This window comes from Streptomyces sp. NPDC030245 (genome assembly GCF_055572995.1).
Genome location: NZ_JBVICF010000011.1, coordinates 271324 through 321887 on the forward strand (window position 1 = coordinate 271324; position 50564 = coordinate 321887).

At 72.1% G+C, this 50564-nt stretch carries 40 protein-coding genes and 1 riboswitch (1 of these 41 running past the window's edge); of the genes, 14 read left to right on the top strand and 26 right to left on the bottom strand.

Annotated elements, in window-relative coordinates; translation table 11 throughout:
- Positions 1-698: the start of an AfsR/SARP family transcriptional regulator gene (locus ACZ4Z4_RS28620; RefSeq protein WP_468333364.1), read on the bottom strand. Its footprint begins 2584 nt before the window's first position; the window shows 698 of its 3282 coding nt (coding positions 1-698); its start codon is at positions 696-698; its stop codon lies beyond the left edge, outside the window.
- A 184-nt stretch (positions 699-882) separates the two neighbouring features.
- Between ACZ4Z4_RS28620 and ACZ4Z4_RS28625 the strand changes: the two genes are divergently transcribed.
- Positions 883-1899, top strand: coding sequence for an NADP-dependent oxidoreductase (locus ACZ4Z4_RS28625; protein ID WP_468333367.1), 1017 nt, complete (start codon positions 883-885; stop codon positions 1897-1899).
- Here the strand turns inward: ACZ4Z4_RS28625 and ACZ4Z4_RS28630 are convergent.
- The 3 genes from ACZ4Z4_RS28630 to pdxR all read right to left on the bottom strand — a co-directional run bounded on the left by ACZ4Z4_RS28630 (position 1884) and on the right by pdxR (position 5097).
- Entirely contained in the window at positions 1884-3077 is a 1194-nt protein-coding gene (locus ACZ4Z4_RS28630; RefSeq protein WP_468333370.1) for a glutathionylspermidine synthase family protein, read from the bottom strand. The two genes, ACZ4Z4_RS28625 and ACZ4Z4_RS28630, sit on opposite strands and share 16 nt — an antisense overlap.
- Positions 3078-3095: 18 nt before the next feature.
- Complete coding sequence (locus ACZ4Z4_RS28635) at positions 3096-3491, bottom strand: hypothetical protein (protein ID WP_468333373.1); 396 nt, start codon at positions 3489-3491, stop codon at positions 3096-3098.
- Positions 3492-3678: 187 nt separating this feature from the next.
- Entirely contained in the window at positions 3679-5097 is a 1419-nt protein-coding gene (pdxR, locus tag ACZ4Z4_RS28640) for a MocR-like pyridoxine biosynthesis transcription factor PdxR (protein ID WP_468333375.1), read from the bottom strand.
- Between the two features lie 47 nt (positions 5098-5144).
- Between pdxR and ACZ4Z4_RS28645 the strand changes: the two genes are divergently transcribed.
- Genes ACZ4Z4_RS28645 through ACZ4Z4_RS28655 form a run of 3 tightly spaced genes read left to right on the top strand, consistent with a single transcriptional unit; the run spans position 5145 to position 6813 of the window.
- On the top strand, positions 5145-5639 hold the full coding sequence (locus ACZ4Z4_RS28645; protein WP_468333378.1) for a carboxymuconolactone decarboxylase family protein: 495 nt from the start codon (positions 5145-5147) through the stop codon (positions 5637-5639).
- Positions 5636-6082: a carboxymuconolactone decarboxylase family protein gene (locus tag ACZ4Z4_RS28650; RefSeq protein ID WP_468333381.1), complete on the top strand. Its 447-nt coding sequence runs from the start codon at positions 5636-5638 to the stop codon at positions 6080-6082. The genes ACZ4Z4_RS28645 and ACZ4Z4_RS28650 overlap by 4 nt, the downstream gene beginning before the upstream one ends.
- Positions 6079-6813, top strand: a complete 735-nt coding sequence (locus ACZ4Z4_RS28655; RefSeq protein ID WP_468333384.1) for an isocitrate lyase/PEP mutase family protein — start codon at positions 6079-6081, stop codon at positions 6811-6813. The genes ACZ4Z4_RS28650 and ACZ4Z4_RS28655 overlap by 4 nt, the downstream gene beginning before the upstream one ends.
- 54 nt (positions 6814-6867) lie before the next feature.
- On the opposite strand, the gene ACZ4Z4_RS28660 is transcribed toward ACZ4Z4_RS28655, so the two are convergent.
- The 7 genes from ACZ4Z4_RS28660 to ACZ4Z4_RS28690 form a co-directional block, all read right to left on the bottom strand.
- On the bottom strand, positions 6868-7833 hold the full coding sequence (locus ACZ4Z4_RS28660) for an ABC transporter substrate-binding protein (RefSeq protein ID WP_468333387.1): 966 nt from the start codon (positions 7831-7833) through the stop codon (positions 6868-6870).
- Position 7834: 1 nt separating this feature from the next.
- Entirely contained in the window at positions 7835-9811 is a 1977-nt protein-coding gene (locus ACZ4Z4_RS28665; protein WP_468333390.1) for an ABC transporter permease, read from the bottom strand.
- Complete coding sequence (locus ACZ4Z4_RS28670; RefSeq protein ID WP_468333393.1) at positions 9811-10920, bottom strand: quaternary amine ABC transporter ATP-binding protein; 1110 nt, start codon at positions 10918-10920, stop codon at positions 9811-9813. The genes ACZ4Z4_RS28665 and ACZ4Z4_RS28670 overlap by 1 nt, the downstream gene beginning before the upstream one ends.
- Positions 10917-12452 carry a GMC family oxidoreductase gene (locus ACZ4Z4_RS28675; protein WP_468333396.1) on the bottom strand — a complete coding sequence of 512 codons (1536 nt, stop codon included), beginning with the start codon at positions 12450-12452 and terminating at the stop codon, positions 10917-10919. Before ACZ4Z4_RS28675 ends, ACZ4Z4_RS28670 begins: the two co-directional genes overlap by 4 nt.
- A 136-nt stretch (positions 12453-12588) precedes the next feature.
- Positions 12589-14118 (bottom strand): aldehyde dehydrogenase family protein, encoded by a 1530-nt coding sequence (locus ACZ4Z4_RS28680; RefSeq protein ID WP_468333399.1) that lies wholly within the window; start codon positions 14116-14118, stop codon positions 12589-12591.
- A gap of 307 nt (positions 14119-14425) precedes the next feature.
- On the bottom strand, positions 14426-15415 hold the full coding sequence (locus tag ACZ4Z4_RS28685) for a malate dehydrogenase (protein ID WP_468333402.1): 990 nt from the start codon (positions 15413-15415) through the stop codon (positions 14426-14428).
- A gap of 411 nt (positions 15416-15826) precedes the next feature.
- Positions 15827-17215: an XRE family transcriptional regulator gene (locus tag ACZ4Z4_RS28690; protein ID WP_468333404.1), complete on the bottom strand. Its 1389-nt coding sequence runs from the start codon at positions 17213-17215 to the stop codon at positions 15827-15829.
- Between the two features lie 551 nt (positions 17216-17766).
- Between ACZ4Z4_RS28690 and ACZ4Z4_RS28695 the strand changes: the two genes are divergently transcribed.
- Positions 17767-18120, top strand: a complete 354-nt coding sequence (locus tag ACZ4Z4_RS28695) for a hypothetical protein (protein ID WP_468333407.1) — start codon at positions 17767-17769, stop codon at positions 18118-18120.
- A 27-nt stretch (positions 18121-18147) separates the two neighbouring features.
- Here ACZ4Z4_RS28695 and ACZ4Z4_RS28700 read toward each other — a convergent pair whose 3' ends face one another.
- The 4 genes from ACZ4Z4_RS28700 to ACZ4Z4_RS28715 form a co-directional block, all read right to left on the bottom strand.
- Positions 18148-18852: a response regulator gene (locus ACZ4Z4_RS28700; protein ID WP_468333410.1), complete on the bottom strand. Its 705-nt coding sequence runs from the start codon at positions 18850-18852 to the stop codon at positions 18148-18150.
- A 16-nt stretch (positions 18853-18868) separates the two neighbouring features.
- The gene (locus ACZ4Z4_RS28705; RefSeq protein ID WP_468333413.1) at positions 18869-20053 is read right to left on the bottom strand and encodes a sensor histidine kinase; all 1185 of its coding nucleotides are present in this window, start codon (positions 20051-20053) and stop codon (positions 18869-18871) included.
- 266 nt (positions 20054-20319) lie between these two features.
- Entirely contained in the window at positions 20320-20805 is a 486-nt protein-coding gene (locus ACZ4Z4_RS28710; RefSeq protein ID WP_468333416.1) for a DUF3017 domain-containing protein, read from the bottom strand.
- 19 nt (positions 20806-20824) lie between these two features.
- Positions 20825-21679, bottom strand: coding sequence for a bifunctional methylenetetrahydrofolate dehydrogenase/methenyltetrahydrofolate cyclohydrolase (locus tag ACZ4Z4_RS28715; protein ID WP_468333419.1), 855 nt, complete (start codon positions 21677-21679; stop codon positions 20825-20827).
- Positions 21680-21933: 254 nt separating this feature from the next.
- Here ACZ4Z4_RS28715 and ACZ4Z4_RS28720 point away from each other — a divergent pair, with 254 nt between their 5' ends.
- Positions 21934-22641, top strand: a complete 708-nt coding sequence (locus ACZ4Z4_RS28720; protein ID WP_468333422.1) for an RDD family protein — start codon at positions 21934-21936, stop codon at positions 22639-22641.
- A gap of 115 nt (positions 22642-22756) precedes the next feature.
- Here ACZ4Z4_RS28720 and purH read toward each other — a convergent pair whose 3' ends face one another.
- Complete coding sequence (gene purH, locus ACZ4Z4_RS28725) at positions 22757-24328, bottom strand: bifunctional phosphoribosylaminoimidazolecarboxamide formyltransferase/IMP cyclohydrolase (RefSeq protein ID WP_468333519.1); 1572 nt, start codon at positions 24326-24328, stop codon at positions 22757-22759.
- 11 nt (positions 24329-24339) lie between these two features.
- On the bottom strand, positions 24340-24978 hold the full coding sequence (gene purN, locus ACZ4Z4_RS28730) for a phosphoribosylglycinamide formyltransferase (protein WP_468333425.1): 639 nt from the start codon (positions 24976-24978) through the stop codon (positions 24340-24342).
- A gap of 297 nt (positions 24979-25275) precedes the next feature.
- Between purN and ACZ4Z4_RS28735 the strand changes: the two genes are divergently transcribed.
- Positions 25276-26145 carry a hypothetical protein gene (locus tag ACZ4Z4_RS28735; RefSeq protein ID WP_468333428.1) on the top strand — a complete coding sequence of 290 codons (870 nt, stop codon included), beginning with the start codon at positions 25276-25278 and terminating at the stop codon, positions 26143-26145.
- Between the two features lie 69 nt (positions 26146-26214).
- Here ACZ4Z4_RS28735 and ACZ4Z4_RS28740 read toward each other — a convergent pair whose 3' ends face one another.
- The gene (locus tag ACZ4Z4_RS28740; protein ID WP_468333431.1) at positions 26215-28557 is read right to left on the bottom strand and encodes a cell division protein PerM; all 2343 of its coding nucleotides are present in this window, start codon (positions 28555-28557) and stop codon (positions 26215-26217) included.
- A gap of 150 nt (positions 28558-28707) precedes the next feature.
- Between ACZ4Z4_RS28740 and ACZ4Z4_RS28745 the strand changes: the two genes are divergently transcribed.
- Complete coding sequence (locus ACZ4Z4_RS28745) at positions 28708-29919, top strand: helix-turn-helix domain-containing protein (protein WP_468333434.1); 1212 nt, start codon at positions 28708-28710, stop codon at positions 29917-29919.
- A 290-nt stretch (positions 29920-30209) separates the two neighbouring features.
- Here the strand turns inward: ACZ4Z4_RS28745 and sucD are convergent, their stop codons facing one another.
- From sucD to ACZ4Z4_RS28760, 3 genes are all read right to left on the bottom strand, one after another.
- Entirely contained in the window at positions 30210-31094 is an 885-nt protein-coding gene (gene sucD, locus ACZ4Z4_RS28750) for a succinate--CoA ligase subunit alpha (protein WP_468333437.1), read from the bottom strand.
- A 21-nt stretch (positions 31095-31115) separates the two neighbouring features.
- Complete coding sequence (sucC, locus tag ACZ4Z4_RS28755; RefSeq protein WP_468333440.1) at positions 31116-32294, bottom strand: ADP-forming succinate--CoA ligase subunit beta; 1179 nt, start codon at positions 32292-32294, stop codon at positions 31116-31118.
- A gap of 332 nt (positions 32295-32626) precedes the next feature.
- Positions 32627-33493: a hypothetical protein gene (locus tag ACZ4Z4_RS28760; protein ID WP_468333443.1), complete on the bottom strand. Its 867-nt coding sequence runs from the start codon at positions 33491-33493 to the stop codon at positions 32627-32629.
- A 253-nt stretch (positions 33494-33746) separates the two neighbouring features.
- On the opposite strand from ACZ4Z4_RS28760, the gene ACZ4Z4_RS28765 reads away from it, so the two are divergent.
- Positions 33747-34466 (top strand): hypothetical protein, encoded by a 720-nt coding sequence (locus tag ACZ4Z4_RS28765; RefSeq protein WP_468333446.1) that lies wholly within the window; start codon positions 33747-33749, stop codon positions 34464-34466.
- A 99-nt stretch (positions 34467-34565) separates the two neighbouring features.
- Here the strand turns inward: ACZ4Z4_RS28765 and ACZ4Z4_RS28770 are convergent, their stop codons facing one another.
- The 3 genes from ACZ4Z4_RS28770 to ACZ4Z4_RS28780 are packed head-to-tail and all read right to left on the bottom strand — an operon-like array spanning position 34566 to position 39459.
- A complete protein-coding gene (locus ACZ4Z4_RS28770) occupies positions 34566-35735 on the bottom strand; it encodes a VWA domain-containing protein (RefSeq protein ID WP_468333449.1) in 1170 nt (389 codons plus the stop codon).
- On the bottom strand, positions 35732-38338 hold the full coding sequence (locus tag ACZ4Z4_RS28775) for a DUF5682 family protein (protein WP_468333451.1): 2607 nt from the start codon (positions 38336-38338) through the stop codon (positions 35732-35734). Before ACZ4Z4_RS28775 ends, ACZ4Z4_RS28770 begins: the two co-directional genes overlap by 4 nt.
- A complete protein-coding gene (locus ACZ4Z4_RS28780) occupies positions 38335-39459 on the bottom strand; it encodes an ATP-binding protein (protein WP_468333454.1) in 1125 nt (374 codons plus the stop codon). Before ACZ4Z4_RS28780 ends, ACZ4Z4_RS28775 begins: the two co-directional genes overlap by 4 nt.
- A gap of 153 nt (positions 39460-39612) precedes the next feature.
- Between ACZ4Z4_RS28780 and ACZ4Z4_RS28785 the strand changes: the two genes are divergently transcribed.
- Together ACZ4Z4_RS28785 and ACZ4Z4_RS28790 are read left to right on the top strand one after the other, a co-directional pair.
- On the top strand, positions 39613-41001 hold the full coding sequence (locus ACZ4Z4_RS28785; protein WP_468333457.1) for an SWIM zinc finger family protein: 1389 nt from the start codon (positions 39613-39615) through the stop codon (positions 40999-41001).
- Positions 41002-41115: 114 nt separating this feature from the next.
- Positions 41116-42729 carry a DUF5691 domain-containing protein gene (locus ACZ4Z4_RS28790; protein WP_468333460.1) on the top strand — a complete coding sequence of 538 codons (1614 nt, stop codon included), beginning with the start codon at positions 41116-41118 and terminating at the stop codon, positions 42727-42729.
- 104 nt (positions 42730-42833) lie between these two features.
- Here the strand turns inward: ACZ4Z4_RS28790 and ACZ4Z4_RS28795 are convergent, their stop codons facing one another.
- The gene (locus ACZ4Z4_RS28795) at positions 42834-43244 is read right to left on the bottom strand and encodes a cobalamin B12-binding domain-containing protein (RefSeq protein WP_398300317.1); all 411 of its coding nucleotides are present in this window, start codon (positions 43242-43244) and stop codon (positions 42834-42836) included.
- A gap of 424 nt (positions 43245-43668) precedes the next feature.
- On the opposite strand from ACZ4Z4_RS28795, the gene ACZ4Z4_RS28800 reads away from it, so the two are divergent.
- Positions 43669-44613, top strand: coding sequence for a lipase family alpha/beta hydrolase (locus tag ACZ4Z4_RS28800; RefSeq protein WP_468333462.1), 945 nt, complete (start codon positions 43669-43671; stop codon positions 44611-44613).
- Between the two features lie 228 nt (positions 44614-44841).
- Positions 44842-46281, top strand: coding sequence for a M23 family metallopeptidase (locus tag ACZ4Z4_RS28805; RefSeq protein WP_468333465.1), 1440 nt, complete (start codon positions 44842-44844; stop codon positions 46279-46281).
- 26 nt (positions 46282-46307) lie between these two features.
- On the opposite strand, the gene pcrA is transcribed toward ACZ4Z4_RS28805, so the two are convergent.
- Positions 46308-48785 (bottom strand): DNA helicase PcrA, encoded by a 2478-nt coding sequence (gene pcrA, locus ACZ4Z4_RS28810; RefSeq protein ID WP_468333468.1) that lies wholly within the window; start codon positions 48783-48785, stop codon positions 46308-46310.
- A gap of 267 nt (positions 48786-49052) precedes the next feature.
- Positions 49053-49208: riboswitch (cyclic di-AMP (ydaO/yuaA leader) on the top strand.
- A gap of 8 nt (positions 49209-49216) precedes the next feature.
- Between pcrA and ACZ4Z4_RS28815 the strand changes: the two genes are divergently transcribed.
- Positions 49217-50443: a C40 family peptidase gene (locus ACZ4Z4_RS28815; protein WP_468333471.1), complete on the top strand. Its 1227-nt coding sequence runs from the start codon at positions 49217-49219 to the stop codon at positions 50441-50443.
- Positions 50444-50564: the final 121 nt, after the last annotated feature.

Consider the following 50564-nt stretch of genomic DNA (forward strand, 5'->3'; position numbering starts at 1 on the left):
TCCAGTGCCTCGGCCACGCGGCCGGAGCGGTACAGGGCCCGCAGGTGGCTGGCCCGCAGGCGTTCGCGCAGGGGCTCGCGGGCGACCAGCGGGGCCAGGTCGTCCGCCAGTACGGCGTGCTCACCGTGGGCGAGCCGCAGCTCGGCCAGCGTCTCCTGGGCGGTCAGGCGCTGCTCCTCCAGGCGGGTGACGGCCGCGCGCGCGAAGTCGGCGTCGCGGAAGTCGGCGTAGGCGGGACCGCGCCACAGCGCCAGCGCGTCGCCCAGAAGCGCCGCCTTCGTACGCGAATCGGCACCTGCCACGCGGTCCGCCACGTGAGTCGCTGCGCCTTCCGCCACGTGCTCCGTATCCGTCGCGTACGCGCGCGAGATCAGCGTCTCGAATCGGATGGCGTCGACGTGCTCGGGCGGTATGTGCAGCGCGTATCCGGCGGGGCCGTGCACGACGAGGCCGCGGCCGCCGGGCTCGGCCGCCTCCAGCGCCCGGCGCAGCTGGGAGACCTTCGTCTGGAGGGAGTTGACCGGCGAGGACGGGGGGCGGTCACCCCACAGGTCGTCGATCAGCATGTCCACCGGGACCGGGTGTCCGACCCGCACGAGGAGGGCGGCGAGCAGCGCGCGGACCTTCGGCTCCGGGGCAGGCGCGGCCGGTCCGTCCTGCGTGCGCACGGTCAGCGGGCCAAGCACCTCGAATCGCATACGGCCACGTTAATCGCCCCCCGCAACCGCTGATGAGGCGCTGAGCCGCATACGCGGCGTCCGTGCGTGAACCGTCAGCGTTCCGTGCGCGCCGCCGGGCACGGTGGTTCCCGTGATCGCGGCACCGCGGTCAGCACCGGGATCACCGCAGCGACAGTGATCCGCACCCACCACAGGAGTCACCATGCCCGTCTCCCGCGAAATCCGTCTCGTCGCCCGCCCGACCGGGGAACCCACCCCCGACCTCTTCGAGTTGGCCACCACCGAGGTGCCCGACCAGCCCGGTGAGGGGCAGATCGTCGTCCGTAACACCTGGATGTCCGTCGATCCGTACATGCGGGGCCGCATGGACGACGTGCCGTCCTACATCCCGCCGTTCCGGCTGGGCGCCCCGCTGGAGGGCTCGGCGGTCGGCGAGGTCGTCGCGTCGAACGCCCCCGAGGTGCCCGTCGGCGCGACGGTCACGCACTTCCTGGGCTGGCGGGAGTACGCGGTGCTCGACGCCGCGGCCGCCACGGTCGTCGACACCACCCTCGCGCCTGCCGAGGCCTACCTCGGCCCGCTCGGCACCACGGGTCTCACCGCGTACGCCGCGCTGACCCGCACCGCCCCGGTGCGCGAGGGCGACGTCGTCCTCGTCTCCGCCGCGGCCGGGGCGGTCGGCAGTGTCGCGGGGCAGCTCGCCCGCGAGCTCGGCGCCTCCCGAGTGATCGGCTCGGCGGGCGGCCCTGCGAAGACGAAGAAGCTCCTCGACACCTTCGGGTACGACGCCGCCGTCGACTACCGCCTCGGCGGCCTGCCCGAGCAGCTCGCCCAGGCCGCGCCCGACGGGGTGGACGTCTACCTCGACTCGGTCGGCGGCGACCACTTGCAGGCGGCGATCGGGGCGATCAGGCCCGGCGGCCGCATCGCCCTGGTCGGCGCCATCAGCACGTACAACGCGACCGAGCCCGCGCCGGGGCCGAACAACCTCTTCCGGGCCGCCCAGCAGGAGGCGACCCTTCGGGGCATGCTCGTCACCAGCCACCTCGACCTGTTCCCGGAGTGGATCGGCCGGGCGGCGCCGCTGCTCGCCGACGGCACCCTGCGCACCGAGCAGACCGTCGTCGACGGCATCGAGCGGGCGCCGGAGGCGTTCCTCGGCGTGCTGCGCGGGGCGAACACCGGCAAGATGCTGGTCGCGCTTCAGAGGATGACGTGAGGGATGAACCTCGCGTACTCGTCCGTGATCAGTCCCGAGGACTCCCTGATGCCGAGCCCCGCCGCCTCGTCCGCCACGACCCACGCGCCGAGCACCACGCGGTTGCCGTCGAAGTCGGGCAGCGGCGCCAGTTCCTGGTAGCAGCAGGGCTCGTCACGCGGGGCGGGCGGAGCGGGGGCAGGGTGCGGCTCGTGCACCGTCACTCCCGCGCCCTCCCGGCCGAGCAGCGGCTTGGCGACGTAGCCGCCGGACACGGCCAGTTCGCGCGGGCCGTCCAGATAGGCGGGCAGCAGGTTCGGGTGGCCCGGGTACAGCTCCCACAGGACCGCGAGGAGCGCCTTGTTGGAGAGGAGCATCTTCCAGGCGGGTTCGATCCAGAGGGTCGAGCCGGTGCCGCCGCCGTTGTCGAGGGTCTCCAGGACGTGCGGCGCGAAGCGGTCCGTGGTCAGCCACTCCCACGGGTAGAGCTTGAAGCAGCTGCGCATGAAGCGGAGCTGCTTGTCGACGAAGCGGCGCGAGAGACGGTCCCAGCCGATGTCCTCCATGGAGATCGACTCGGCGGCGAGGCCGGCCTGTTCGGCGGTCTCGCGCAGGTACGCGACCGTCATCAGATCCTCGCCGAGCTCGTCGCCCGCGGAGTGGGCGAAGTACAGCGGGCCGCCGGGCGGGAGGAGCGGGGCCTGCTTCCGCCAGGCGTCCACGAGCCGTTCGTGGAGGGAGTTCCACTGGTCGGCGCCCGGGAAGCGCTCCTCCATCCAGAACCACTGGGGGCTCGCGGCCTCGACCAGGGAGGTGGGGGTGTCGGCGTTGTACTCCAGCATCTTGGCCGGCCCTGTGCCGTCGTAGCGCAGGTCGAACCGGCCGTACAGCGAGGGGAGTTCGGCGCGGCGGTGCCAGGCCTCGGTGACGGCGGCCGCCACCCGCGGGTCCGTGATGCCGAGGTCGGCGAGCCGGTCGTGCTCGACGATGTGCGCGGCGGCGGCCAGGCACATCGTGTGGAGCTCCTCGACGACCTCCTCCAGCGCCTCGACCTCGGGCAGCGAGAAGACGTAGTACGCGCTCTCGTCCCAGTAGGGGCGCAGGGTGCCGTCGGGGTAGCGCGTCAGGGGGTAGATGAGGCCCTGGTCCTCGACGGTCCGCTGCCAGTCGGGGCGGGGGTCCGTGGTGCGGCGTTCCATGGCGTACGTACCGTTCGCTCAGCCGCCGCTGCTGCCGCTGCCACCGCTGCCGCCGCCCGAGCAGCCGAAGCCGTCCCGGTCGACGGCCTCGCTGCGGCTGAAGGTGCCGTTGTCGGCGTAGCGTCCGTCGACGTCGGCGTCGTAGTACCACGCGGGGTCGGTACGGCCGGACGACGTGCCGGTGCCGTAGGAACCCTTGCGGGACTTGCCCGCGGAACCCCCGGAGCCCGAGGCGCCCGTCTTGCAGTTGCTGTCGCTGACGACGCGGTAGCCGTTGACGAGGTCGTAGCTGTCGCGGTCCACGCAGCGGCGGTCCGGGTCGGAGCCGCAGGAGGTGAGGGCGGCGGCGAGGACGCCCATGCCGCCCAGCGCGACCGTGCTGGACCGCAGCCTTCGCGGTTGTTTCTGTGCCATGTGGTGTGGTCCCCCGTGACCCTGCTCGCTCTGCTCACTCTGCTTCGTACGCATCAGTCGCTCTGCTTCGTACGTATCAGCGGTCAGCGTAGGGAGGTCCCGGCACTCCGTGCCAACCGGCTCCACCGAATGTCCTTTGGGTCTCTTTTGCCTTCCCCGGCCGGGCGGGGGGCTAGTGCGCCGGCGCTCACGGCAGCACCCTGCACAACGCCTCCAGCGCCCCCGCCCACGCGTGCTCCGCGGGAGTCCCGTAACCCACCACCAGGGCGTCCCGTCGGTCCGCGTCCGCGTCCGCGTCCGCCAGAGGGTGGCGGAAGCCCGCGAGGCCGTGGACCGCGAGGCGCTCCCAGTTGGCCGCCTGGACGATGGACCGCTCGGTGCCGGGAGGGAGTTCGAGCACCGCGTGCAGGCCCGCCGCGATGCCGGTGGCGCGGACGTCGGGCGCGTGGGCGGCGAGCGCCGCCACGAGCTGGTCGCGGCGGCGCCGGTAGCGCAGCCGGGCGCCGCGCACATGCCGGTCGTACGCCCCCGACGTGATGAACTCCGCGAGCGTCAGCTGCTCCAGGGCGCCGCTGGACGCGCCGGTGGCGTCCTTCTCGCCGAGGACCTCCTCGTGCAGGCCGGCCGGCAGCACCATCCAGCCCAGGCGCAGGCCGGGGGCGAGGGACTTGCTGGCCGTGCCGAGGTACACGACACGCTCGGGGTCGAGGCCCTGGAGCGCGCCGACGGGCTGGCGGTCGTAGCGGAACTCCCCGTCGTAGTCGTCCTCCAGGATCACGCCGCCCGCGCGCCGCGCCCAGTCGACGGCCGCCGCCCGCCGGTCGGGATGGAGCGGCACGCCCATCGGGAACTGGTGCGCGGGGGTGAGCAGCACCGCCTTCGGCGAGGCGGGACCCAGCGCCGAGACGTCCGTGCCGAGTCGGTCGAAGGCGAGCGGCGCCGTGCGCAGGCCCGCGCGGTGCAGCAGGTTCCAGTGGATGTCGAGGCCGTACGACTCCACGGCCACCTCCCGCAGCCCGCGCGCCCGCAGCACCCGGCCGAGGACCGCGAGCGCGTGCACGAACCCGGCGGTGATGACGATGCGGTCGGGGTCCGCGTGCACGCCGCGGGCCCGCGCGAGGTAGCCGGCGAGTGCGGTGCGCAGTTCGACGCGGCCGCGCGGGTCCGCGTACCCGAGGGCGTCGTTGGGTGCCGCGGCCATCGCGCGCCGGGCCGCCTTGAGCCACTCCGCGCGGGGGAAGGACGCGAGGTCGGGCGAGCCGGGGGCGAGGTTGTACGTGGGCGCACCGCCCGTCCTGCGGGGCGGCGCGGGCCGCACCGGCGGTGCGACCACCCGCTCGGCGACGCGCGTGCCCGAGCCCTGGCGGGCCGTGAGCCAGCCCTCGGCGACCAGATCGGCGTAGGCGTCGGCCACCGTGTTCCGTGCGATGCCGAGGTCGACGGCGAGCGAGCGGGACGAGGGCAGGCGGGTGCCGGGTGCCAGGCGGCCGCCGCGCACGGCCTCCCGCAGCGCGTCCGTGAGGCCCTTGCGGACGCCGTGGCGGGACGCGTCGCCGCCGGTCTCCAGATGGAGGTCGACCCCCAGAGTGGCCCACGTTTCTCCCATGGAAATGGACCATACCGGTGGGCTATTCGGCCCGTACAGTCGACACCATGAGTACTTCCTCCGAACCCCACGTCCACGAGCACACGCCCCGCCTCGCCTGGGCCCAGCACGCCCCCGAGGTCTTCAAGGCCATGATCAAGCTCGACGCGGCCGCCCGTAAGGGCCTCGACCCGGTCATCTACGAGCTGGTCAAGATCCGCGCCTCGCAGCTCAACCGCTGCGCGCTCTGCCTCGACATGCACACCAAGGACGCCCTCGCGGCGGGCGAGAGCGTCGAGCGGATCATCCAGCTCAGCGCCTGGGAGGAGTCGCGGCACTTCTACACGGCGAAGGAGGTCGCCGCGATCGAGCTGACCGAGGCCATCACCGTGCTGACCGACGGCTTCGTGCCGGACGAGGTGTACGCGAAGGCCGCCGCGCTCTTCGACGAGGCCGAGCTGACCCAGCTCATCGCCGCGATCACGGTCATCAACGCGTGGAACCGCTTCGGTGTCAGCACGCGCCAGGTGCCGGGCCACTACCAGGCGGCGAGCGCCAAGTGAGCCCACGCACCACGCACCTGGACCCGCGGGTCGCGGGCGCCATGAGCACGCTGAGCACCGCCGCCAAGCAGGGGCTCGGCGACCCCGTCCTCGCCGAGCTGGTGATGATGCGGGCCTCGCAGCTCAACGCGTGTGCGTTCTGCCTCGACATGCACGTGGAGATCGCCCTGAAGAACGGCGAGACACCGAAGCGTGTCGCGCTGCTCAACGCCTGGGAGGAGGCGGGCGGCCTCTTCACCGGGCGCGAGCGCGCCGCCCTCGCGCTGACCGAGGCGGTCACGCTCCTCACCGACGGATTCGTCCCCGACGAGACGTACGACGAGGCCGCCCGCCACTTCGACGAGCGCGAACTCGCCCATCTCATCGGCCTGATCGCCGCCATCAACAGCTGGAACCGGCTGATGGTCAGCCGCCGCATCGCACCCGGAGGACCCGCGTGGTGAACCCTGTCGACACGCTGCGCGCCCTGCACCACGGCCGGGCGCAGGACGACCCGCTGGTCCTGCCGGGACCGTGGGACGCCGCGAGCGCCCGGGTGTTCGAGGAGGCGGGGTACGAGGCGCTCGCCACGCCCAGCGCGGGCATCGCGCTCTCCCTCGGGTACGAGGACGGGCAGGTGCCGCCGAAGCTGATGTTCGAGGCGGTGGCCCGGATCACCCGGGCCGTCGGCGTGCCCGTGACCATGGACGCCGAGACCGGGTACGGCCTCACGGCCAAGGAGCTGGTGGACCGCGTCCTCGAAGCGGGCGCCGTCGGCTGCAACCTGGAGGACTCGTACGAGGGCAAGGGCGCCACGGGTGTCCTCAAGGACCCGCACGAGCAGGCCGACTGGCTGGCGCAGGTGCGCGAGGCCGCGGGCGACCGGCTGGTCGTCAACGCGCGCGTGGACACGTTCGTGCGCGGCGTCACCGACCCGGAGCGGGCCGTCGAGCGGGCCCGCCTGTACGTGGCGGCGGGCGCGGACTGCGTCTACCCGATCCTCGCGCCGTCCGAGGCGATCCCCGTCCTGCGGGCGGGCATCGAGGGACCGCTCAACGTCCTCGCGACACCGGACGGCCCCTCACTCCGCGAGCTGGGCGAACTCGGCGCGACCCGCGTCACGTTCGGCCCCGGGCTGCTGCGCCGCACCATGGCGGCGCTGCGCGACATCACCGACGGACTGCGCCGGGCATGACGGTGCCGGGCCCCGCACGGCGGGAGCCCGGCACCATGGCGCGTCAGCACGCGGTTACTTGGGCAGCCACGCCTTCCACTTCGACTCGTTCTTGTCGATCCACGCCTTCGCCGCGTCCTCCGGCGACATCTTCTTGTCGGCGATCATCAGGGAGACCTCGTTCTGGTCCTCCTCCGACCACTTGAAGTTCTTCAGGAACTGAGCGGCCTTGCCGCCGTTCTTCGCGAAGTCCGCGTTGAAGTACTTCTGAAGGGGCGTGTGCGGGTAGGCGCACTTGATCTTCGCCGGGTCGGCGTCGCAGCCCTCCTTGTACGCGGGCAGCTTCACCTCCGTCATCGGCACCTTCTCGAAGAGCCACTGCGGCTTGTACCAGTAGGTGAGGAACGGCTTCTTCTGCTTGGCGAACTGCTCGATCTGGGTGATCTGCGCCGCCTCGGACCCGGCGAAGACGACCTGGTAGTCCAGGTCCAGGTTCTCCACCAGGGCCTTGTCGTTCGTCACGTACGACGGGGAGCCGTCCATGAGCTGGCCCTTGCTGCCGCTCTCGGACGTCTTGAACTGGTCGGCGTACTTGTTGAGGTTCTTCCAGTCCGTGACGTCCGGGTGCTTCTTCGCGAAGTACGTCGGGACGTACCAGCCGATGTGCCCGGTGACGCCGACGTCGCCGCCGGGCACGATCGTCTTCTTGTCCTTGACGTACCGCTGCTCCTGGTCCGGGTGGCCCCAGTCCTCCATGATCGCGTCGACGCGGCCCTGGCTGAGGGCGTCCCAGGCGGGCACCTCGTCGATCTGCACCTTGTCGACGCGGTAGCCCAGCTCGTTCTTGAGCAGGTACTCGGCGACGGCTACGTCCGCCTGCGCGCCGACCCACGACTGGACCGAGAGGGTCACCGTCTTGGCACCGGCGGCGTTCGCGTACGGCGACGCCTGCTTGCTCATGTCGGCGGCGCCGCAGCCCGAGAGCGCGAGGAGCGCGCCGCCGGCCGTGACGGCGCTCATGACACGCGTACGAACTCGCATGTCAGGCTCCCTTCTTCGCGCGGCGAGGCCGGCGTTCCGTGGGCTGCGTGACCCGGTCGAGCATCAGGCCGAGGCAGACGATCGCGGCACCGGCCACCAGGCCCGTCGCCAGGTCGCCCTGCGCGATGCCGAACACCACGTCGTAGCCGAGCGCGCCACCGCCGACCAGACCGCCGATGACGACGACGGCGAGGACGAGGACGACGCCCTGGTTGAGGGCGAGCATGAGGGCCGGGCGGGCCAGCGGCAGCTGCACCTTGCGCAGTTGCTGCCAGCTCGTGGCGCCGAGCGAGCGCGACGACTCCATCGCGGCGCCGTCGACCTGGCTCAGGCCCTGCGTGGTGATGCGGACGACGGCGGGCAGCGCGTAGACGACGGCGGCGGCGACCGCGGGGGCGCGGCCGATGCCGAAGAGGGCGACGACCGGGATGAGGTACACGAACTGCGGCATCGTCTGGAAGACGTCGAGCACCGGGCGGAGCAGGCGCTCGAACCGCGTGCTGCGGGACGCCGCGATGCCGATGGCGAAGCCGAGGACCAGCGTGACGGCGACACCGGCGAGGACCTGCGCGAGCGTGTCGAGGGACTTGTCCCACACGCCGAGCACGCCGATCGCGGCCATCGCGGCGACGGCGGTGAGCGCGGTCTGCCAGGTGCCGATCAGCCAGGCGAGCGCGGCGACGACGAGCAGCACCGACCACCAGGGCAGGCCCTGGAGGCCGTCCCTGAGCGGGTTGAGGAACCAGGTGGTGAAGTTGGCCGCCCAGTCCGCGGTGCCGCCGACGACGGGCACGCCGGTGTAGATGTGGTCGACCATCCACTCCTTGGCGGTGTTGACCGACGGGGCGATGTTGACGACCCAGTCGGTCGGCCAGTCCACGCGGTCCGCGAAGCGCGCGGCCAGTGCGGCGAGAACCGTCAGGACGCCCGCGACGGACCAGCCGCGCCAGCCGCGCAGCGGCGACGTGGACTCGGCGTGCGCGCCGGACCGCTCCCCGGCGGCGCCGGTCACGCGGTCGAGGACCACGGCGAGCAGCACGATCGGGATGCCGGCGGCGAGCGCCTGGCCGACGTCGACGGTGGAGAGCGCCTGGTAGACGCGGTCGCCGAGGCCGCCGGCGCCGATCACCGAGGCGATGACGGCCATGGAGAGCGCCATCATGATCGTCTGGTTGAGGCCGAGCAGGAGCTCCTTGCGGGCGAGCGGCAGGCGCGCGGAGAACAGCCGCTGCCGGCCGGTCGCGCCGAGCGAGGTCACCGCCTCCATCACGCCGCCGTCGGCGCCGCGCAGGCCGAGCGCGGTGAGGCGGGCCATGGGCGGGGCCGCGTAGACGACGGTCGCGATGATGGCCGCGGGGACGCCCATGCCGAAGACGAGGGCGAACGGCAGCAGGTAGGCGTAGGCGGGCAGCACCTGCATGGTGTCGAGGACCGGCCGCAGGATCCGGAAGATCCGGTCGCTCAGGCCGCCCGCGAGGCCGAGCAGCAGACCGATGACGACCGAGGCGAGGACCGCGACGATCATCAGGGCGAGGGTCTGCATGGTCGGCACCCACATGCCGAGCAGCCCGCACACGGCGAACGCGGACGAGGCGAGCACGGCGAGCCTGACGCCCGCCACGCGCCAGGCGATCAGCCCGGCGCCGACGGTCACACCGGCCCAGCCCGCGGCGAGCAGCACGAGGTAGACGCCGCGCACGGAGAGCACGATGGCGTTGGAGACGTGCCCGAGGAAGTAGGTGAACAGCGGGTGGCTGTCGCGGTTGTCGATGATCCAGTCGGTCGTCCTGCCGAGCGGCTCGGTCAGATCGACGGTGAGCGCGTCCGGCCAGGCGCCGGAGGCCCACTTGGCGTTGACGATCGGCACGAGCACCGCCGCGGCGACGGCGAGCAGCAGGAGCTTGCCGACGGCGCGGTGGCGCAGGAGCGCGCCGATGCCGGTGTCGCGGACGGGGCCCGAGGCGGTGGCGGTGGCCATCAGGCGATCGCCTCGCCCCGGCCGGGGACGGGGGACTGTGTCGCGGTGCCCGCGACCACGGCGAGCAGCCCGGCGTGGTCCACCACGCCGAGGCAGCGCTTGCCGTCCATGACGCGCACCGGGGAGCCGGTGCGGGCGACGGCCTCGATGGCCTCGGAGACCTTGGCGTCGGGGGCGAGCGCCGCACCGCCGCTCTCCTCGTCGCCCTCGGCGGGGCGCATGGCGCTGCGCACGCTCAGCACGTCGGCGCGCACCACGTCGCGCACGAAGTCGCGTACGTAGTCGTCGGCCGGGGAGCCGACGATCTCCTCGGGCGTGCCGAGCTGCACGACGCGGCCGTCGCGCATCAGGGCGATGCGGTCGCCGAGCTTGAGGGCCTCGCTGAGGTCGTGGGTGATGAAGACCATGGTGCGGCCCTCTTCGCGGTGCAGGCGGACGACTTCTTCCTGCATGTCGCGGCGGATCAGCGGGTCGAGGGCGCTGAACGGCTCGTCGAAGAGGAGGACTTCGGGGTCGACGGCGAGGGCGCGGGCGAGGCCGACGCGCTGCTGCTGGCCGCCGGAGAGCTGTCCGGGCCTGCGCTGTTCGAGCCCTTCGAGGCCGACCTTCTTGACGACTTCGAGGGCCTTGGCGCGCCGCTCGGCCTTGCCGACGCCCTGGATCTCCAGGCCGTACGCGACGTTGTCGAGGACCGAGCGGTGCGGAAGCAGGCCGAAGTGCTGGAAGACCATGGCGGCGCGGTGGCGGCGCAGTTCGCGCAGGCGGGCCTTGTCCATGGCGAGGACGTCCTCGCCGTCGATGGCGAGGGCGCCGGAGGTGGGCTCGATGAGCCGGGTCAGGCAGCGTACGAGGGTGGACTTGCCGGAGCCCGACAGGCCCATGACGACGAAGACCTCGCCCTTGTTGACCTCGAAGGACACATCGCGGACGGCGGCCGTGCAGCCGGTCCGCTCGCGCAGTTCGGCGGGGCTCAGGCCGTGCAGCTCCGTGTCGCCGGGTATCCGCTCGGCCCGGGGGCCGAAGACCTTCCAGAGGTTCTTGACGGCGAAGACGGGCCCGTCGGCGGGTGTCTCGTTCTGGTCCGCGATCGTCGCGGTGGCCTCGCTCATCGGCCGTCACCGCCAAGGATCTCGGCACATTTCTCCCCGACCATGAGTACTCCGATCATCGGGTTCACGGCGGGCATCGTCGGGAAGACGGATGCGTCCGCGATACGGATTCCTGCCAGGCCCCGGATTCTCAGCTCCGGGTCGACCACGGCGAGTTCATCAGTGGAAGCGCCCATTCGGCAGGTGCCCGCCGGGTGGTAGACGGTGTGGGCGGCCTTGCGGACGAGTTCACTGATCTCCGCGTCGTCGGTGACGTCGGGACCGGGGAAGACCTCGCGCTTGAGCCACTTCTTGAACGGCTCGGCCTGCGCGACCTTGCGGGCCAGCTTGATGCCGTCGACGAGCGTCTGCCCGTCGTAGTCGTCCTCGTCCTCGAAGTACCGGAAGTCGAGGGCGGGCTTGACCTCGGGGTCCGCCGACGTCAGGTAGAGACGGCCGCGGGCGCGGGACTTGGGGATGTTCGGGGTCATCGAGACGCCGTGCTCGGGGCGCTCGTAGCCGAGGCGCTCCGGGTTGTCCGTGAACGGGATCTGGTAGAAGTGGAACATCAGGTCCGGGCCCTTGTGGTCCGGGTCCCGCTTCACGAACAGACCGGCGTCCGAGTCCATCGCGGAGTTGCCGGGGATCGGCCCGTTGGTCTCCCAGACGATGACCGACTCGGGGTGGTCGATGAGGTTCTCGCCGACGCCCGGCAGGTCGTGGACGACCGGGATGCCGAGGGCTTCGAGGTCCTCCTTCGGGCCGATGCCGGAGTGCATGAGCAGCCGCGGCGTGTCGATGGCGCCGGCGCAGACGAGGACCTCGCGGCGGGCGGTGAGCAGCGCCCGCGCGCCGTCCTTCAGCCGCACGTGGACACCGCGGGCGGTCTTGCCGTCCAGCTCCAGCCTGGTGGCCCAGGTCTCCAGGAAGAGGTGGAGGTTCGGGCGGTCACCGGCCTCCATGTGGGGGTGCAGGTACGCGACCGACGCGGAGGAGCGCTTGTTGTTCTCCGGGTGGTACGAGAGGTCGAAGAAGCCGACGCCCTCGTCGAAGGGCTTGTCGTTGAAGCCGACGATCTCCGGGACGCCGAGCGCGGTCTTCGTCGCCTCGACCCAGTCGGTGGCGATCTGGTTCTGGTCCTTCTTGGCGACGCGCACGACGTTGTTGCGCAGCTTGCCGAAGTAGGGGTCCATGGCCTTGGCGTTCCAGCCGGTGGCGCCCGCCGCCTCCCACTCGTCCCAGTCGGACGGGAGCGGCTTGAAGGAGATCAGGGTGTTGTGCGACGAGCAGCCGCCGAGGACCTTGGCGCGGCTGTGCAGGATGTGCGAGTTGCCGCGCGGCTGCTCGGTGGTCGTGTACTCGTAGTCCAGCTCGCCGCCGAGCAGACCGAGCCACTTGCGCAGCGTGAGGACGTCCTCGCGGTCGATGTCGCTGGGGCCGCCCTCGATGACGGCGACGGTGACGTCCGGGTTCTCGGTGAGGCGGGAGGCGATCACCGATCCCGCGGTGCCGCCACCGACGATGACGTAGTCGAACTCGGTCTGGTCAGACATGCGTACGTGCTCCTCTTCCTGCGAGGTCGTGCGAAAGTGCTGGCGCGTAATGAGCGGGGGGTGCTTGAACGTGGTGCGCGCGGGGCGGACCTCCCGCCCCGCGCGTCTCTCTCTGTCCGGCTCTGTCCGGCCGGTGTCAGCCGGCGAACCAGCGCACGGGCGCCGGTGCCAGGTTCTGGTAGATGTGCTTGGACTCGCGGTACTCGGCGAGGCCCGCGGGGCCGAGCTCGCGCCCGACGCCGCTCTTGCCGAAGCCGCCCCACTCCGCCTGCGGAAGGTAGGGGTGGAAGTCGTTGATCCAGATGGTGCCGTGGCGCATCCGGCGGGCCATGCGGCGGGCGCGGCCCGGGTCGCTGGTCCACACGGCGCCCGCGAGGCCGTACTCGGTGTCGTTGGCGAGCGTGACGGCCTCGTCCTCGGTGGTGAAGGTCTCGACGGTCAGGACGGGCCCGAAGACCTCTTCCCGCACGACCTTCATCCCGCGGTGGCACTGGTCGAGCACGGTCGGCTCGTAGAAGTACCCCTCGGCGGGCCGCACCTCGCTCGGCTCGGGCCGCTTGCCGCCCGACCGCAGCACCGCGCCCTCCTCCAGGGCGGAGGCCACGTACATCTCGGTCTTCTCGCGCTGCTGCTGCGAGACGAGCGGCCCGCACTCGACACCGTCCTCGGTGCCGCGCCCGAGCTTGATCCGCTGGGCGCGACGGGCGAGTTCGGCGACGAAACGTTCCCGCACCGACTCCTCGATGATGAGGCGGCCACCGGCGGAGCAGACCTGCCCGCTGTGGATGAAGGCGGCGTTCAGCGCCTGGTCGACGGCGGTGTCGAAGCCCTCGTCCGTGGCGCAGGCGTCGGCGAACACCACGTTCGGGTTCTTGCCGCCGAGCTCCAGGGCGACCTTCTTCACGCCGAGCGCGGCGGCCTGGGCGACCTTGGTGCCGGAGACGAGGCCGCCGGTGAAGGAGACCAGGTCGACGTCGGGGTGGTCGGCGAGGCGGGCGCCGACGGTGTGGCCGGGCCCGGTGACGATGTTGGCGACGCCCGCGGGCAGCCCCGCCTCGACGAGCAGCTCGATGAGCGCGACGGTCGTCAGCGGGGTGATCTCGCTGGGCTTGATGACGAAGGTGTTGCCGGCCGCGAGGGCGGGCGCGATCTTCCAACTGGCCTGGAGCAGGGGGTAGTTCCAGGGCGTGATCATCGAGCAGACGCCGACGGGCTCGTGCACGACGACGCTGTGGATGTCGTCGGACCCGGCGTCGACGACCCGCCCGGCGCCCTCGCCGATCACCAGGTCGGCGAAGTAACGGAAGGCGTCGGCGACGCAGTCCACGTCGACGCGGCCCTCTTCGAGGGTCTTGCCCGCGTCACGGCTCTCCAGGAGGCCGATCTCCTCGCGGTCGCGGACGAGGAGGTCGGCGACGCGGCGAAGGAGCGCGGCGCGCTCGGCCACGGGTGTGGTCGGCCAGGGGCCCTCGTCGAAGGCCTTGCGGGCGGCTGCGATGGCGGCGTCCGCGTCCTCCGATCCGCCCTCGGCGATCACGGCGAACGGCTTGGCATCCGCCGGGTCGAGGATCTCGCGGGTGGCGCCGGAGGCGGCCGCAAGCCACTCTCCGCCCACATGGATGGTCTGTTGTGCGGACACGTCCCGTTTGCCTTCCGTTCCTGTCATATGCCCCGCCTGTCACTCGCGGCAGCCGGGTGCACCTTCCCTGACCGGAACAATGCATGCGTGTCTCGTACGTGCGCTGCGTCACTGGCGCCCGGGGGCGGCGACCTCGTCCGGATCGTCGTCGTCCGCCGGTTCGTCACCGGCCGTGAGCCCCCCATCCACGGTCGCCACGCACCACGGCAGCAGGACCCCGAGCATCCCGGACGTCGCCCAGCGCTCGTCGGTCGACCGGGCGCCAAACGCCGACCGCCCCCGTCGGCCGCGGTGGGCGGCCGCCGGGGGCGGTGGGCGATGTGTGCTGCTGGGCTCAGATGAGGCCGAGACCGCGGACGGCCTCGCGCTCCTCGGTGAGCTCCTGCACGGACGCGTCGATGCGCGCACGCGAGAAGTCGTTGATCTCCAGACCCTGGACGATCTCGTACTTGCCGTCCTTGGCGGTGACGGGGAAGGAGGAGATGAGGCCCTCCGGAACGCCGTACGAACCGTCCGACGGGATACCCATCGAGGTCCAGTCACCGGCGGCCGTGCCGTTGACCCACGTGTGGACGTGGTCGATGGCGGCGTTGGCGGCGGAGGCGGCCGACGAGGCGCCACGGGCCTCGATGATCGCGGCACCGCGCTTGGCGACGGTCGGGATGAAGGTGTCGGCGAGCCACGCCTGGTCGTTCACGACCTCGGCGGCGTTCTTGCCGGCGATCTCCGCGTGGAAGATGTCCGGGTACTGGGTGGCCGAGTGGTTGCCCCAGATGGTCAGCCGCTTGATGTCGGCGACGGACGAGCCGGTCTTCTTCGCGAGCTGTGACAGCGCGCGGTTGTGGTCCAGGCGGGTCATCGCGGTGAAGCGCTCGGCCGGTACGTCCGGGGCGGCGGCCTGCGCGATGAGCGCGTTGGTGTTGGCCGGGTTGCCGACCACGAGCACCTTGATGTCGTCGGCGGCGTGGTCGTTGATGGCCTTGCCCTGCGGCTTGAAGATGCCGCCGTTGGCCTCCAGGAGGTCACCGCGCTCCATGCCCTTGGTGCGGGGGCGGGCACCGACGAGCAGGGCGACGTTGGCGCCGTCGAAGGCGACGTTCGGGTCGTCGCTGATCTCGATCGAGTTCAGCAGCGGGAAGGCACAGTCGTCGAGCTCCATGGCGGTGCCCTCGGCGGCCTTCAGCGCCGGCGTGATCTCGAGAAGGCGCAGGTTGACCGGCACGTCCGCGCCGAGCAGGTGGCCCGAGGCGATGCGGAAGAGCAGCGCGTAGCCGATCTGGCCGGCCGCGCCGGTGACGGTGACATTCACGGGAGTGCGGGTCATGGCGATCTCCGTAAGACAGCTGGCGGTGGGGTCCCGTGTCCCTCTACTGGATCCCCTGATTCCTGGATCCCCGCCGACGCCTCTTCGAGTCCTCGATCGCCTCTCGATGATCGATCTCTTGGCATCAAGAGAGATCCGCCGTCAGGCTATCGCGCCCCGCCCACCTCTTACGGCCGGGTCGGTGTGGCCCGCCCCACAGCACGCCCTATGGCCCCCACATAAGGGGGGCGGCCGCCACGTGAGGGGGGAGCGTGGCGGCCGCCGTGGGGGTGTGACCACTCCCGTGGGGGTACGGTCCGCCTGCCCTGCGCGACCCATGTCATGCCCCCTCCGGCCCGACTTTCTCCGGAGCCCCGCGAAATGCCATTGGGACCGGACCGTTGCGGGGTCGGCATATACCCCCCGGAAGACCTACTCCGTGCAGCCCGTCACCCCGGACGTAAGGGTCGCGCACGCCTTCGCCGCCGACCCCGAAGTGACCGCCACCATCGGCGTATACGCGTCGAAGTCCTCGTTCACGGTGCTCTTCTGCTTCGCGGAGGCCCCGCGCCCCGACCCGGTGATCGTGAGCTCGTCCCCCGGCGTGGCCTGCGTGATCCGCGCCCAGGCGGCCCCGCACGTCTTGCTGTACCGCACCTCGACCAGCGTGCCGCCGACCGTCGCCCGCGACGTCGTCTTCGCCAGCTCGCCGCCGCACCCCATGTTCTCGGGGTCCTTGCCCGCGCAGTCCTTGCCGCTGCACTCCACCCCCGCGGGCAGGTCGGTGTCCTTGGCGGACGGCGTGGCGGACGGCTTCGCCTTGTCGTCGCCCTTGCCGTCGTCGCCGAACCCGGTCATGAGGACGGCGGCGGCTATGACGACGAGGGCACCGACCACGCCCGCGAGGAACATCGTCAGCTTCCTGCGCCGCCGCTGCCCGTCGGGCGACTCCCCGCCGCCGCCTGCCTCGCCGAAGGGGGACGCGTGCGGCGGCACCGTGGGCGACACCCCGGCAGGCCCGGCCACCCCCGTGACGGGCCCGCCACTGCCCCAACTCACCGGCTTGGCCGCCGAGGACGGCGCGGACGGCGCAGACGGCCAAGGGGAGGACGGCGCCCCGGAAGACGGGAGGGACGAGGCGGACGACGCAGACGAGGAGGACGACGAGGAAGACGGGGGAGACGGGGGAGACGAGGCCGAGGGAGCAGCAGGAGACGACGAGGCAGCGGCAGAAGCAGCCTGCCCCGGCCCGGCCGGAGGAGAAGCCTGACCCGGCACGGCCGGAGAAGAGGCCCGCCCCGGCACGGCCGGAGAAGGAGCCTGACTCGGCCCGGCCGAGGAAGAGGCCCGCCCCGGCACAGCCGGAGAAGGAGCCTGACCCGGCACAGCCGGAGAAGAAGCCTGCCCCGGCCCGGCCGGAGAAGGAGCCTGACCCGGCACAGCCGGAGAAGAAGCCCGCCCCGGCACAGCCGAGTGCGCCCCCGTCTCGCCCAGCGCGGCCCGCGCCTGCGAGATACGGATCGCCTGCATCGTCATGTCGTGCCGCATCTCGGACCGGCTCCACGCCCGCTCCGCCAGCTCCCACATGGTGATGAGGTGCACGGGCTGCGTGCCCGTCACCTCCGCGAGCGCGACGACCGCCCCCTTGGGCGCGAGGAGCCGCCCGTTCAGATAGCGCTCCCACGACGTCTTGCTGTAGCCCGTCCTGTCGGACACCGCCGCGACGCTCAGCCCGCTGCGGTCGACGAGCCTGCGCAGCTGTCCGGCGAACTCCTTGACCTCGGGGTCGAGCTCTTCCGGTAGCGCCTTCCAACGAGGCATTGCTCCCCCTCTTCCCCCCGTACGTTCCTGCCCTGCCCCCGCACCGCCCGTGCTGCCCTACCCAGAGGGATGCTCGCAGCCAGGATGTCAGTTCCCGGAGCGGGGACGTAACCCCGTGCGAGGCCCCCGGCGGCAGCCCGGGCCACCCCGAAATCCCTGATCAACCGCTCCCCCTCGGCCCGGCGGACCAGCACCGTTGCACATCTCGAACACCGTTGCGGAATGGTCACCTCCGTGCCACAGGGGCCGGTCATCCCTTGTCCAGGATTGGCGGGTCCATGACTCTGGATCACGAGCGGAACGCACCGCTTACATCGGGAGGTTCCAGCAGGAATCACAGCTCCCGACCGACGGTGCCCGTCCCCCCACGGGGGTGGGGACGGGCACCGTCTCCCCACCCGCCCCCCGCTCCCCTCCAGCCGCTCCCCATACGGAAAGCGCGGCGTCCCCGAAAGGGCGACTTCGGCCATGTCTTGCGGCTCCGGACCCGGGGACCTCGGCAGAGTCGGTGCGACAGCAGCACTCAGCACGACCCCCGAAGGGACCCGCCCATGAAGTACGGCAACCGGTTCGCCGGCACGGTCACCGCCACCCTCATCACCGCCTCCGCCCTGCTCGGCACGGCTCTGGCCACCGCCCCCGCGGCGTCGGCCACCCCGACGGCGCCCGGCCCGTCGGTGTCCGCCAAGAGCGCCGCGCTCCGCGGCACCGCCCCGGCCTGCGTCAAGCGGGACGTCATCAAGCACCGCAAGTACGTGAAGGTGACCAACCACTGCGGCCGCGCCATGCACCTGAAGGTCGTCATCGACCGGGGCGGCGACTCGCCGTGCCTGACGTACCAGCCCAACCAGCAGTGGGAGTGGAACTGGGGCCGCGGCTCCTACGGCAAGGTGGTCACCTGCTGAGCCGCCCGAGCGGCGGCCCGCCGCCGCTCACCCGCCCGCCCCGGGCGTGACCAGCCCCGTCTCGTACGCCACGACCACCGCCTGCGCCCTGCTGTCCAGGCCGAGCTTGCTCATCGTGCGGTTGAGGTGGGTCTTGACGGTGGCCTCGCTGATGTAGAGCCGCTCCGCGATGTCCGCATTGGTCAGCCCCCGCGCGATCAGTTTCAGGACCTCGACCTCGCGCAGCGTCAGCGCCGCGAGGTCGGGCGGCCGCCGGATCTTCGCCCCCTCGGGCCCGGCCCCCTCGGCCCCCGCCCCCTGCCGGGCGAACGCCTCGACGAGGCGCCGCGTCACACTGGGTGCGAAGAGCGCGTCACCGCCGCCGACCGCCGCCACCGCGGCGAGCAGCCGCTCGGGCCCCGAGTCCTTGAGCAGGAACCCGGAGGCGCCCGCGCGCAGCGCCCCGTACACGTACTCGTCGAGGTCGAACGTGGTGAGCACCAGGATGCGCGGCGCCGGTTCGGCGGCCTGCTGGAGGATCTTCGCGGTGGCGGTGATGCCGTCCATGCCCGGCATCCGGATGTCCATGAGGACGACGTCGGGAGAGGTCCGCGCGGCGAGCTCCACCGCCTCGTCCCCGTCACCCGCCTCGCCGACGACCTCGATGCCCGGCGCGGCGCGCAGCAGACCCACCAACCCCGCACGGATGAGGAATTGGTCGTCGACGACGAGCACTCTGATGCATGCGGTCATCCGGTCACCCGGCTCATTACGTTGCGTCGTCCCCCGCCTCGTCCCCCCGCGCCGCGGCGCGCGCCGAGGTCGGCAGGGTGAGTCGCACGGCGAATCCCCCCTCGCTCAGCGGGCCGATACTGATCGCCCCGCCGTAGAGCTTGGCCCGCTCCCGCATCCCAATCAAGCCGTGCCCGCTCCCCGTCCGTACTCTGTCCTGATTCACCCCCTCTCCCCCACCCGCCGCGCCATTGACGACCGAGACCTCGATGTGCTTGCGCTCGTAGGCGAGTTCGACGGTGACCGCCGCTCCCCGGGCGTGCTTCAGTACGTTGGTGAGCGCCTCCTGCACCACGCGGTACGCGCAGAGTTCCACGCCGGGCGCCACCGGCCGGGGCGTCCCCGTGACGCGCAGCTCGACGGGGGCTCCGCCCGCGCGGACCCGTTCGACCATGTCGTCCAGGCGGGCGAGGCCCGGCATGGGCGCGGCGGGGGTGTCGCCGGTCTCCTCGCCGTCCTCGGCCCGCAGCACCCGCAGCATGCGGCGCAGCTCCTCCAGCGCCTCGCCGCTGGTCCCGGAGATGGTGCCGAGCGCGGCGCGCGCGGTGGCGGGGTCGGAGCCGAAGACGAACGTCGCGAGGCCCGCCTGCACGGATATCACCGACATGTGGTGGGCGACCACGTCGTGCAGCTCGCGCGCGATGCGCCCCCGCTCCTCGGCGACCTCGCGCCGGGCCCGTTCGTCCTGCTCCCGCTTCAGCTGCCGGGCCAGTTCCGCCGTACGGCGTGCGACGTACCCGAAGCGCCACAGGACGAGGGAGAAGCCGAGGGCCTGGCCGACGACGGACGGCATGGAGGAGCCCTCGTTGATGGCGCCGGCGTAGATCCAGAGGGTGGCCGTCAGCGCGGCGCAGGCGAGGGAGGTGCGCGGCGGGCACAGGGACGCGACGGTGTAGACGGTGAGCATGGGGCCGAAGGTGCCGACCACGGGCCAGTAGCCGGCGGTGACGTAGCCGAACCACGCCAGATGTACGACGAGCAGGACGGTGAGCGGCGCCCTGCTGCGGGCGGCGACCGGCACGCAGACCAGCGCCACCAGCGCGTATCCCACGGGGTCGAGAGCGGGCCAGCCCTGTTTGACGGACTCCTGCCCGAGCAGCACGGCCACCGTGGTCAGGGCGACCGCGATGAGTGCGTCTACGGCGAGGGGGCGGATCCGCATCGCCGCAGCGTAACGCGCATATGGGCCGCGGAACGTCAACCAGCCGCGGTACCGCGGAAGTTGCAGGAACCGGAGGCGTACCGCGGCTGGAGCAGGGCGGGTTCAACCCAGGAAGGGACGCAGCGGCAGGCGTCCCGCCCGTACGTTGTGGAATCAGGGACCGCGGCCGTCCGGGGGGATCGCACGGGGGAAGGACGCCCGGTCCGCAGGGCGGTGGCCCGTCCCCTCGGGGGAGGACGGGCCACCGGCGCGCATTGGACGCACCGCTAGATCGTGTAGTGCAACGTGTCGTCCAGGAACGGGATCTCCAGCCACGGCTCGGGCTGCGCCATCATCGCGAGCAGCACGATGGCGAGGCCCAGCGCCCCGTACGTGACCATGTCGGTGAACCGGGAGCGCACCGCCAGCATCCCCACGTCCGGCAGCGCCCAGCGCAGCACGGCGCCGCCGACGAGGGCGACGCCGACCAGCAGCGTGCCGACGCGGAACGCGTCGAGCGCGGTGAGCAGCAGTCCGAGCCCGACCAGCGAGACGACGCTGAGCAGCGGCCACTGCCTGGCCGGTGCGGGCGCGTCACCGGCCGCGGCGCGGCCGCCGCCCTCGGGCCGTGCGGTGTCGCGGGTGAACAGCGGGAAGCGGCGCGACACCTTCCGCGGCCGCCCGTCCGGGCCCGGCGCGCTGACCGCGCCCTTGGCCTGCGGGACCTCCGGGGTGCTGTCCTGTTCGGCTTCCGAGCTGCCGGCCTCACTCATGACCTCGCCTCTTTCCCGCTCAGCGCGCTGCGCGTTCCGCGGCCTCGACGACGTTGACCAGGAGCTGGGCGCGGGTCATCGGGCCGACGCCGCCCGGGTTCGGGGAGATCCAGCCCGCGACCTCGGCGACGCCCGGGTGCACATCGCCGACGATCCTGCCGTTCTCGTCGCGCGAGACGCCGACGTCCAGGACGGCGGCGCCCGGCTTCACGTCCTCGGGCTTGATCAGGTGCGGCACGCCTGCCGCGGCGACGATGATGTCGGCCCGCTTCAGGTGCGCGGCGAGGTCACGGGTGCCGGTGTGGCACTGGGTGACCGTGGCGTTCTCGGACTTGCGGGTGAGCAGGAGCGGCATGGGCCGGCCGATGGTCACGCCGCGGCCGACGACGACGACCTCGGCGCCCTTGATCTCCACGTCGTGCTGCCGGAGCAGCCGGATGATCCCGTACGGGGTGCAGGGCAGCGGCGCCGGCTCGTTCAGGACGAGGCGGCCGAGGTTCATCGGGTGGAGGCCGTCGGCGTCCTTGTCCGGGTCCATGAGCTCGAGGACGCGGTTCTCGTCGATGCCCTTGGGCAGCGGGAGCTGGACGATGTAGCCGGTGCAGGCGGGGTCGTCGTTGAGCTCGCGGACCACCGCCTCGATCTCCTCCTGCGAGGCGGTGGCGGGGAGTTCGCGCTGGATGGAGGCGATGCCGACCTGCGCGCAGTCGCGGTGCTTGCCCGCGACGTACTTCTGGCTGCCGGGGTCGTCGCCGACCAGGACGGTACCGAGTCCGGGCGTGACGCCCTTCTCCTTCAGGGCCGCCACGCGGGCGGTCAGTTCGGACTTGATCGCGGCTGCGGTGGCCTTGCCATCGAGAATCTGGGCGGTCATGGCTCCATCTTCCCGGATGGGACCCGCCCGGTACCAATCAGGTCGCCCCCTGGCGCCTCGCCGGTTTCCCCGCTGATCAGCGAGGTTGCACTTGCACAACACCTGGCGTGACCGACTGGACAGGAAGGCGGCTCATTGAGAACCATGGCCCGGGCCATGCCGCGGGCAGTGTCGGGGGGCAAACCGCTCAGCAGCACCTCTTTCCTCCGCTCGCACCGCGTCGTCCCCGCAGCGAACAACGGAGGAAATCCGCCATGAGTTTCGGCGACCCGAACAACCCCTACGGCCAGCAACAGCCGCAGGGCCAGCCCGGCTACGGACAGGCGCCGGGCCAGCCGCAGTACGGCTACCCCCAGCAGGCACCGGGCGGCGTCCCGCCGCAGGGTTACGGCTACCCGCAGCAGCCCGCCTCGCCCTACGGCGCGTACCCGCAGCAGCCCGGCGGCGGCTACGGCTACCAGAGCGGCCCGACGGTCGCGTCCATGGGCCGCCGTTTCGGCGCCCGCGCGATCGACGGTGTGGCCTTCACCGTGATCTACATCGTGCTCCTGGTCGTCGGCGCCGCCGGCGCCATCGGCGAGGCCGCGGACTGCGACCCGGGCTCGGCCACGTACGACAGCTGCATGAACGACGCGAGCACCGACATCATGGGCTCCCTCGGTGCCGTGATCGGCGCCCTTGCGGTCGTCGGTCTGCTCTACGAGTGGCTGATGACGGCCATGGTCGGCGGCACGCTCGGCAAGCTCGCCGTCGGCATCCGCGTCATCGACGCGGAGAGCGGCCAGAAGCCGGGCATCGGCGCGGCCTTCGTCCGCTACATCATTCCGCTGGTGGGCTCGCTGGCCTGCGGCATCGGCTCGCTGCTCGTGTACCTGTCGCCGTTCTGGGACAAGAGCGGGCGTCAGCAGGGCTGGCACGACAAGGCGGCCAAGACCATGGTGATCCAGCGGTCCAACAACTGACCCGCCCTCCCACCCGCCGCACCGCGAAGGCCGCGCACCCGAACCTCGGGGCGCGGCCTTCGCGCGTAGTACGCACACAGGCGGCTCGGTGCGCGTACGCACACACGGCTCGGTGTCAGTGGAAGAAGTGCCGCGTCCCCGTGAAGTACATCGTCACGCCCGCCTTCTTCGCGGCCTCGACGACCAGCTCGTCACGGACCGAACCGCCCGGCTGCACCACGGCCTTGACGCCCGCGGCGGTCAGGATCTCCAGGCCGTCGGGGAAGGGGAAGAACGCGTCGGACGCGGCGTACGAACCGCGGGCCCGCTCCTCGCCCGCCCGCTCGACCGCGAGCTTCGCGGAGTCGACGCGGTTGACCTGGCCCATGCCGACGCCGACGGACGCGCCGTCCTTGGCGAGCAGGATCGCGTTGGACTTCACCGCACGCGACGCCCGCCAGGCGAAGGCCAGTTCGGCGAGCTCGCCCGCGTTGAGGGCGTCGCCCGTGGCGAGCGTCCAGTTGGCGGGGTCGTCACCCTCGGCCTGGAGGCGGTCGGTGACCTGGAGCAGCGCGCCGCCGTCGATCTGCTTCACCTCGACCGCGGCGGACGGAGCCCGGTGGGCGCGCAGCACGCGGATGTTCTTTTTCTTGGTGAGGACTTCGAGGGCGCCGTCCTCGTACTCGGGCGCGACGATGACCTCGGTGAAGATGTCGGCGACCTGCTCCGCCATCTCCTTCGAGACGGGGCGGTTGACGGCGATGACGCCGCCGAACGCGGAGAGCGGGTCGCACGCGTGCGCCTTGCGGTGCGCCTCGGCGACGTTCGCGCCGATCGCGATGCCGCACGGGTTGGCGTGCTTGATGATCGCGACGCAGGGCTCGTCGTGGTCGTACGCGGCACGGCGCGCGGCGTCCGTGTCCGTGTAGTTGTTGTACGACATCTCCTTGCCGTGCAGCTGCTCGGCCTCGGCGAGGCCGCCCGTGCCGTCGACGTAGAGGGCCGCGCCCTGGTGCGGGTTCTCGCCGTAGCGCAGGACGTTCTTGCGCTCGTACGTGGCGCCGAGGAAGCCGGGGTGGCCGGTCTCGTCCGCGGCGGCGTAGTCCGCGGCGAACCAGCTCGCGACGGCCACGTCGTACGCGGCGGTGTGCTGGAACGCTTCGCCCGCGAGCCGCTTGCGCGCGGTCAGGTCGAAGCCGCCCGCCTTGACCGCCGCGAGGACGTCCGCGTACCGCTTCGGGTCGGTGACGACCGCGACCGACGGGTGGTTCTTGGCGGCGGCGCGGACCATGGAGGGGCCGCCGATGTCGATCTGCTCGACGCACTCGTCGGGGGTGGCGCCCGAGGCGACGGTCTCCTTGAAGGGGTACAGGTTCACGACGACGAGCTGGAAGGGCTCGACGCCGAGCTCCGCGAGCTGCCGCCGGTGGTCCTCCAGGCGCAGGTCGGCGAGGATGCCCGCGTGGACCTTCGGGTGCAGGGTCTTGACCCGGCCGTCGAGGCACTCGGGGAAGCCGGTGAGCTCCTCGACCTTGGTGACGGGCACGCCGGCGGCGGCGATCCGCGCGGCCGTCGAGCCGGTGGAGACGAGCTCGACGCCCGCCTCGTGCAGCCCGCGCGCGAGCTCCTCCAGGCCGGTCTTGTCGTAGACGCTGACGAGCGCGCGCCTGATGGGGCGCCGCGTGCCGTTCGAGTCGGCAGCGTTCATAGCTTCGGCGGTCACGGGATAAGAACCTTTCGTCCCTCAATGCGGTAGCCGTGCCGGGCCAGACGCCCCACGACATCGACGAGCAGCGTGCGCTCGACTTCCTTGATGCGCTCGTGCAGAGCGCTCTCGTCGTCCTCGTCCCGGACCTCGACCACGCCCTGGGCGATGATCGGGCCGGTGTCGACGCCGTCGTCGACGAAGTGGACGGTGCAGCCGGTGACCTTCACGCCGTACGCGAGCGCGTCGCGCGCGCCGTGGGCCCCCGGAAAGCTGGGCAGCAGCGCGGGGTGGGTGTTCACGAACCGCCCGCCGAAGCGCGCGAGGAACGCCTTCCCCACGATTTTCATGAACCCGGCCGAGACCACCAGGTCCGGTTCGTGGGCGGCCGTCGCCCCGGCGAGCGCGGCGTCCCACTCCTCGCGCGTCGCGTGGTCCTTCACCCGGCAGACGAAGGTCGGGATGCCGGCGCGCTCGGCGCGCTCCAGGCCCGCGATGCCGTCGCGGTCGGCGCCGACGGCGACGATCTCGGCGCCGTACCGCCCCGCCCCCTCGGCGTGGATGGTGTCGATCAGGGCCTGAAGGTTCGTGCCCGACCCGGACACCAGCACGACGAGGCGCTTGGGGCGCCCGACCACAGCGCTCTTGGCCACAGCGGGCCCTTTCTCGGAGGATGCGTCTCGGAGGACGCGTCATTGCGTCTTGGAAGGCGCGTCTATGCGTCTTTGTACGGTCGTACGAAGGCTTCGGGCCCCTCGATACGGGGAACCCTACGAAGCGGCCGACCGCGAGCAACGATACCGGCACCCGGAACCGCCCCTCACGGGACGGGGGCGCGGGCGGGAGGTAGCGTCTGGGGGAAAGGCGCCTGAATACCGAAGAATGCCGAGTTGCCGAGCCGTCGCCCGACGGTTCCACCACGGCCCTACCAAGGGGAAGACGCACACCTGATGCCGGACCGCAGCCGCCCTTCGTCTCCGCCGCAGGACCCGGAATCCCAGGGACCCGAGTCCCGGGGCCCGGGTGCCCAGGGAACGGGCAAGGACGACGACAACCCCTTCGCGCCGCCGCCCGAGGGGACCCCGGACCGGCCGTGGCAGCCGCGCCGCCCCTCCGGCGACTCCGCGCCGGACGGCCAGGACTCGGGCGGGGGCCACGGCTCCCCCTGGGGCAGCCAGTGGAGCGACCGCCAGCCCGGCCGCTCCAAGGGCGGCTTCGGCGAGCGCCCCGGACAGGGCCAGGACCAGCAGAACGGCTCCGGCCGGGACGGTTCCGGTCCCCAGGGGTCCGGCGGCGGCATGCGCTGGGACCCGACCGACCCGGCCCAGCGCCGCGCGCGCTATGCCCTGCTCTCCGGCATGTGGGGCTTCTTCTTCGCCCTGTTCGGCTGGCGGTACCTCGCGCTGCTGCTCGGCGCGCTCGCGGTGATGTGGGCGATCCAGTCGCTGCGCGCGAAGCCGCGGACGCCGGACGCGACGGCACCGGCGCCCGCCGCGGCCGCCTCGCCGGGTACGGCTGCCTCGCCGGGTACGGCTGTCTCGCCGGGTACGCCCGCCGCGCCCGCGATGCCTGCGTCGGCCGCGCGGTCCAAGACCGACCCCGCCGCGACCTCCACGAGGCCGCAGACGACCGCCGCGATCAGCGGCCTGGTGACGGGCGGACTCGCGCTGGTCATGGTGGCGGCGACGTTCACCGCGCAGCTGGTCTACCGCGACTACTACACGTGCGTGGACGACGCGCTCACCAGCGCGTCGAAGCAGTCCTGTGAGGATCTGCTGCCCAAGCAGCTGCGGCCGCTGCTGGGCGAGCAGGACGACTAGCGTCGGCCTCGTCGCCTGGCCCCGCCCGGCCGGGGCTCCTCCCGGTCAGGAGGGCGGTCAGGAGGGCGGTCAGGAGGGCTCCGGCAGACGCCGCTCCCAGAGGCGTTCCCCCTCCTCCTTCAACGCCTGCCAGCGGGCTTCACGAGCCTCGCGGGCGGCGTCGGCGGGGGTGGGGGTTCTGTGGGGCTCGGGTGGGGGCGGGGGTTGCGATGCTCCCGCCTGGGGGTGCGGCTGTGGTTGCGGCTGCGGCTCTCGCGCCGAGTGCTGCGGCTGCGGCTCTCGCGCCGGGTGCTGCGGCTGTGGCTGTGGCTTTCGCTCCGGATTCAGCGCTCGGTCGGCGGGCCAGGTCTCGGCCGGGAGGACGGGCTCCGGCTGCTCCGGCAGCTGCGGCTGCTCCAGCGGTTCCAGCTGATCCCGTGACCGCAGCGATCCCGACGGCTGCGGCAGTTCCGCCCGCTCCAGCGGTTCCGACTGTTCCCGTCGCCGCAGCGACCCCGACAGCTCCGGCAGTCCCGGCCGCTCCAGCGGTTCCCGCGGCCCGATCGGTTCCCGGGGGCCCAACGATTCCCGCGACCGCAGCGGTTCCCAGCGCCCCAGCAGTTGCCGCACTCCCAGCGGTTCCCGGGGGCCCAACGATTCCCGCGACCACAGCGGTTCCCAGCGCCCCAGCAATTGCCGCGCCCCCAGCAGTTGCCGCGCTCCCAGCGATTCCCGGGACCCCAGCGATTCCCGGGACCCCAGCAGTTGCCGTGCTCCCAGCAGTTGCCGCGGTTCCCTCGGTTCCCGCGGTTCCCTCGGTTCCCGCGGTTCCCTCGGTCCGAGCGGTGCCCGTCGCCTCAGCGGTTCCCGGAGCCCCAGGGCTCCCCGGAGTTCCCGGAGTTCCCGGAGTCCGCGCGCTTCGCGCGGTCCCGACAGCGCCCGTCGTCCCGGCGGTTCCGTCGGCGTCGGTGCCTTTCGGGCTGCGGTCACCGACCGCTCCTCCGTCGCCCCGTGGTCCGCCGGGCGCCCCGCCCAGGGGAGCCGCAGCGAAGGCATCGCCGGCCGCGGCAGCCACGCCCGCCGAGCCTTCGGGGAGGGGCGGCGCGTGGCGGGGCGTCGCAGGCGACACGCCCGCAGGACCAGTGCCACCGGCACCCCGACCAGCATCGTCCAGCCGAGCGCCGCCGCCCCCACCTGCCACCACACCGGCCCGAACTCGGCGAGCACCCCCGCGCCCATCGGCCCGCCCGCGAGCGCCCCGAGCACCGCCATCACCGCCCCGCACACCACCGCCGCCAGCGCGGCACACACGGCCGTCCGCCCGGCCGGCCACACCTCGTACCGCTCCCCGTAGGCGGGCACCGCCGCCTCGGCCGTGCACCACGCGACCGCGCACCCCGCCGCCACGGGCACCACCGCGGCCGACCAGGTCAGGGGCGACCCGGGCCCGGCCGGCGGCACCGCCGCGAGCAGCGGGAAGGAGGGCGGCATCAGCGGCGCCGCACCCGCGGCGAGAGGGCTCGTGACGACGCCCGTGCCGAGGGCGAAACCGGGCCCGAGGCCGTAGGCCGCGCCCCACACCGCGGCGTTCGGCACGAGGACGACGGCCAGCATCAGCACCGCGAGCCGCCCCGACCACACCTCCGTGACCTGCGTGAACGACGTCTGCATCAGCCCGGCGCGCAGCACGAGCGACACCGCGACGAGCAGCGCCCCACCGCCGACGAGCGCCAGCGCGCCCGCCATCCCGGCCCGGACGACGGCCTCCGCGCGGCGCCGGGCGAGGAAGCTCCGTACGAGCGCGGCGCGCAGAGCGACCCGCGTGCCCTCCGGCAACTCGGCCAGCGGACGGCGCACGACCTCCGGCAGCGGCCCGCACAGGCGCCCCCGCGCCGTCCACACCCCGAGCCCGGCGGCACCCACCGCGACGCCCGGTACGTGCACGAGCGTGCTGAGCCAGTCGGGCCGCAGCGCACCGCCCGCCGCGTAGAGCGCCGCGGCCCCGGCGACGAACAGATAGCCGACCACCACCCCGCACCACGCCGTCCGCCCGGTGTGCCCGCGCTCCTCGGGGGACGCCGCGTCGCGCGCCGCCCGGTGCAGCAGCCATGCGGGCAGGACGGCGAGGAGCAGCGGGGTCAACCCGATCGGCGCGGGCGCGCCCGTGAGGGTGTCCGCCCTGGTCAGTTCCGCGCCGTGGGCCAGCAGCCAGAGCCCCGCCGCGACGTGCAGGGCGCCGTCGGGTCCGCTGTCCGGGTAGGGCGAGCTGATCCACAACATGATGACCAGCACGGCGAACGCGCCGAGCCCAAGTCCCGCGGCGAGGGCCCCGCCCAGCGCGCAGGCGGCCAGTCCGGGCGAACGATCGCGGACCCGCGTGCGCGGCGGCGCGGCGGGCGGCGACGAGGCGTGGTGATCGAACGTCTGGGTCACGCGGCCATGCTGCCAACGACACGCGCTTTCTACCCGTAACAGGCGAATATCGGATGTGTCGCCCAATATACGTTTATGTAATTATCCGTACGGCGGGTCAGCCGCGCCCGGCCCCCGCCGTACGTCGGCCCACGGTGCGGAGAGTCCGACATGCCCCAGAGCCCTGCCACGCCTCTGCCGTCCCCCAAGGAACGCCGCAGGCTGCGCGAGGCGAAGTCGCTGAGCCAGGCCGACATCGCGGCGAAGATCGGCGTCACCCGCGAGACGGTCCGTTCGTGGGAAACGGGCCGCACCGCGCCGCGGGGCCGCAAACGGGAGGCCTACCTGCGACTCCTGACCCCGGAGGCCGCCGCTCCGGCCACCGGACGCGCCCCGAAGACACGACCCCCGGCCGGATCCCTCGCGCGCCCCCCGAAACGAACCCCGCCCCACACCACGGCACCGGCGACAGCTTCCGCTCCCGCCACCACCACCGCCCGGCCCCCCATCCCCACCAACACCGTCCCCCTGCCCCAGCCCATCCGGGTGACGACGACCGCCGCGCCCCCGGTGCCCGGACCGCGGGACCACAGCCCCGCCCAGGCCTTCGACGCCCTCTGCGCCTACTGCGCCCCCGGCCTCGTACGCCAGACGTACCTGCTCACCGGACGGCGCGCCCTGGCACAGGAGTCGGTGGAGCGGGCCTTCCAACTGGCGTGGCAGCGCTGGCCCGAGGTGGCGGTCGACCGCGACCCGGCGGGGTGGGTGCGCGCGGCGGCGTACGAGTACGCGATGTCCCCCTGGCACCGCTTCCGGCCCGGCTGGCACCAGCGGGACGCCCTGCCCACGACGGCGGCCGACCGCGCCTTCCTCGACGTACTCCTGAGCCTGCCGCCCGCGCAGCGCCGCACCCTGATGCTCTACGACGGGCTCGGCCTCGACCTGCCGGACACCGCCGCCGAGACGGAGGCGAGCACACCGGCCACCGCGAAACGCCTGCTGCACGCGCGCGCGGCGGTCGCCGAGAAGATGCCCGAACTGGCGGACCCCGAAGTGCTGCACCGGCGCCTCATGGAGGTCGCGGGGGCCGAGGCGCTGCGGCTGCCCAGGGCGGAGCGGGTCAGGACAGGCAGCGAGTACCGCGCCCGCTTCTGGACGCGCGCCGCCATCGCGTTCACGGCCCTGATCGTCGGCGCGACAGCCCTGACCCTGCGCAACGCACCCACCCAGTACGAACCCCCACAGGCCCCCGGCACCGCCATCAACGGCGTACCACCCCGCATGGGCCCGGGCCCCCTCTCCTACGAGGACACCACCCTCCGCGAAAAACTCCGTTCAGAACTAACCACAGGCGACCCCCGCCTGACCCCCCGCCTGCCGTAGACACGCCCCGTCGGGGGGGCTTTCAGGGGCGCGGGGAACTGCGCAACCAGCCCCCACCGGCCCGGGTTTTCAGGGGCGCGGGGAACTGCGCGACCAACCCCCACCGGACCGGGGGTTTTCAGGGGCGCGGGGAACTGCGCAACCAGCCCCCACCGGACCGGGGGTTTTCAGGGGCGCGAGGAACTGCGCGACAAGCCCCCACCGGACCCGCAGCCGAAAAGACGAAAGTGGGCCCGCACCTCATACGCTGAGGTGCGGGCCCACTTTCAAACACTGCGAAACCGACGGAGTCAGCCCGCCAGAATCTCGCGCGCCAGCTTCGCCGTCTCGGTAGGCGTCTTGCCGACCTTCACCCCGGCAGCCTCAAGCGCCTCCTTCTTCGCGGCAGCGGTACCGGAGGAACCGGAGACGATGGCACCCGCGTGGCCCATCGTCTTGCCCTCGGGCGCCGTGAAGCCCGCGACGTAACCGACGACCGGCTTCGTCACGTTCTCCTTGATGAAGTCCGCCGCACGCTCCTCCGCGTCACCGCCGATCTCACCGATCATGACGATCAGGTCGGTGTCGGGGTCGGCCTCGAACGCCGCGAGGGCGTCGATGTGCGTCGTGCCGATGACCGGGTCACCACCGATGCCGACGGCCGACGAGAAGCCGATGTCACGGAGCTCGTACATCATCTGGTACGTCAGCGTGCCCGACTTCGAGACGAGACCGATGCGGCCCGGCTTGGTGATGTCGCCGGGGATGATGCCCGCGTTCGACTGACCGGGGGTGATCAGACCCGGGCAGTTCGGACCGATGATGCGGGTCTTGTTGCCCTTCGACTTCGCGTACGCCCAGAAGGCGGCGGAGTCGTGGACGGCGATGCCCTCGGTGATGACGACCGCGAGCGGGATCTCGGCGTCGATCGCCTCGACGACGGCGGCCTTGGAGAAGGCCGGCGGCACGAAGAGGACGGAGACGTTGGCGCCCGTCTTCTCCATGGCCTCCTTGACGGAGCCGAAGACCGGGACCTCGGTGCCGTCGAAGTCGACGGAGGTGCCGGCCTTGCGCGGGTTCACGCCGCCGACGATGTTCGTGCCGTCACCCAGCATGAGCTTGGTGTGCTTCATGCCCGTGGCACCGGTCATGCCCTGGACGATGACCTTGCTGTCCTTGTTGAGGAAGATAGCCATGGCTGTTCTTTCCCTCGTCCCTTACTTCGCGGCCGCGAGCTCGGCGGCCTTGTCGGCCGCGCCGTCCATGGTGTCCACACGCTGCACCAGCGGGTGGTTGGCGTCGCTCAGGATCTTGCGACCCAGCTCCGCGTTGTTGCCGTCGAGGCGCACGACCAGCGGCTTCTCGACCTTCTCGCCCTTGGAGGCGAGCAGCTCCAGGGCCTGCACGATGCCGTTGGCGACCTCGTCGCACGCGGTGATGCCACCGAAGACGTTGACGAAGACGGACTTGACGTCCGAGTCGCCGAGGATGATCTCCAGGCCGTTCGCCATGACCTCGGCGGAGGCGCCGCCACCGATGTCGAGGAAGTTGGCGGGCTTCACGCCGCCGTGGTTCTCACCGGCGTACGCGACGACGTCGAGGGTGCTCATCACGAGACCCGCGCCGTTGCCGATGATGCCGACCTCGCCGTCGAGCTTGACGTAGTTGAGGCCCTTGGCCTTGGCAGCAGCCTCGAGCGGGTTGGCTGCGTCCTTGTCCTCGAGCGCCTCGTGGTCCGGCTGGCGGAAGTCGGCGTTCTCGTCGAGCGAGACCTTGCCGTCCAGGGCCAGGATGCGGCCGTCCTTGGTCTTCACCAGCGGGTTGACCTCGACGAGGAGCGCGTCCTCGGCGACGAACGTGTCCCACAGGGTCACCATGACCTCGGCGACCTTCTCGGCCACCTCGGCCGGGAACTTCGCCTGGGCCACGATCTCGCGGGCCTTCTCGATGGTGACGCCGTCGTTGGAGTCGACCGGGACCTTCGCGAGGGCCTCGGGGGTCTTCTCCGCGACCTCCTCGATGTCCATGCCGCCCTGCACCGACGCCATGGCGAGGAAGGTGCGGTTGGTGCGGTCGAGGAGGTACGAGACGTAGTACTCCGCCTCGATCTCCGGGGACAGCTCGGCGATCATCACCTTGTGGACCGTGTGGCCCTTGATGTCCATGCCGAGGATGTCCGTCGCGCGGGCGACGGCCTCGTCCGGGTCCGCCGCCAGCTTCACGCCGCCGGCCTTGCCGCGGCCGCCGACCTTCACCTGCGCCTTGACGACCGACTTGCCGCCAAGGCGTTCGGTGGCCTCGCGCGCCGCCTCAGGCGTGTCGATGACTTCACCGGCCAGCACCGGTACACCGTGCTTGGCGAAGAGGTCCCTCGCCTGGTACTCGAACAGGTCCACGCGCGTCCGTCCCTTATCCGTGATCTCGCTGCGATCTGCTGCATTGGTGTCAGCTGTCTGCATGGGCGTGCCGCGGAGGGCAACGTGACTGCGCTGTCACAAGGGAGGCGTAGGACGGAGTCCAGTACGCGGCATGTCCGTCTCGCAGGTTATCGCCGCAGGACGTGGGTCCCTAAATCGCAGATCACATTTGGGCGGTGATGACGGTCACAGATCGCGGCCGCGAAGTGCCGACGGGCGGCCCCTGCTGCGCCAGGGACCGCCCGTTTGCTTCCGTTGCTCCAGCCGTTTGCTTACGTTGCTACGGCCGTTTGCTTCTGTTGCTCCAGCGATCAGCTGGTGTGCAGGTAGCCCGGCGTCACGTCCGCGGCGACGCCCCGGACTCCGGTGGCGGCGTGGCCCGCGAGGTCCTGGGCGTCGGGAGCGACGGTCCCGGCGAGATCCCGCGCGAACGGCTGGACCTGCGAGGCGACGCCACCCGCGAAGGGCCGGACATCACCCGTCACCCCCTGCGCCAGGCCGCCCGCACTGCCGCCGACCCCCCGCACGACGGGCCGCACCTGGTCCGTCACGGTCCGCACCAGCGGCGTGACCGAACCGGTGACGCCATCCGCGAACGGCCGCACGTCCTCCCCCACGACCGCCTCGGCGAACGGCGGAACCTCACCGACCACACCACCGGCGAACGGCCGCACCTCCCCGACCACGCCCTGCGCCAGGTACGCCGCGTCGCCGACGGCCTGCCCCGCGACCGGCACGGCACCGTCGACAGCGGTGGCCGCGACGGGCGGCAGCACAGCGGCGGCGGTCTCATCGGCGATGGGGGTGGCGGTGTCCAGGACACGGGCCGGGGCGTCGGCCGGGGCATCGACGGGGGCGTCGGCCGGGGTGTGCGCGAAGGCGGAGAGGGGGCCGAAGAGGTAGTCGATGTCGTCCTGGTCAGCGACGTCCGGGCTCTCCGGAGCCTCCGGGACCTCTGGGGTCTTCGGGGCCTCCGGGGCCTCCGGGGCCTCGGGGACCTCTGCGTCGTCCGCGACCTCCGCGACCTCCGCGACCTCCGCGACGGCGTCGGACGCCTGGTCCGGCAGCGCGATGGAGTGCTGGGGCAGCTCGTCGGCGCTGGCGACGGCGGAACCGAGTGCCCAGGCACCCGTGACACCGGCGGCTATGACGATGGAACGGCGAATGTTCTTGTTCATGCTTGCGTCGGATCCTTCGAATTCGAGCTCTGACTCACGAGCTCCGGCTGTGAACCCGGTGCTTCCGGAGATGTCCGGTGACCGGAGGGCAGACCTGTACCGCCCCCGCGCGGCAGGTCGTCGCGGGGAAAGGGCTGCCCTAGCCGGGGAATTCGGGAATGTCGCGCTGTCTGTCACGGATCGGCGCGGGGCCAGCGGGAACCCCGGGCCCGGACTGCATCCGAACCGGCGCACGACCACCGAACGCGGCGGCGTGCAGATCACCGTGGCGCGACGAACCACCGTCGCCCACCGACGCATTGCCGAGACTGCCACTGCCGCCACCGGGGTACGCCGGCCCGGGCAACGGCACACGCTTCGTACCGTTCGCAACGTGGACTTGATCGCGCCGGTCCGGCTCGATGAACCGGGGCGGCTCGGGCTGCACGGGCAGCAGCTCCGGAGACTCAGCGCGTACGACAGGACGTACAGCTGCACGTGCACCGGTGCGCACGACTGGGCGTACGACATGCCGTACGACGGGCTCCGCGGCAACCGGCGTCACCGCGCGAACAGGTTCCGTCCCCCGCAGCGGCCGAACCAGTTCGTCCGCCAAAGCCCGCTGAACCTGCTGAACCCGCCGAACCGGCGGCACATTCGCAATCTGCCGAACCGGCAGAACCCGCTGAACCCGCCGAGCGGGCTGAACCTGCCGAGCGGGTTGAACCGGCTGAACCGACTGGACCTGCCGAACCGGCTCAACTTCCTGAGCTTGCCGCACCGGCTGAACGTCCTGAACCTGCTGGACCCGCAACTGCCCCGCGTCACCGACAGGAAGTCCATCCGCCGCCTGTGCCCGCTCCCCGAAGAGGAACCCGAGAACCAGCAACCCACCCAGCAACAGCACCACGTGCAGCCCACGCCGACCGGCCACCGCACGCACGGAGCGCACAGCGGCACCGGGCGGAACGGCCGCGAGCAGCGCGGAAACTGAGGTCAAGGCGGGAATGTTCCTCTGAAAGGGTGGGCGAGGCGCGTAGATACTCGCACGGGACGCACGCCGTCGCGCAAGCCCGCCGTCACCGATGCCTGCTCATGTCCCGTTCCCCGCCGCCGTGTCCGGTATGGGCAGTGGGCGCCTTTCGATCGCCGCGGCCATCACCTCCGGGAAGAGGTCCGGCGTGCAGGCGAAGGCCGGCGCGCCCAGCGCCGCGAGCGCCGCCGCGTGCTCGCGGTCGTATGCGGGAGCACCTTCGTCGGAGAGCGCGAGCAGCGTCACGAACTGCACTCCGGACGCCTTCATCGCCGCGACCCGCTTCAGCATCTCGTTGCGTATGCCGCCTTCGTAGAGGTCGCTGATGAGGACGACGACCGTGTCGGCGGGCCGGGTGATCTGCGACTGGCAGTACGCCAGCGCCCTGTTGATGTCGGTCCCGCCGCCCAGCTGCGTACCGAAGAGGACGTCGACCGGGTCGTCGAGTTGGTCGGTGAGGTCGACGACGTTCGTGTCGAAGACGACGAGCCGTGTGTTCAGCGACCGCATGGACCCGAGCACGGCCCCGAACACCGAGGCGTAGACCACGGACGCGGCCATCGACCCCGACTGGTCGATGCAGAGGATGACCTCCTTCTTCACGGACTGGGACGCCCTCCCGTACCCGATGAGCCGCTCGGGGACGATCGTCCGGTACTCCGGCAGGTAGTTCTTGAGGTTGACCGCGATCGTGCGGTTCCAGTCGATGTCGTGGTGGCGGGGCCTGCTGACGCGGGCGCTGCGGTCGAGGGCTCCGGTGAGCGTGGAACGGGTCCGGGTCGCGAGCCGCTTCTCCAGGTCTTCGACGACCTTGCGCACGACGGCACGCGCGGTCTCCTTGGTCGTCTCCGGCATGGCCTTGTTGAGGGAGAGCAGGGTGCCGACCAGGTGCACGTCCGCGTCGACGGCGTCCAGCATCTCCGGCTCGAGGAGGAGCGCGGAGAGCCCCAGCCGGTCGATGGCGTCGCGCTGCATGACCTGGACGACGGACGAGGGGAAGTACGCCCGGATGTCCCCGAGCCAGCGCGCCACGGACGGCGCCGACGCCCCGAGCCCCGCCGAACGGTCCCGCCCCCGGCCGTCCTTCTCGCCCCCTCCCCCGTACAGCGCGGAGAGCGCGCCATCCATCGCCGCGTCCTGGCCGGTGAGCGTGCATCCCGTCCCGTCGGCGCCGTCCCCGCCCAGCACGAGCCGCCACCGCCGCAGCCGCTCATCGGTCGTCCCGCTCATCCCGCCACCCCCACACAGTCGCTGCCGTCGACCCCCACCGCGGCCCCCGACACCGCGCGCCCCGCCACCTCTGCCTCCACCTCCGCTGTCGCCTCCGCTTCCTCTCCCCTCGCCTCTCTCCCACCCTGTTCCGCTGCCGCTCGTGGTCCCGTCGGCAGGCCCAGCAGCAGGTGCACGATCGGCAGGACGGCGTCCGCGCGCGCGGCATCGACCTCATCGGCGAAACCGGGCAGGCCTCCCCCTGCCCCCCTCATGGGCCCGCTCGCCCCGCGCCCCGCCCCGGCTCCGGCCCCCGCCGGCCCACGTCTCACCAGCTCGCCCAACGTCCGCCGCACCCCCGGCTCGTACGCCGAGAAAGTGCGCCGCAGCAACGGCAGTACGTCGGTGAAGGCGCTGTCCGACACCCCGCTCAGCCAGTCGTCGACCAGACCGAGCAGCCGCTCGTCGTGCACCAGCAGCATCCCGCCGCCGGAACCGCCTCCGACGAACCCCTCGATCCAGGCGGCCCCTTCCGCGGGCGCGCTGCCCCGGGACAGCGCGAGCCCCATGAGCCGGGCGACCTCCTCGTCCCCCCACACCCCCGCGTCCAGCAACAGGCGCACGCTCCGCCCCCGCACGACCCCGGCGACGGTGTCCCGCTGCCCCAGCACCCGGAGCACGGAGTGCCAGCGCTCCCGCACCCCCCGTCCCGTCGCCGCGTGAGCCGTGTCCGGGGCGCCGGGTGGTGGCGGCTGAGGCTCCGGCCCTCCGGCCCGGCCCGGGTGGATGTCGTCGAGCAGTCCCACCGCCCGGTGCACGGCGTCGACGTGCCCCCGCATCTCCACGGCCGCCTCCGCGTCCAGCCCCGCGCACGCGGGCGGCAGCCCCACGAAGATCCGCTCGGCGAGGCCCAGGGCCACCCCGCCGAGAGCCTCGGTGCCGGTCCCCCGGACGTCCCCGTACCGCAGGGACCGCACCAGCGCGGGCAACGCCTGCGCGAGGTGGCCGACGTCCGCGTCCAGCGCCGCCCGGTCCGCCAGGACCCGCATCACCACGGGCAGCGCGTCCGGCAGCTCGGCCAGCAGACACCGCTCGGCGAGCGCGGTGACGTCGGCGAGGGCCCGCGCGTCGACCGCGTCGGACGAGGCCTTGCCCGTGGCCGCGGCGAGGACCGTGGTCCCCCACACGCCCGCCTCCGCGACCCGCACGGAGAGCTCCGGCTCCCACCGCAGCCGCCAGGCCTCCCGGAACGTCCCCGTGCTCCCCCGCGCCGCCACCGGCTCCCCCCAGTGGACGCCGAGCAGCCGCAGCCGGTGCAGCAGTCTGCTGCGCGCGGCGTCGGTCTCCTTGCGGAGGTCGAGCTCCAACTCCCGCTCCGCCGCCTCCGGTTTGAGCCGCAGCGTGCGTTGCAGCCGCGTGAGGTCCCGCTGGAGCGGCACCGCGGGCGCCGACTCGGGCACCTCGCCCAGCACGTCACCCACGACGAGCTTGTCGTGCACGAGCGCGAGCGGGACGTCGGAGCCCTCGCACAGCACCGCCCGCACGGCGTCGGTCGTCTCGGTCAGCCCGGCCAGTGGCCGCCCCCGCATGGCGGCCAGCGTGTCGGCGAGCCGCACCGCCTCGATGACGTGCGCGGACGAGACGAGCATGTCCTCCTCGCGCAACAGCCCCGCGACCTTCGTCATCCACCGCTCGACGGGCCGGTCGGGTGCGCTGAACAGATGCCCGTACCAGCCGGGGGAGGTGATGCCCGCGCCGTACCCGCTGGCGCGGGATAGCCGGCGGTGGGTCCACGGAACCCACGTCATCTCGGCCTTCACCTTGGGCAGCCCCTTGAGCAGCGCCCGGTCGGCGGCCACGGTGACCTTCCGCAGCAGCGCGGGGACGTGCCAGGCCCCGCACACCACGGCGACCCGCTCGGGCCCGAACTCCTTCTGCGCGGCGCGCACCTGGAGCCGCATGTACGCCTCGCGCACCAGGTCACGGTCGTGCCCGCCGTCCCCGTATGCCGCGCGCAGCGCCCCCATCGCGTCGCCCAGCGCCTCGAACGGGGCGAACGCGTCACCGTCCGCTCCCCGGTGCTCGACGACGTCCTCCCACCAGCGCTCGGGGTCGTCGTACCCGGCGGTCTCGGCGAGGACGCCGATGGGGTCGATCCGCACGTCGGTTCGCACGCCCTCTGCGCTCCCGTCCTCCTCACCGTCCTGCTCCAGTCCGCCTTCCTCACCGTCCTGCTGCCGTCCGCCGTCCTCCCCCGGCGGCGCCTTGTCGCCCCCCTCCTCCGCCTCGGCGCGCAGGGCGAGCGAGTGCGCCGCGGGCAGATCGATGAAGCGCACCGGCGCCCCATGCCCCAAGGCCCACTTGATGGCGACCCACTCCGGGGAGAACTCGGCGAGCGGCCAGAACGCCGAACGGCCCGGCTCGTCCACCACATGGGCGAGCAGCGCCACCGGCGGCCGCATCCCCTCGTCGGCGGCGAGCGGCACCAGCGCGTCGGCCTCGGGCGGGCCCTCCACGAGCACGACGTCGGGCCGCCTCTCGTCGAGCGCCGCCCGCACCGCACGCGCGGAACCCGGCCCGTGGTGCCGCACCCCGAGCAACAGCGGCTCCGGCGCCCTCGTCATGCGCTCACCTCGCGGCACGCGCGGTAGAAGTCCTTCCACCCGTCGCGCTCCCGCACGACCGCCTCCAGGTACTCCTGCCAGATGACGCGGTCCGCCGCCGGGTCGCGCACGACGGCGCCGAGGATGCCGGCGGCGACATCGCCGGGGCGCAGGACGCCGTCCCCGAAGTGAGCGGCCAGCGCGAGCCCGTTGGTGACGACGGAGATCGCCTCGGCCGTGGACAGCGTGCCGCTGGGCGACTTCAGTTTCGTCCGCCCGTCAGCCGTGACGCCGTCGCGGAGCTCGCGGAAGACGGTGACGACACGCCGTATCTCGTCGATGCCTTCCGGCCCCGTGGGCAGGTCGAGGGAGCGGCCGATCTGGTCGACGCGGCGCGAGACGATGTCGACCTCGGCGTCGGCGCTCTCGGGCAGCGGCAGGACGACGGTGTTGAAGCGGCGGCGCAGGGCGCTCGACAGGTCGTTGACCCCGCGGTCGCGGTCGTTGGCCGTGGCGATGAGGTTGAAGCCGCGCACGGCCTGCTGCTCCTGCCCCAGCTCCGGGATGGGCAGCGTCTTCTCCGACAGGATCGTGATCAGCGTGTCCTGCACGTCGGCCGGGATGCGGGTCAGCTCCTCGACGCGGGCCGTCATGCCCTCCGCCATCGCCCGCATGACGGGGCTGGGCACGAGGGCGTCGCGGCTGGGGCCGTGCGCGAGCAGCTGGGCGTAGTTCCAGCCGTACCGGATGGCTTCCTCCGGGGTGCCCGCGGTGCCCTGGACGAGGAGGGTCGAGTCGCCGCTGACGGCGGCCGCGAGGTGCTCGGACACCCAGGTCTTGGCGGTGCCGGGGACGCCGAGCAGCAGCAGCGCGCGGTCGGTGGCGAGGGTGGTGACGGCGACCTCGACGATGCGTCGCGGCCCCACGTACTTCGGCGTGATCACCGTGCCGTCGGGCAGGGTGCCGCCGAGCAGATAGGTGGCGACGGCCCACGGCGAGAGCTTCCACCGCTGCGGCCTCGGCCGGTCGTCCTGCGCGGCGAGCGCGGCCAGTTCGGCGGCGAAGGCCTGCTCGGCGTGCGGCCGCAGGGCATCCGACGGATTCGCGGTCGCGGACGTCGTCGAGTCGACGGAAACGGTCATGGAGCGATCCCCCTCCAGCTCGTCCGGACGCGTCTGGCCCGGATATGTCTCAACGGTGCACCACGCCACTGACAATCAGCCTCCGCACGCCGCTGACCTGCGCAAAAGTCTGCCGCCGGGTCGATTGTCAGTGGCTGCGCCTACCTTCGAGACATGACTCAGCAGGGGGTGCGCTGGACGGCGGATCAGGTGCTGGCACTGGCTCCTGACGCCCCGTCACGCAAGGCGGGAAGCAAACTCGGCGTCGCCGGCCCATGGTCGGAGGCGGGCAGTTCTGACGAGGGGACGGTGTGGGGGCTGTGCAAGGGCAGTGGCAGCAAGCCGTATCAGACGGTCGTCGACATCGCGGACGCGGCGGGCCCGGCGTACAAATGCAGTTGTCCGAGCCGCAAGTTCCCGTGCAAGCACGCGCTGGGGCTGCTGCTGGTCTGGACGGGCGCGGACGGCACCGTGCCGGAAGGCGGAGATCCGCCGCCCTGGGCCGAGGAATGGCTCACGTCACGCCGCAAGAAGGCCGAGGACAGGCGGAGTTCGGCTGCCGTGCCCGCCGGCGCGGCGGACCCGGAGGCGGCCCGTAGAAGAGCGGAGAAGCGGGCCGAGCGGATCACCGCGGGGGCGTCGGAGCTGGAGCAGCGCCTGTCCGACCTGCTCCGCGGCGGCACCGCCTCGGCCGAGCAGGCGGGGTACGGCGCGTGGGAGGAGACGGCGGCCCGCATGGTCGACGCGCAGGCGCCGGGACTCGCCGCTCGGGTGCGGGAGTTGGGGGCGATCCCGTCCTCCGGGCCCGGCTGGCCCGCGCGTCTCCTGGAGGAGTGTGCGCTGCTCCACCTCCTCGACCAGGGTTGGCTCCACCGCGACCGGCTGCCGGCCGACCTGGCGGCCACGGTCCGCTCGCGCGTCGGCCTGCCCGCGCACCCGGAAGGCCCACCGCTGCGGGACCAGTGGCTGGTCCTCGCCCAGTACGACACGGCGGACAGCAGACTCACCACACGCCGCATATGGCTGTACGGCACGGAATCGGGCCGTACCGCGCTCCTCCTCTCGTACGGCGCGGCGGGCCGCGCGCCCACGCTCGCCCTCCCGGTGGGCCTGGCGCTCGACGCCGAGGTGACCGCCTACCCCGGCGCGTCCCAGCCGCGCGTGGACCTGGGCGAACAGTTCGCAGCACCGGCACCCACCGCACACCGACCCCCGGGCATACGCACGGAAGAGGCCGCCGTCCGCTACGGCGAAGCGTTGCGCGGCGACCCCTGGCTGGAGTCCTGGCCGGTCACGCTCACCGGGGTGATACCGACCCCGCACGAAGACTCTTGGCAGCTGGCGGACGGACCGACGGAACAACCGCCGGGCCACCTGGCGGACTCCGGAGCCACCACCGCCCTCCCCTTGTCCCCAGCCGCCATGTCCCGGCCAGGCCTATGGCGTCTGGTCTCCCTGTCCGGAGGCACGCCGCTGACGGTCTTCGGCGAGTGCGGCCATCAAGGCTTCACGCCCCTCACGGCCTGGCGGAAGGACTCACGAGAGCCGGTGTCGCTGTGCTGACAACCGCACCCCATGGGACGAACACACATCAGAAAACGAACACACACCAGGAGCCAGCCGCACACCAGGGGCACGACCGCGCACCAGCAGACGTCCACACGCCAGGAGACACCCATGCCCACTTCACCTCCCACCCCCACCTGGGACGACCTGGTCACGACCGCCCTACTGGGTACCGACCGCCGCGCGCTGCCGCCCGCCATCAACGCCCCCGGCAAGGAGGCGCCGCTCGCCCTCCTGGACGCGGCGGCCGTGCAGACGGTGCGCCGCAGGGCGGGCCTGCGCCCGGCGCCGGCCGCCGCACCACTCGAACCCGCCCCGGACGACCCCAGGCCGCAGGTGCCGCCCGCGGCCGGACGCAGGCTCGCGACGCTGCTCGCCGACCAGCCGGGCACCGGCAGCGCCGGCCGGCGCGGCGCCGCACCCGACCTGATGGAGCTCCTGCCCCAGTGGCTGGCCCTGGCCAACGCGCGGGGATACAGCGCACCACCGGAGCTCCTGCCCGCCCTCCTGAACGCGGCCCGCGGCCGCACGGACCTGCGCCCCCAGGCACTCACCTTCGCGGGCCCGAGAGCTCTCTGGCTGGCCCGTCTGAACCCCGACTGGAAGTTCGCGCTCCGTGCCACCCCGGGAGGCGGCGTGGCGCTCCCGTCCACCGACGACGCACAGAGAGTCGGTCAGCTCTGGGAGGAAGGCCTCTTCGCCGAGCGTGTCGCCCTGCTCACCGCCCTGCGCGCGGACAACGCCCGCATGGCCCTGGACCTGCTCACCTCCACCTGGCCGACGGAGCGGGCGGAGGACCGGCTGATGTTCCTCGACTCGCTGCGCACGGGCCTCTCCGCCGCGGACGAACCCTTCCTGGAGCAGGCCCTCACCGACCGCAGCCGCAACGTCCGCTCCACCGCGGCGGAACTGCTGTCCGCGCTCCCCGAATCGGCCCTGGCCGGCCGGATGTCGGCACGCGCGGCCTCCTGCGTGGCCGTCGACCACACATCGAGCACGCCGACCCTCACCGTCGAGGCGCCGCACGAGTGCGACGCGGGCATGGAGCGGGACGGCGTCATCCCGAAGCCCCCCGCCGGCCGGGGCGAGCGCTCCTGGTGGCTCGGCCAGCTCGTGGAAGCGGCCCCGCTCGCCACCTGGCCGCCCCGGCTCGGCAACCGCACCCCGACGGAGATCATGGCGCTCCCGGTTGCCGACGACTGGCGGGGCGAACTGCACGCCGCATGGTGCCGCGCGGCCGTACGCCAGCGTGACGTGGCCTGGTCGAGAGCGCTGCTGGGCGCCCCCGCCTCACCCGACGCGGCGGGCCCGGGCGCCGTGTCCCTCGCCGAGCGGTCCAAACTGCTCGCCTCCCTGCCCGCTGCTGAGCGCGCGGACTGGGTGGCGGGGTTCATAGCGGCGCACGGCCTGTCTGAGGCGTTCCAACTGCTCGGCGTCTGCGCGGTCCCCTGGGCCGGGCCTCTGGGCCGGGCCGTGGTGGACTCCCTGAACATCGCGCGCGACGCGGGCAGTTACCCGTGGAGCTTCAGCGGAGTGATGGGCCTGGCCGAGCGGTGTCTGGACCCGGCCGAGGCGGTCCGCCTGGAAGCGCTCACCGCGGTCCCCGACGAAGCGGAGGACGCGTCACCCGGCGCGGGCGGCTACTGGTCGGAAGCGTTCCAGCGCCTGGTCACCACCCTGCGCCTGCGCGCGGCGATACGCGACGAACTCACCCCGCCGACATGACGCCGACCACCACGGCGACGGGCCCCCCTCGGACCACCGCGGCGATGGACACCCTCAGACGGCCACGGCGACGGGCGCCCTGGGACGGCCTCGGCGATGGGCCTTCAGACGGCCTGTCGCACGTTCCCGCGGACCCACTCCACGATCGACGTGGTGGTGGCCCCGGGCGTGAAGATCTCCGCGACGCCCTTCTCCTTCAGCGGTGCGATGTCCGCCTCCGGGATGATGCCGCCACCGAACACCTTGATGTCCTCCGCGTCCCGTTCCTTCAAGAGCTCCAACACCCGCGCGAACAGCGTGTTGTGCGCTCCGGAGAGGATGGAGAGGCCGATCGCGTCGGCGTCCTCCTGGATCGCGGTGTCCACCACCTGCTCGGGCGTCTGGTGCAGCCCGGTGTAGATGACCTCCATACCGGCGTCGCGCAACGCCCGCGCGATCACCTTGGCCCCGCGATCGTGCCCGTCGAGCCCCGGCTTGGCGACCACCACGCGGATCGGCCCGGCTGCCACACCCATCACTGCCTCCATGTACCGATATCCGTAACCGACAACAGTCTGTCCCGGCACAGATACCCCGCGCCGCACCGGCCGGGGAAGTGAACGAACGTTATCCCCAGCATCGCGCAAGCGGCAGTTTCACGGTGGAGAGGGAGGGGGAAATCACACGTGGGACACGTTCGCTGCGCGCCCGTCCGTAACCCAGGGGTTCACGCTCCGCATCCGGACCAGGCGCGAGGGGAGCCGCAACGAGACGCCGGGCCACCGCGCCGGCAGCCGCACGGCGTGGTGACACCGCGCATCGGCGATGCAACGGGGGCAAGGAGTCACCGCAGAGCGGTGGCCGGGATCGCCATCGCACAGCCGACTCCTCGACCACGACTCCCCCTAGGGCACACGGGGGACAGAGCCTCCCTTCCGTGCGCCAAACGGGAGGTCGACGATGCCGGTCACCAAGGCTCACGCGGGGGCGCGCCCCTTTCGCCCGCTCGGTTCGCTGCTGCCGAAAATCCTCGGCCTGACCCCACTCCCGGCCCTCCCGTCTCTTCCATCCCTCCCGTCTCTCCCGTTTCTCCCCGCCCTGCCGGCCAAAGTGGCCGGGCTCTCCGTGGCCCTGCTGAAGGCGACCGCCCTGGAGCTGACGATCCTCGCGGGCCACGTGCTCCTCTACCCCTCCGGCATCGCCCAGGAGCGCAGGCCGGCCCCGGTCCAGCCACCCCCCGGCGCTCCCCGCCTGCCCCCGGACGGCAGGCCTCCGGTCCTACTCCTGCACGGCTTCATCGACAACCGCTCCGTCTTCGTACTGCTGCGCCGCGCGCTCTCCCAGCACGGCCGCCGGGTGGAGACCCTCAACTACTCCCCGCTGACCTGCGACATCCGCGTCGCCGCCGAATTACTCGGCCGCCACATCGAGGAGATCTGCGAGCGCACGGGACACGCCCGGGTCGACATCGTCGGACACAGCCTCGGCGGCCTGATCGCCCGCTATTACGTACAGCGGCTCGACGGTGACGCACGCGTGCGCACGCTGGTCACGCTCGGCACCCCGCACGCCGGCACCCGCGTCGTGCCGCTCGCCGACGCCCACCCGATCGTCCGGCAGATGCGTCCCGGCTCCGACGTGATCCAGGAACTCAAGGAGCCCGCACAGGGCTGCCGCACGCAGTTCGTGAGTTTCTGGAGCGACCTGGACCAGATCATGGACCCGCTGGAGACGGCCTGCGTCGACCACCCCGACCTGCTCGCGCAGAACGTCCGCGTGACCGGCATCGGGCATCTCGCGCTGCCGGTGCACCCCGCCGTCGCGAACGGCATACGCCAGGCACTCGACCTGGCGAATCCGGGAGCCGACGCCAAGAGCGCGCCGGGCGGACTGACGGTCGCCTGAACCGGACCGACCCCATCCGTCACTCCCCACCCCGCACCCCCGCACGCCCTCACTCCTATCGAACGAACCTCGAACGCAGAGCCAAGGCTGTGCCCACAGTCCCCCGAAAGACGGCCGAATGCCCGTTTCCTGAAACCGTGAAACCTGCCGAAGATTGTCGCGCCCGTATACCGCCGGGTACAGTCGCCGCACTGCTCCGCCCCTGCTGCCGAGGCGAAAGAGAAGTTGGTGAACGATCGTCACCCGTCGGGGAGCTCGACTCCCCCGTCCTCGGCACCCGGCGCCGACCAACCGCACTACCCGACGTACGACCAACAGAGCGCCGAGCACGGCGGCTACGGCTACGACACCTACTCCACCGGCACCTTCGCCGCCACCGGTTTCGACACCGGAAGCTTCGACACCGGTACTTTCGCCACCGACCCGCTCTTCGGTGACATGCCCGGCGCCGGGCAGGACACGGGCCAGTGGGCGACCACCACGGCCACCCCGGCCCCGCCGCAGCGGACGACGCTCGCCGAGGACCCGTACGCGGCGCAGTACTACGCCGAGACGTACGACACCGGCAGTTACGACACCGCCTCCATGTGGTCGACCGGTGGCTACCAGCAACTCGCCGACATCCCCTCGCAGCAGGGCCCCGACTCCACGGGCCAGTGGGACACCACCGCCTGGGACCGGACGCCGCAGGCCGGCGAGTGGGACACGCAGACTTTCGACACGAGCGCGTACGACCCGCAAGACCGGCATGACGAGGCCTCGCCGCACGAAGCGGAGCGCTCCGACCTCGACCAGTACGCGCTCGACGCCGACGCCGAAGCCGCGTACGGGACGGACTCCGAGGCGGTCGCCGCGGATCCCGGGAGCGCCGCTCCCCGCGCGTCCCGCGCCTCCCGCGGAAAGGGTGGCGGCGCCGACGGCGGCCGCTCCAGGACCCGCCGCCGGACCCCCGCCAAACGCTCCGCCCTGTTCACCGTCGCGGTGCCCTCGGCCTGCGTGATGGGCGTCGCCGGAGTGGCCGCCGCGTCGGTGGGCAACTTCGGCGGGGACGACGAGAAGAAGGAAGCGGCAGCGTCGGCTCCGGACACCGCGCCCGTGCAGCCCGCCGCCGCCAACAACCAGCTGGACACCCAGCTGGCCAATCTCTCCGCCGACGCCGGCGACTTCGCGGACCGCGCGAGCCGCACGCAGGAACGCATCGACCTCAAGGCCGAGAAGGTGGCCGCCCAGAAGAAGGCGGCGGCCGAGGCGGCGCGCAAGGAGCGGCTGCGCCCCAAGTTCGCCCTGCCGGTGAAACAGCACGGCCTCAGCGCGCAGTACGGCCAGGCGGGCGTCAACTGGATGTCGGCGCACTCCGGCATCGACTTCCCGGTGTCGTACGGCAGCGAGGTCTTCGCCGCGACCGACGGCACGGTGACGACCAAGTGGAACAGCGCCTACGGCAACATGGCGATCGTCACCGCGAAGGACGGCACGGAGACGTGGTACTGCCACCTCTCCACGCACAAGATCTCCAGCGGTCCCGTGAAGGCGGGCGAGACCATCGCCTTCTCAGGGAACTCCGGCAACTCCACAGGACCGCACCTGCACTTCGAGGTGCGGCCCGCCGGCGGCTCGGCGATCGACCCGCTGCCGTGGCTCCGCAGCCACGGCCTCGACCCGACGTAACGTAACTCCGGCCGCCGGCCTGCCGGTCAGAGCTTTTCCACCGGCGCGTACCTCAGCAGCAGGCGCTTGGGCTTGGGCTCTCCGAAGTCCACCGTCGCCTCGGCGTTCGCACCTGTCCCCTTCACTCCGACCACGGTCCCGAGGCCGAACTGGTCGTGCGTGACCCGGTCGCCGACGGCGAGCGACACCACCGGCTTCTCCGACGCGCGGCGCGTGGCGAAGCCCTGCGCCCCGCCGGAACGCGAGCGCGAGGAGGACAGCGTCGAGGCGATGCCCGCGGCGGGCCCGGACGACGCGGGCGCGCCCATCGAACCGGTCCGCTTCCAGTCCAGGTGCGTGTCCGGGATCTCCTCGAGGAAACGCGACGGCGGGTTGTACGACGGCTGGCCCCAGGCGCTGCGCATCGAGGACCGCGTCAGATAGAGCCGCTCACGCGCGCGTGTGATGCCCACGTAGGCGAGGCGGCGCTCCTCCTCCAGCTCCTTGACCTGTCCGAGGGCGCGCATGTGCGGGAAGACGCCGTCCTCCATGCCGGTCAGGAAGACGACGGGGAATTCGAGGCCCTTGGCGGTGTGCAGGGTCATGAGTGTGATGACTCCGGAGCCGTCGTCCTCCTCGTCGGGGATCTGGTCGGAGTCGGCGACCAGGGCGACGCGCTCCAGGAAGTCGGAGAGCGTACCGGCCGGGGCGGTCCCCTCCTCGCCCTCGGCGGCCGCGCTGTTGTCCTGCTCGAACTCCAGCGCCACGGCGGCGAGCTCCTGGAGGTTCTCGATGCGCGTCTCGTCCTGCGGGTCGGTCGATGCCTGCAACTCGGCGAGGTAACCGGTGCGTTCGAGCACGGCTTCCAGGACGACGGCCGGTCCTGCGCCGGACTCGACGATGGTCCGCAGCTCCTCCATGAGCGTGTTGAAACGCTTGACGGCGTTGGTGGAGCGGGCCGCCATTCCGTACGCCTCGTCGACGCGGCGCAGGGCCTGCGGGAAGGAGATCTTCTCGCGCTGCGAGAGCGCGTCGATCATGGCTTCGGCGCGGTCACCGATGCCCCTCTTCGGCACGTTCAGGATGCGGCGCAGCGGGACCGCGTCCTCGGGGTTGGCGAGAACGCGCAGGTAGGCCAGCACATCGCGGACCTCCTTGCGCTCGTAGAAGCGGACGCCGCCGACGACCTTGTAGGGCAGGCCGACGCGGATGAAGATCTCTTCGAAGACACGGGACTGGGCGTTCGTCCGGTAGAAGATCGCGACGTCGCCGGCCTTGGCCTCGCCCGCGTCGGTGAGGCGGTCGATCTCGTCGGCGACGAACTGGGCCTCGTCGTGCTCGGTGTCGGCGACGTATCCGGTGATGCGTGCGCCCTCGCCCTGGTTGGTCCAGAGGTTCTTGGGGCGGCGGCTCTCGTTCCGCTCGATGACCGCGTTGGCGGCGGTCAGGATCGTCTGCGTGGAGCGGTAGTTCTGCTCCAGGAGGATCGTCGTCGCGTCGGTGTAGTCCTCCTCGAACTGGAGGATGTTGCGGATCGTGGCGCCGCGGAAGGCGTAGATGGACTGGTCGGCGTCGCCCACCACGCACAGCTCCGCCGGGTCGTCCCCCTCGCCTCCGGAGGGGCCGACCAGCTCGCGCACCAGCGCGTACTGCGCGTGGTTCGTGTCCTGGTACTCGTCCACCATGACGTGCCGGAAACGGCGCCTGTAGTGCTCGGCGACGTCCGGGAAGGCGCGCAGCAGGTGGACCGTCGTCATGATCAGGTCGTCGAAGTCCAGCGCGTTCGCCTCGCGGAGGCGCGACTGGTACATGGCGTAGGCCTGGGCGAGGGTCTTCTCGAAGCCGTCGGCAGCCTGACCTGCGAAGTCCTCTTCGTCAATCAGCTCGTTCTTCAGGTTCGAGATCTTGGCGCTGAACGACTTCGGCGGGAACTTCTTCGGGTCGAGGTCCAGGTCGCGGCAGACCAGGGCCATGAGGCGCTTGGAGTCCGCGGCGTCGTAGATCGAGAAGGAGGAGGTGAAGCCCAGCTTCTTGTACTCGCGGCGGAGGATGCGGACGCAGGCGCTGTGGAAGGTGGACACCCACATCGCGTTCGCCCGGGGGCCGACGAGCTGCTCGACGCGCTCCTTCATCTCGCCCGCGGCCTTGTTCGTGAAGGTGATCGCGAGGATCTGGCCGGGGTGCACGCCGCGCTCGGCGAGGAGGTACGCGATGCGGTGGGTCAGCACACGGGTCTTGCCGGAGCCGGCGCCGGCCACGATGAGCAGGGGGGAGCCGGCGTGCACGACGGCCGCGCGCTGGTTCTCGTTCAGCCCGTCGAGGAGCGACGCCGGGTCGATGACCGGGCGCGGGGCGCCGTCGCGGTAGTGCGACTCCCGGGTCATGGGCGCGTCGAACTTCCCGTCGAACAAATCGTCCGGAATGGGCTCCGGAGCGCTGTCCTCGGGCGGCGGCGGAGGCGCTTCGTCCGCGGCCCGGGAGGGCTGCAGGTCCGCCAGGAAGCTGTCATCAAAGAGGCTGCTCATCGCCTCCCGAGTCTAGGCGGCCCCACTGACAACCCGCTGCGGTTCCGGACACACCCCGGCCTTCCTACGCCTCTTCCTACGCCGCGCTCGCACGCGATCACACTCCGCTACGCCTCCACCCCCTCGCCGCCCTGCCCGCATCAAGGGCCTCGTAAAGTCACGAAAATGTATCGGGCATATCGAACATCAACCTTCACAGGAGTGACACGGGTTGGCTAGCGTGCCCGGCGGGCCACTCGCCCCCCACCGGCGAACCCCGCCGGGAACGGGTGGCCTCCGCCGAGTCCGACGTGTTCGGAGCCGGGGACCCACCAGAACCTTGGGGTGAATCGGTCCCGTACGAAGTACGGGACTGTAGGGCAGCCTTCCGAACCACCCGCCCGAACCCGACAGCTAACCCGGTAGGCGGTCTACGGAAGGAGTCGCCTCCCTTGGCGTCGCACCGCAAGCCGCGGACCCGTACAACCGGCATACGCACGGCCCCCGCCATCGGCATCACGACGGCAGCCCTCACCTCCGTCGCCCTCCTGGCACAGAGCGCGCAGGCGGCGCCCTCCGCGCCGACGAAGCCCAGCCTCGAAGAGGTCCAGAAGAAGGTCGACGAGCTCTACCAGCAGGCCGGCGTGGCCACCCAGAAGTACAACTCGGTCAAGGAGCGCACCGACAAGCAGCGCAAGAAGGTCGACCGCCTGCTCGACGACGTGGCCAGGCGCACGGATGAGCTGAACGACGCACGCGAGGAGCTGGGCTCGTTCGCCGCTGCCCAGTACCGCACGGGTGCCGTCTCGGAGACGGCCGCGATGATGCTCGCCGACGACCCGCAGGGCTACTTCGACCAGAACCACCTGGCGGACCGGCTGACCTCGCGGCAGAAGAAGGCGGTCGACGACTACCAGGCGCAGCAGGCGTCGGCGACCGAGCAGCGTACGAAGGCCGCGAAGAGCCTCAAGACGCTGAGCGACTCCCGGGACGACCTCAGGACGAGCAAGCGGACCGTCCAGAAGAAGCTGGGCGACGCGCGTGAGCTCCTTTCGAAGCTGACCGCCGAGGAGAAGGCGCGGCTCGCGGAGATCGAGCGGAAGAAGAAGCAGGAGGCCAAGCGCAAGGCCGAGAAGCTGGCCCGCGAGCAGGCCGCGGAGGCGGAGCGCGAGCGGAAGGCCGAGGAGGCGGCGCAGCGGGAGAAGGAGCGGGAGGCCGACCAGGGCTCTGGTTCCGGATCCGGCTCCGGTTCTGGTTCTGGTTCCGACGCGGGCTCGGGTTCGGACTCCGGTTCCGGCTCCGGCTCCGGAAGCACCGACGGCAGCTACGCCACCAAGGCCGCGAAGGTCATCGATTTTGCGGAGGGTCAGATCGGCAAGCCGTACGTCTGGGGCGCCACCGGCCCCGACTCCTACGACTGCTCCGGACTCACCCAGGACGCCTGGAAGGCCGCGGGGATCTCCCTGCCGCGCACCACATGGGACCAGGTCAAGGTCGGCACGACCGTGAAGACCGCCGATGCCAAGCCGGGTGACCTTGTGTTCTTCTACGACGACATCAGTCACGTGGGGATCTACATCGGCAACGGCAAGATGATCCACGCCCCGAAGCCGGGCGCGAACGTCCGCGTCGAGTCGATCTATTACATGCCGATCCACAGCGTGGTACGCCCCGCTTGAGAACGAAGGCCCCTCGCAGCAGCGAGACGCCCCCTCTACGCGCGCGTGGCCCGCATCCTCCCCGGATGCGTTGTCCTGGGCCGGCGGGAGGGTTCGCCTCCCGCTCCCACATCACGCGCCA

Bases quoted from the DNA above. Each gene is read 5' to 3' on its own strand.
- ACZ4Z4_RS28625 (WP_468333367.1), top strand. From the start codon at position 883: ATGCCCGTCTCCCGCGAAATCCGTCTCGTCGCCCGCCCGACCGGGGAA.
- ACZ4Z4_RS28630 (WP_468333370.1), bottom strand. From the start codon at position 3,077: ATGGAACGCCGCACCACGGACCCCCGCCCCGACTGGCAGCGGACCGTC.
- ACZ4Z4_RS28635 (WP_468333373.1), bottom strand. From the start codon at position 3,491: ATGGCACAGAAACAACCGCGAAGGCTGCGGTCCAGCACGGTCGCGCTG.
- pdxR (WP_468333375.1), bottom strand. From the start codon at position 5,097: ATGGGAGAAACGTGGGCCACTCTGGGGGTCGACCTCCATCTGGAGACC.
- ACZ4Z4_RS28645 (WP_468333378.1), top strand. From the start codon at position 5,145: ATGAGTACTTCCTCCGAACCCCACGTCCACGAGCACACGCCCCGCCTC.
- ACZ4Z4_RS28660 (WP_468333387.1), bottom strand. From the start codon at position 7,833: ATGCGAGTTCGTACGCGTGTCATGAGCGCCGTCACGGCCGGCGGCGCG.
- ACZ4Z4_RS28665 (WP_468333390.1), bottom strand. From the start codon at position 9,811: ATGGCCACCGCCACCGCCTCGGGCCCCGTCCGCGACACCGGCATCGGC.
- ACZ4Z4_RS28670 (WP_468333393.1), bottom strand. From the start codon at position 10,920: ATGAGCGAGGCCACCGCGACGATCGCGGACCAGAACGAGACACCCGCC.
- ACZ4Z4_RS28675 (WP_468333396.1), bottom strand. From the start codon at position 12,452: ATGTCTGACCAGACCGAGTTCGACTACGTCATCGTCGGTGGCGGCACC.
- ACZ4Z4_RS28680 (WP_468333399.1), bottom strand. From the start codon at position 14,118: ATGACAGGAACGGAAGGCAAACGGGACGTGTCCGCACAACAGACCATC.
- ACZ4Z4_RS28685 (WP_468333402.1), bottom strand. From the start codon at position 15,415: ATGACCCGCACTCCCGTGAATGTCACCGTCACCGGCGCGGCCGGCCAG.
- ACZ4Z4_RS28690 (WP_468333404.1), bottom strand. From the start codon at position 17,215: ATGCCTCGTTGGAAGGCGCTACCGGAAGAGCTCGACCCCGAGGTCAAG.
- ACZ4Z4_RS28695 (WP_468333407.1), top strand. From the start codon at position 17,767: ATGAAGTACGGCAACCGGTTCGCCGGCACGGTCACCGCCACCCTCATC.
- ACZ4Z4_RS28700 (WP_468333410.1), bottom strand. From the start codon at position 18,852: ATGACCGCATGCATCAGAGTGCTCGTCGTCGACGACCAATTCCTCATC.
- ACZ4Z4_RS28705 (WP_468333413.1), bottom strand. From the start codon at position 20,053: ATGCGGATCCGCCCCCTCGCCGTAGACGCACTCATCGCGGTCGCCCTG.
- ACZ4Z4_RS28710 (WP_468333416.1), bottom strand. From the start codon at position 20,805: ATGAGTGAGGCCGGCAGCTCGGAAGCCGAACAGGACAGCACCCCGGAG.
- ACZ4Z4_RS28715 (WP_468333419.1), bottom strand. From the start codon at position 21,679: ATGACCGCCCAGATTCTCGATGGCAAGGCCACCGCAGCCGCGATCAAG.
- ACZ4Z4_RS28720 (WP_468333422.1), top strand. From the start codon at position 21,934: ATGAGTTTCGGCGACCCGAACAACCCCTACGGCCAGCAACAGCCGCAG.
- purH (WP_468333519.1), bottom strand. From the start codon at position 24,328: ATGAACGCTGCCGACTCGAACGGCACGCGGCGCCCCATCAGGCGCGCG.
- ACZ4Z4_RS28735 (WP_468333428.1), top strand. From the start codon at position 25,276: ATGCCGGACCGCAGCCGCCCTTCGTCTCCGCCGCAGGACCCGGAATCC.
- ACZ4Z4_RS28745 (WP_468333434.1), top strand. From the start codon at position 28,708: ATGCCCCAGAGCCCTGCCACGCCTCTGCCGTCCCCCAAGGAACGCCGC.
- sucD (WP_468333437.1), bottom strand. From the start codon at position 31,094: ATGGCTATCTTCCTCAACAAGGACAGCAAGGTCATCGTCCAGGGCATG.
- ACZ4Z4_RS28760 (WP_468333443.1), bottom strand. From the start codon at position 33,493: ATGAACAAGAACATTCGCCGTTCCATCGTCATAGCCGCCGGTGTCACG.
- ACZ4Z4_RS28770 (WP_468333449.1), bottom strand. From the start codon at position 35,735: ATGAGCGGGACGACCGATGAGCGGCTGCGGCGGTGGCGGCTCGTGCTG.
- ACZ4Z4_RS28775 (WP_468333451.1), bottom strand. From the start codon at position 38,338: ATGACGAGGGCGCCGGAGCCGCTGTTGCTCGGGGTGCGGCACCACGGG.
- ACZ4Z4_RS28780 (WP_468333454.1), bottom strand. From the start codon at position 39,459: ATGACCGTTTCCGTCGACTCGACGACGTCCGCGACCGCGAATCCGTCG.
- ACZ4Z4_RS28785 (WP_468333457.1), top strand. From the start codon at position 39,613: ATGACTCAGCAGGGGGTGCGCTGGACGGCGGATCAGGTGCTGGCACTG.
- ACZ4Z4_RS28790 (WP_468333460.1), top strand. From the start codon at position 41,116: ATGCCCACTTCACCTCCCACCCCCACCTGGGACGACCTGGTCACGACC.
- ACZ4Z4_RS28795 (WP_398300317.1), bottom strand. From the start codon at position 43,244: ATGGGTGTGGCAGCCGGGCCGATCCGCGTGGTGGTCGCCAAGCCGGGG.
- ACZ4Z4_RS28800 (WP_468333462.1), top strand. From the start codon at position 43,669: ATGCCGGTCACCAAGGCTCACGCGGGGGCGCGCCCCTTTCGCCCGCTC.
- pcrA (WP_468333468.1), bottom strand. From the start codon at position 48,785: ATGAGCAGCCTCTTTGATGACAGCTTCCTGGCGGACCTGCAGCCCTCC.